The sequence below is a fragment of the Streptomyces sp. CA-210063 genome (assembly GCF_024612015.1).
In the GTDB taxonomy this organism is placed as follows: Bacteria; Actinomycetota; Actinomycetes; order Streptomycetales; family Streptomycetaceae; genus Streptomyces.
In genome coordinates this window covers 7,352,755-7,410,425 of sequence record NZ_CP102512.1, presented here as the reverse complement: position 1 = coordinate 7,410,425, position 57,671 = coordinate 7,352,755, and the positions used below count along the sequence as shown (strand labels likewise).

General features: G+C 70.2%; 46 protein-coding genes and 2 pseudogenes (2 of these 48 only partly in view). 29 read left to right on the top strand and 19 right to left on the bottom strand.

What is annotated here, in order from left to right:
* Positions 1-36, bottom strand: the start of a protein-coding gene (locus JIX56_RS32395; protein ID WP_257545801.1) for a DUF3152 domain-containing protein. It extends 741 nt beyond the left edge of the window; 36 of the gene's 777 nt are visible here — the first part of the coding sequence; the start codon lies at positions 34-36; the stop codon falls past the left edge of the window.
* Between the two features lie 320 nt (positions 37-356).
* On the opposite strand from JIX56_RS32395, the gene JIX56_RS32390 reads away from it, so the two are divergent.
* Entirely contained in the window at positions 357-1,415 is a 1,059-nt protein-coding gene (locus JIX56_RS32390) for a MerR family transcriptional regulator (RefSeq protein WP_257545799.1), read from the top strand.
* A 419-nt stretch (positions 1,416-1,834) separates the two neighbouring features.
* On the opposite strand, the pseudogene JIX56_RS32385 reads toward JIX56_RS32390, so the two are convergent.
* The 3 genes and pseudogenes from JIX56_RS32385 to JIX56_RS32375 form a co-directional block, all read right to left on the bottom strand.
* A pseudogene (locus tag JIX56_RS32385) lies at positions 1,835-2,578 on the bottom strand (M48 family metalloprotease); the annotation flags it as partial.
* Positions 2,579-2,812: 234 nt separating this feature from the next.
* Complete coding sequence (locus JIX56_RS32380; protein ID WP_257545797.1) at positions 2,813-3,319, bottom strand: hypothetical protein; 507 nt, start codon at positions 3,317-3,319, stop codon at positions 2,813-2,815.
* Positions 3,320-3,586: 267 nt separating this feature from the next.
* Positions 3,587-4,294, bottom strand: coding sequence for a FadR/GntR family transcriptional regulator (locus JIX56_RS32375; protein WP_257545795.1), 708 nt, complete (start codon positions 4,292-4,294; stop codon positions 3,587-3,589).
* 274 nt (positions 4,295-4,568) lie between these two features.
* Here JIX56_RS32375 and JIX56_RS32370 point away from each other — a divergent pair, with 274 nt between their 5' ends.
* From JIX56_RS32370 to JIX56_RS32330, 9 genes are all read left to right on the top strand, one after another.
* Positions 4,569-5,990, top strand: a complete 1,422-nt coding sequence (locus JIX56_RS32370; RefSeq protein ID WP_257545793.1) for an SLC13 family permease — start codon at positions 4,569-4,571, stop codon at positions 5,988-5,990.
* 52 nt (positions 5,991-6,042) lie between these two features.
* Positions 6,043-7,527, top strand: a complete 1,485-nt coding sequence (locus JIX56_RS32365; RefSeq protein WP_257545791.1) for an acyl-CoA synthetase — start codon at positions 6,043-6,045, stop codon at positions 7,525-7,527.
* Complete coding sequence (locus JIX56_RS32360; protein WP_257545789.1) at positions 7,520-8,992, top strand: carboxyl transferase domain-containing protein; 1,473 nt, start codon at positions 7,520-7,522, stop codon at positions 8,990-8,992. Before JIX56_RS32365 ends, JIX56_RS32360 begins: the two co-directional genes overlap by 8 nt.
* Positions 8,993-9,067: 75 nt before the next feature.
* Positions 9,068-9,421: a CU044_2847 family protein gene (locus tag JIX56_RS32355; RefSeq protein WP_257545788.1), complete on the top strand. Its 354-nt coding sequence runs from the start codon at positions 9,068-9,070 to the stop codon at positions 9,419-9,421.
* Entirely contained in the window at positions 9,418-11,184 is a 1,767-nt protein-coding gene (locus JIX56_RS32350; RefSeq protein ID WP_257545786.1) for a serine protease, read from the top strand. Before JIX56_RS32355 ends, JIX56_RS32350 begins: the two co-directional genes overlap by 4 nt.
* 30 nt (positions 11,185-11,214) lie before the next feature.
* The gene (locus tag JIX56_RS32345; protein ID WP_257545784.1) at positions 11,215-12,237 is read left to right on the top strand and encodes an AAA family ATPase; all 1,023 of its coding nucleotides are present in this window, start codon (positions 11,215-11,217) and stop codon (positions 12,235-12,237) included.
* A gap of 36 nt (positions 12,238-12,273) precedes the next feature.
* Positions 12,274-15,831 carry an SAV_2336 N-terminal domain-related protein gene (locus JIX56_RS32340; RefSeq protein ID WP_257545782.1) on the top strand — a complete coding sequence of 1,186 codons (3,558 nt, stop codon included), beginning with the start codon at positions 12,274-12,276 and terminating at the stop codon, positions 15,829-15,831.
* Between the two features lie 197 nt (positions 15,832-16,028).
* Positions 16,029-17,066 carry a rod shape-determining protein gene (locus JIX56_RS32335; protein WP_257551255.1) on the top strand — a complete coding sequence of 346 codons (1,038 nt, stop codon included), beginning with the start codon at positions 16,029-16,031 and terminating at the stop codon, positions 17,064-17,066.
* A gap of 273 nt (positions 17,067-17,339) precedes the next feature.
* On the top strand, positions 17,340-17,816 hold the full coding sequence (locus JIX56_RS32330) for a hypothetical protein (RefSeq protein WP_257545780.1): 477 nt from the start codon (positions 17,340-17,342) through the stop codon (positions 17,814-17,816).
* A gap of 23 nt (positions 17,817-17,839) precedes the next feature.
* Here JIX56_RS32330 and JIX56_RS32325 read toward each other — a convergent pair whose 3' ends face one another.
* The gene (locus JIX56_RS32325) at positions 17,840-18,754 is read right to left on the bottom strand and encodes a DUF4231 domain-containing protein (RefSeq protein ID WP_257545778.1); all 915 of its coding nucleotides are present in this window, start codon (positions 18,752-18,754) and stop codon (positions 17,840-17,842) included.
* Positions 18,755-19,069: 315 nt separating this feature from the next.
* On the opposite strand from JIX56_RS32325, the gene JIX56_RS32320 reads away from it, so the two are divergent.
* The 5 genes from JIX56_RS32320 to fxsT all read left to right on the top strand — a co-directional run bounded on the left by JIX56_RS32320 (position 19,070) and on the right by fxsT (position 27,964).
* Positions 19,070-19,255, top strand: a complete 186-nt coding sequence (locus JIX56_RS32320) for a hypothetical protein (protein WP_257545776.1) — start codon at positions 19,070-19,072, stop codon at positions 19,253-19,255.
* Between the two features lie 482 nt (positions 19,256-19,737).
* Complete coding sequence (gene fxsBH / locus JIX56_RS32315) at positions 19,738-21,891, top strand: radical SAM/SPASM protein FxsBH, inactivated beta-hydroxylase extension form (protein WP_257551253.1); 2,154 nt, start codon at positions 19,738-19,740, stop codon at positions 21,889-21,891.
* A complete protein-coding gene (locus JIX56_RS32310) occupies positions 21,884-22,657 on the top strand; it encodes an aminoglycoside N(3)-acetyltransferase (RefSeq protein WP_257545774.1) in 774 nt (257 codons plus the stop codon). Before fxsBH ends, JIX56_RS32310 begins: the two co-directional genes overlap by 8 nt.
* Positions 22,658-22,691: 34 nt before the next feature.
* Positions 22,692-24,026 (top strand): TIR-like protein FxsC, encoded by a 1,335-nt coding sequence (locus JIX56_RS32305; protein ID WP_257545772.1) that lies wholly within the window; start codon positions 22,692-22,694, stop codon positions 24,024-24,026.
* The gene (gene fxsT / locus JIX56_RS32300) at positions 24,023-27,964 is read left to right on the top strand and encodes an FxSxx-COOH system tetratricopeptide repeat protein (protein WP_257545770.1); all 3,942 of its coding nucleotides are present in this window, start codon (positions 24,023-24,025) and stop codon (positions 27,962-27,964) included. The genes JIX56_RS32305 and fxsT overlap by 4 nt, the downstream gene beginning before the upstream one ends.
* A gap of 70 nt (positions 27,965-28,034) precedes the next feature.
* Here the strand turns inward: fxsT and JIX56_RS32295 are convergent, their stop codons facing one another.
* Positions 28,035-28,946 carry an alpha/beta fold hydrolase gene (locus JIX56_RS32295; protein WP_257545768.1) on the bottom strand — a complete coding sequence of 304 codons (912 nt, stop codon included), beginning with the start codon at positions 28,944-28,946 and terminating at the stop codon, positions 28,035-28,037.
* Positions 28,947-29,253: 307 nt separating this feature from the next.
* Here JIX56_RS32295 and kstD point away from each other — a divergent pair, with 307 nt between their 5' ends.
* Positions 29,254-31,062: a 3-oxosteroid 1-dehydrogenase gene (kstD, locus tag JIX56_RS32290; protein ID WP_257545766.1), complete on the top strand. Its 1,809-nt coding sequence runs from the start codon at positions 29,254-29,256 to the stop codon at positions 31,060-31,062.
* A gap of 49 nt (positions 31,063-31,111) precedes the next feature.
* Here the strand turns inward: kstD and JIX56_RS32285 are convergent, their stop codons facing one another.
* The 3 genes from JIX56_RS32285 to JIX56_RS32275 all read right to left on the bottom strand — a co-directional run bounded on the left by JIX56_RS32285 (position 31,112) and on the right by JIX56_RS32275 (position 34,135).
* Positions 31,112-31,564 (bottom strand): GNAT family N-acetyltransferase, encoded by a 453-nt coding sequence (locus JIX56_RS32285; protein WP_257545764.1) that lies wholly within the window; start codon positions 31,562-31,564, stop codon positions 31,112-31,114.
* A complete protein-coding gene (locus tag JIX56_RS32280; protein WP_257545762.1) occupies positions 31,561-32,268 on the bottom strand; it encodes a cyclase family protein in 708 nt (235 codons plus the stop codon). Before JIX56_RS32280 ends, JIX56_RS32285 begins: the two co-directional genes overlap by 4 nt.
* Positions 32,269-32,494: 226 nt before the next feature.
* Positions 32,495-34,135 carry an MFS transporter gene (locus JIX56_RS32275; protein ID WP_257545760.1) on the bottom strand — a complete coding sequence of 547 codons (1,641 nt, stop codon included), beginning with the start codon at positions 34,133-34,135 and terminating at the stop codon, positions 32,495-32,497.
* A gap of 179 nt (positions 34,136-34,314) precedes the next feature.
* Between JIX56_RS32275 and JIX56_RS32270 the strand changes: the two genes are divergently transcribed.
* Positions 34,315-34,941, top strand: a complete 627-nt coding sequence (locus tag JIX56_RS32270; RefSeq protein ID WP_257545759.1) for a TetR family transcriptional regulator — start codon at positions 34,315-34,317, stop codon at positions 34,939-34,941.
* Between the two features lie 127 nt (positions 34,942-35,068).
* Here the strand turns inward: JIX56_RS32270 and JIX56_RS32265 are convergent, their stop codons facing one another.
* Positions 35,069-35,719, bottom strand: coding sequence for a TetR/AcrR family transcriptional regulator (locus JIX56_RS32265; RefSeq protein WP_257545757.1), 651 nt, complete (start codon positions 35,717-35,719; stop codon positions 35,069-35,071).
* Positions 35,720-35,987: 268 nt separating this feature from the next.
* Between JIX56_RS32265 and JIX56_RS32260 the strand changes: the two are divergent.
* Positions 35,988-36,308, top strand: a pseudogene (locus tag JIX56_RS32260) (DUF418 domain-containing protein); the annotation flags it as partial.
* A 136-nt stretch (positions 36,309-36,444) separates the two neighbouring features.
* Here the strand turns inward: JIX56_RS32260 and JIX56_RS32255 are convergent.
* The 3 genes from JIX56_RS32255 to JIX56_RS32245 form a co-directional block, all read right to left on the bottom strand.
* On the bottom strand, positions 36,445-36,636 hold the full coding sequence (locus tag JIX56_RS32255; protein WP_257545755.1) for a hypothetical protein: 192 nt from the start codon (positions 36,634-36,636) through the stop codon (positions 36,445-36,447).
* Positions 36,637-36,696: 60 nt separating this feature from the next.
* Positions 36,697-37,203 carry a GtrA family protein gene (locus tag JIX56_RS32250; protein WP_257545753.1) on the bottom strand — a complete coding sequence of 169 codons (507 nt, stop codon included), beginning with the start codon at positions 37,201-37,203 and terminating at the stop codon, positions 36,697-36,699.
* A 273-nt stretch (positions 37,204-37,476) separates the two neighbouring features.
* The gene (locus tag JIX56_RS32245) at positions 37,477-38,577 is read right to left on the bottom strand and encodes a fatty acid desaturase family protein (protein ID WP_257545751.1); all 1,101 of its coding nucleotides are present in this window, start codon (positions 38,575-38,577) and stop codon (positions 37,477-37,479) included.
* 726 nt (positions 38,578-39,303) lie between these two features.
* Between JIX56_RS32245 and JIX56_RS32240 the strand changes: the two genes are divergently transcribed.
* Both JIX56_RS32240 and JIX56_RS32235 read left to right on the top strand, forming a co-directional pair.
* Complete coding sequence (locus tag JIX56_RS32240) at positions 39,304-39,576, top strand: hypothetical protein (protein ID WP_257545749.1); 273 nt, start codon at positions 39,304-39,306, stop codon at positions 39,574-39,576.
* 207 nt (positions 39,577-39,783) lie between these two features.
* Positions 39,784-40,407 (top strand): TetR/AcrR family transcriptional regulator, encoded by a 624-nt coding sequence (locus JIX56_RS32235; RefSeq protein WP_257545747.1) that lies wholly within the window; start codon positions 39,784-39,786, stop codon positions 40,405-40,407.
* 234 nt (positions 40,408-40,641) lie between these two features.
* On the opposite strand, the gene JIX56_RS32230 is transcribed toward JIX56_RS32235, so the two are convergent.
* From JIX56_RS32230 to JIX56_RS32205, 6 genes are all read right to left on the bottom strand, one after another.
* Positions 40,642-41,703: a zinc-binding dehydrogenase gene (locus tag JIX56_RS32230; RefSeq protein ID WP_257545746.1), complete on the bottom strand. Its 1,062-nt coding sequence runs from the start codon at positions 41,701-41,703 to the stop codon at positions 40,642-40,644.
* Between the two features lie 117 nt (positions 41,704-41,820).
* On the bottom strand, positions 41,821-43,071 hold the full coding sequence (locus JIX56_RS32225) for an MFS transporter (protein ID WP_257545744.1): 1,251 nt from the start codon (positions 43,069-43,071) through the stop codon (positions 41,821-41,823).
* A 272-nt stretch (positions 43,072-43,343) separates the two neighbouring features.
* Entirely contained in the window at positions 43,344-46,562 is a 3,219-nt protein-coding gene (locus JIX56_RS32220; RefSeq protein ID WP_257545742.1) for a bifunctional cytochrome P450/NADPH--P450 reductase, read from the bottom strand.
* Positions 46,563-46,739: 177 nt separating this feature from the next.
* Positions 46,740-47,084: a hypothetical protein gene (locus tag JIX56_RS32215; protein ID WP_257545740.1), complete on the bottom strand. Its 345-nt coding sequence runs from the start codon at positions 47,082-47,084 to the stop codon at positions 46,740-46,742.
* A 32-nt stretch (positions 47,085-47,116) separates the two neighbouring features.
* Positions 47,117-48,550: a non-reducing end alpha-L-arabinofuranosidase family hydrolase gene (locus JIX56_RS32210; protein ID WP_257545738.1), complete on the bottom strand. Its 1,434-nt coding sequence runs from the start codon at positions 48,548-48,550 to the stop codon at positions 47,117-47,119.
* A 736-nt stretch (positions 48,551-49,286) separates the two neighbouring features.
* Positions 49,287-49,865 carry a TetR/AcrR family transcriptional regulator gene (locus tag JIX56_RS32205; RefSeq protein WP_257545736.1) on the bottom strand — a complete coding sequence of 193 codons (579 nt, stop codon included), beginning with the start codon at positions 49,863-49,865 and terminating at the stop codon, positions 49,287-49,289.
* A gap of 587 nt (positions 49,866-50,452) precedes the next feature.
* Here JIX56_RS32205 and JIX56_RS32200 point away from each other — a divergent pair.
* The 9 genes from JIX56_RS32200 to JIX56_RS32160 all read left to right on the top strand — a co-directional run.
* Positions 50,453-51,463, top strand: coding sequence for an alpha/beta fold hydrolase (locus tag JIX56_RS32200; protein ID WP_257545735.1), 1,011 nt, complete (start codon positions 50,453-50,455; stop codon positions 51,461-51,463).
* 448 nt (positions 51,464-51,911) lie between these two features.
* Complete coding sequence (locus tag JIX56_RS32195) at positions 51,912-52,727, top strand: oxidoreductase (protein WP_257545733.1); 816 nt, start codon at positions 51,912-51,914, stop codon at positions 52,725-52,727.
* 49 nt (positions 52,728-52,776) lie between these two features.
* The gene (locus JIX56_RS32190) at positions 52,777-53,628 is read left to right on the top strand and encodes an alpha/beta fold hydrolase (protein WP_257545731.1); all 852 of its coding nucleotides are present in this window, start codon (positions 52,777-52,779) and stop codon (positions 53,626-53,628) included.
* A gap of 275 nt (positions 53,629-53,903) precedes the next feature.
* On the top strand, positions 53,904-55,079 hold the full coding sequence (locus JIX56_RS32185) for a low temperature requirement protein A (RefSeq protein WP_257545729.1): 1,176 nt from the start codon (positions 53,904-53,906) through the stop codon (positions 55,077-55,079).
* Positions 55,080-55,205: 126 nt separating this feature from the next.
* On the top strand, positions 55,206-55,370 hold the full coding sequence (locus JIX56_RS32180; RefSeq protein ID WP_257545727.1) for a hypothetical protein: 165 nt from the start codon (positions 55,206-55,208) through the stop codon (positions 55,368-55,370).
* On the top strand, positions 55,349-56,008 hold the full coding sequence (locus tag JIX56_RS32175; protein WP_257545725.1) for a response regulator: 660 nt from the start codon (positions 55,349-55,351) through the stop codon (positions 56,006-56,008). The genes JIX56_RS32180 and JIX56_RS32175 overlap by 22 nt, the downstream gene beginning before the upstream one ends.
* Positions 56,009-56,065: 57 nt before the next feature.
* Positions 56,066-56,551 carry a class I SAM-dependent methyltransferase gene (locus tag JIX56_RS32170; protein WP_257545723.1) on the top strand — a complete coding sequence of 162 codons (486 nt, stop codon included), beginning with the start codon at positions 56,066-56,068 and terminating at the stop codon, positions 56,549-56,551.
* A complete protein-coding gene (locus JIX56_RS32165) occupies positions 56,548-57,396 on the top strand; it encodes an enoyl-CoA hydratase/isomerase family protein (RefSeq protein ID WP_257545722.1) in 849 nt (282 codons plus the stop codon). The genes JIX56_RS32170 and JIX56_RS32165 overlap by 4 nt, the downstream gene beginning before the upstream one ends.
* A gap of 155 nt (positions 57,397-57,551) precedes the next feature.
* A protein-coding gene (locus tag JIX56_RS32160; RefSeq protein ID WP_257545720.1) for an MFS transporter crosses the window boundary here: on the top strand, positions 57,552-57,671 show its beginning. It continues 1,518 nt past the right edge of the window; only the first 120 of its 1,638 coding nucleotides appear in the window; the start codon lies at positions 57,552-57,554; its stop codon lies off the right edge, out of view.

Genomic DNA, 57,671 nt, shown 5'->3' with positions numbered 1-57,671 from the left:
CACGGCCGCGAATCCGGCGACGCCGAGGACGCTCATCGCCCCCAGCCCACCGCCCCACAGACGCCCTCTCCCCTGGCGCGCCGGCTCCTTCCCCCGGCGTCCGGAACCCTTTTTACGGCGGCGGCCGGTGCCGGTGCGGGAAGGTGTTGCGTTGTGCGCGGTCATGTTCCTTCAGAGTGTGATCAGGTTGTGATCGGATGCCGTGCGGACGGTAACGAAACGATAACGGATGATCGGCGTGGTCGGGTCACACCACTTGACCTTCACCTTCGGTGAAGCCCCAGCATCGATCGCGGAACGAGGAACGGCCGGGACCGAAGAGGAACGGCCAGGGCCGAAGGGGAGCCGAGGGGGCCATGGGGATGCTGACGATCGGGGCCTTCGCCAAGGCGTGCCGGCTGTCGCCGAAGGCGCTGCGGCTCTACGACGAGCTGGAGCTGCTCCGGCCCGCCCGGGTCGACCCGGACACCGGCTACCGCTACTACGCCACCGAGCAGTTGGAGCAGGCCCGGCTGGTGGCCTGGCTGCGCCGGCTCGGTATGCCGCTGGCCCGCATCCGTACGGTGTGCGCGCTTCGGCCGGGTCCGGCGGCCCGGGAGATCCGGGCGTACTGGGCCGGTGTCGAGTCCGAGACGACGAGCCGACGCGACCTCGCGGCCTTCCTCGTGGACCACCTCACCCACACGTCCGAGGAGGACATCTCGATGCTGGAACTCCGTTACGCCGCCCTCTCCGACACCGGCCTGGTCCGCGCCGCCAACCAGGACACCGCCTACGCCGGCACCCGCGTCCTCGCCGTCGCCGACGGCTTCGGTCCGGCCGGGGCGCCCGCGAGCACGGCCGCCGTGGAGGCGCTGAAGGCCCTGGACCGCGACATCCTTCCGGCGGGCAGCGTGCTGAACCTGCTGGAGGACGCGGTACGGGGCGCGACCGACGCCGTACGGAACATCGAGGAGATCGGGGACGACGGCACGACTTTGACCGCGATGCTGTGGACCGGCTCCCGGCTCGCCCTCGTGCACATCGGCGACTCCCGCGCGTATCTGCTGCGCGATGGCGGGATGTTCCGGATCACGCACGACCACACCGTCGTCCAGTCGCTGATCGACGAGGGCCGGCTGACCGCCGAGGAGGCGACCACTCACCCCCAACGCGCCCTGCTCATACGGGCGTTGACCACCGACGACACCAAGTCGACCCCCGACCTGCGCCTCCACGACGCCCACCCCGGCGACCGCTACCTCCTGTGCTCGGACGGCCTGTCGTCGGTCGTCCCCGACCCGGCCATCCGGCGGATCCTGTCCTCGGTCCCGGACCCGGAGGCGGCCGTACGCGCACTCGTCACCGAGGCGAACGAGGCGGGCGGGCCGGACAACGTCAGCTGCGTGGTGGCGGACGTGGTGGAAGCCGGGTAGGGCCATTGAACGGACGGCGGGGCGTGGTGGGGGGAAGTGACCGGCGCTCCGGCCGGCCCCGCGCGGCTGATCAGCCCCGGACCGTGCGAGCCGAGCGGATCGATGGCCAGGAGCACCAGGACACACACGATGCCGAGGACGGTGAGTGGAACGGCCCGGTCCTGGCGGAAGCCCGCGGGCACGGGCCGGGCAAAGCCCTGATGCACACTCTTCCGGGCCATGGTGATGTACACGGAGGCCACCACGGTGATCATCAGGTACGACACCACCCCGACGAACATCCCCTCCGGGCCCCCCTCCCGGGGGCTCGCGAACCAGACGTCGAGCCAGGCCCAGAAGAGGGTGCAGAGCAGGCTCGCGGTCAGCAGATCCGTTGGTACGTCGCCGTAGAGACCGGGTTCGGCGTCCCGACGGAGCGCGGCCCACCGCAGTGCGGGGCTCGGATGGGTACTGCGCCACGGTTCGGCGAGCCACCGGGCGAGGGCCGCGAGCCTCTCCCGCGAGCCAGGGCGCCATGTGGTCCTCACGGCACCGACCGCCGTTCTCCAGACCGAGCGGTCGGCGCCCCAGCCCACCGCGTCGAGATCGGCGTACAGTTCCCGCTTGCGCATCAGGTCACGGACCGCCAGATGCAGTTGGAGCGCGAGCAGGACGGGGAAGGCCCCGGACCACTGCATCATCAACCGCCATGTCCCGGGCCAGAGTTCGGAGAACCGGCCGTCCAGCGCGGCCCCGAACAGGCCCCAGTTCCACGCCCATACCACCACGTACGGCAGCAGGACGCCCAGGAGGACGACCCGGTGCAGGACCAGGGCGGCGAAGGTGATGTCCACATCGCGGTTGCGGATGTGCGCCAGCTCGTGCAGCACGACGGCCTCGAACCGTCGGCGGTCCCCGCCGACGGTCCAGGTGTTGACCAGATGGAGTGACAGGGACACCCGGTAGTGCCCCACCCGGCCGAACGCCAACGCGTCGTCGGCCTGTGCACGACGGTCGAGGAGGAAGACGGGCGGGCGTTTGATCCCGGCTCGCTCCACCAGTTGGTTCAGATGGCGGTTCAGTCCCCGGGGGGAATCGGGAAGCGGTGTCAGCCGACGCCTGTGCGTCCGCCATGCCGGCAGCCACCAGCAGCCCGCGAACACCGCGAGCAGGACGCTCCCCATGGCGCTCGCCGCGGGCCAGAACACCTGGGTGGACGCCGTGAGGCGGCATCTCGGAGCGTGCACGCAGGCGGGTTCCATCCCCACCAGGACAACGGCGGCGAGGTGCTGGTACAGCGACAGGCAGGACAGGAACACCACCACGAGGAGCAGGAGGAAGCGCCGGGTGGTGCCCGCGGTCACATAACCCTGGAAGAACGACGGGGCGGACGCTCCCCGCCTTTGCGTTCGGGGCACTCAGCCGGCCGTCTCGTCCGGCGGCGTCGAGTCGTCCCCGGTACCCAGCGCGAGTCGGCCGACGACCGCGTCGGCGAGTGTCTCGGCGACACGGTCGTCCAGTCCGGCGTCGCTTCCACAGCGCAGTACCTGCCAGCGTACTTTTCTGAGCTGGTCCTGTGTCAGTGTCGGCACCGTGGCCGCTTCGGGTGCCGCCTCGAGCGGTTCGGCGGGCCGTCCCAGGAGTTTACGGAACGCGGCCCTGGCCCGCGGTCCAGCGCCGTTGAGGAAGGCATCCGTACCGCGTTGCGTGACGCCCTGGACCACGATCCACACCACCGGGGTGACGAACGCGACGGCCTCGGGAAGTCCGAAACCGACCGGCTCCCGCCGGACCTCCCGCGGCGGGTTCGAAGCACGTACGGCAAGTTCGACCAGCTCCGGCGACGGCAGGTCGGCCAGCCACTTCTCCTCGGGCGCCACCTGCGCCACCACGTCCCGCACGACATCGTGAACCGTTGATCCCACAGCGACCCCGCTCCTGCGCTTGCTTGAACGGCCCAAGGAATAGCGGCAGTTGACGGCCGCCACAAGTCGAACGGGCACGAGGGAAGGGGCGGCCGGAGCTGACGACCCACCAAGCGGCACGACGTCGCAGGTCACCGCCCCTCAGCACGGAGGACGCCCTCGAAGGTGATGCTCGTCTCCCCGTCGGCAGCCATCCGTCGCTTCCCGTCACAGACCGCGCGCGGCGCTCCCCCAACAGCCCCGCGCGCCTCGCGGATCCGTACGCCCCTATCGGGCCTCGCCCGGATCCCAGTCCAGCAGGCGGACCTTGGCGACCGTGCGCACATGGCGGCGCATCGCGGTGGCCGCCTGTTGGGGCTGCCGGGCGGCGATGGCGTCGAGGATCGCCTGATGCTGGGCGAGGGAACGGTCGGGCCGACCCGGCTGGCGCAGCGACTCGGTGCGGCTCTCGGCGATCTGGTCGGCGATGGAGCGCATGAACTCCGCGAGCAGACCGCTGTGCGCGGCCGCCGTGACCGCCGCGTGGAAGAGCCGGTCGCCCTCGATACCGTGCCCGTCCCGCTCGATCTCCCCGGCCATATGGGCGAGCGCGTCCCGCATCGCGGCCAGGTCGTCGTCCGTGCGGCGCTCGGCGGCCAGTTCGGCGAGCTTCGTCTCCAACGCCTCGCGGGCGTCCAGGACATCGGGCAGCCGCCGACGCCGTTCGACCATCTCCTCGACCGGCTCGACATCGAGGCTGTCCCGGACGAGATACGTGCCGCCGCCGTGCCGCGCCTCCACCAGGCCCTGGACCTCCAGCACCACGATCGCCTGCTTGACCGAGGCCCGGCTCACTCCCAGCCGCTGGGCCAGGTCCCGCTCGGGAGGCAGCCGGTCACCGGCCTTCAGGCCGCCCTCGACGACGTACTGACGCAGCCGGTCGAGGACCTGCTCGTAGAGCCGCTGCTTGGCCATGGGGCGCAGGGCGTCGCTCACGGGTCCCCCAACTCGTCACTCGTCCGGCTCGTACGGCGTCGCCCGGGTTCATCCGGCCTCGTCCGGCCTCGTTCGGGGTCGCACGTCCGGAGCGTAACACCGGCCCGCGCCAGTGGCCCGATGGGCGAGTGGCTGAGCCAATTCCTGCGCGACCTCTTGACGCGGCCCGCGTACGCGCCCACGCTGACCAACCGTGAGTGGCTCAGCCACTCGACCACTCAGCCCCAGTTTCCACTGCCCTCGGCCGTTCCGGGACCCAACGACGGGAGCCCGTATGTCCCCCGAACTCATCTCGATCCTCGTCCTCGCCGTGGTGTTCGTCATCGCCACGACCCGTTCCGTGAACATGGGCGCGCTCGCCTTCGCCGCCGCGTTCGGAGTAGGCGAACTCGTCGCCGGTCTCGACGCGGACGGCATCTTCGCCGGCTTCCCCGGCGACCTGTTCGTCGTCCTCGTCGGCATCACCTATCTCTTCGCGATCGCCCGCGCCAACGGCACCACCGACTGGCTGGTGCACGCCTCGATCCGGCTGGTCCGGGGCCGGGTGGCCCTCATCCCCTGGGTGATGTTCGCCCTCACCGGCGCCCTCACGGCGATCGGCGCGGTCAGCCCGGCCGCGGTCGCGATCGTCGCGCCGATCGCCCTCAGCTTCGCCGCCCGCTACGGCATCAGCCCCCTCCTCATGGGCGCCATGGTCGTCCACGGCGCCCAGGGCGGCGGCTTCTCCCCCATCAGCATCTACGGCACGATCGTCAACGGCATCGTGGAACGCGAAAACCTCCCGGGCAACGAAGTCGCCCTGTTCCTGGCCTCACTGACAGCCAACATCGTGATCGCGGCGGTGGTGTTCGTCCTGTTCGGCGGGCTGAAGCTGTGGGCACAGGGAGCGGTGAAAGACGAGACTGCCCAAGCCGCCGCCGACACAGCTGCGGGCAACCGCACCACCGCCGCCGACACAGCTGCGGGCAATCGTGCCGCTGGGGCGGCACGGGTGGGCGCAGCGGCACCTCGTACCGCCGAGCAGCGGACCCAACCCCCGGCCGACCCCACCCCCGGTACCGCATCCACCTCCGGCACCGAGACCGCCCTCACTCCCGCACTCACCCCCGCCCGCGCGGCCACCCTCACCGCCCTCGCCGCCCTGGTCGTCTCCGTCCTCGCCTTCGACCTGGACGCCGGCCTCACCGCAGTCACCCTCGCAGTGATCCTCAGCGCCATCTGGCCGGACGACAGCCGCAAGGCGGTAGGCCAGATTGCCTGGTCCACGGTCCTCCTCATCTGCGGCGTCCTCACCTACGTGGGCGTCCTGGACGAAATGGGCACCATCACCTGGGCCGGCGAGGGCGTCAGCGACATCGGCATCCCCCTCCTCGCAGCCGTCCTGCTCTGCTACATCGGCGCGATCGTGTCGGCCTTCGCCTCGTCCGTGGGCATCATGGGCGCCCTCATCCCCCTCGCCGTACCGTTCCTGGCGCAGGGCGAGATCGGCGCGATAGGCATGGTCGCGGCACTCGCCGTGTCCGCGACGGTCGTGGACGTGAGCCCCTTCTCCACGAACGGCGCCCTCGTCCTGGCCGCGGCACCGGACGTCGACCGCGAGCGCTTCTTCCGGCAGCTGATGGTCTACGGAGGGATCGTGGTGGCGGTGGTACCCGCGGTGGCGTGGCTGGTGCTGGTCGTCCCGGGGTTCGGGTAGTCACATGAGCGGTAGCGGTACAGCGCAGGACAACGACCAAGGAGTACAGAACGTGTCCCCTCTCTTCCCGGCCCTCACCGACGACACCCGGGCCGGGCGGCCCGCCCTCCGCTTCGGCGACCGGTCCCTGACGTACGCGGAACTCGCCGCCACGACCGGCACGCTCGCCGCCCGGCTCCGCGAGGCGGGCCGGGTGGCGGTCTGGGCGACACCGACGCTGGAGACGGCGGTGGGCGTCGTGGCCGCGCTGCGGGCCGGGGTCCCGGTCGTGCCGCTCAACCCGAAGTCGGGCGAGAGCGAGCTGGGGCACATCCTGAAGGACAGCGCCCCCACCCTGGTCCTCACCGCGCGCGGCATCGAACTCCCGGACGCGCTGGGCAAGTTGGAGCGCGTGGACATCGACGTCCAGGAGCGGCGCGGGTCGGCCCCGGTGTCGGCGCCGCTCCCGGCGGCGGACGAACCGTCCCCCGCCGCCCCCGCCCTCGTCGTCTACACCTCCGGCACCACCGGCCCGCCCAAGGGTGCCGTCATCCCCCGCCGAGCCGTCGCGACCACCCTGGACGCGCTGGCCGACGCCTGGCAGTGGACCGCCGACGACGTACTGGTCCACGCCCTGCCCCTCTTCCACGTACACGGCCTGATCCTGGGCATCCTGGGCCCGCTGCGGCGCGGCGGATCGGTCCGTCACCTGGGCAGGTTCGACACGGGAGCGGTCGCCCGGGAGCTGTCGGCCGGCGCGACCATGCTGTTCGGCGTGCCGACGATGTACCACCGGATCGCGGAGGCCCTGCCCGCCGATCCGGAACTGGCGAAGGCACTCGGCCGCGCCCGCCTCCTCGTCTCCGGCTCGGCCGCGCTGCCGGTGCACGACCACGAGCGGATCGCGGCGGCGACCGGGCGCCGAGTGATCGAGCGGTACGGCATGACGGAGACCCTGATGAACACCAGCGTCCGCGCGGACGGCGAACCCCGCGCGGGCACGGTCGGAGTCCCGCTGCCGGGCGTGGAGTTGAGGCTGGTCGAGGACGACGGCACGCCCCTCACCGCATACGACGGCGAGTCGGTCGGCGAGATCCAGGTGCGCGGCCCGAACCTCTTCACCGAGTACCTCAACCGCCCCGACGCCACCGCCGCCGCTTTCACCTCCGACGGCTGGTTCCGCACGGGTGACATGGCCGTCCGCGACCCCGACGGCTATGTACGCATCGTCGGCCGCAAGGCCACCGACCTCATCAAGAGCGGCGGTTACAAGATCGGCGCGGGCGAGATCGAGAACGCGCTGCTGGAGCACCCGGGGGTGCGGGAAGCCGCGGTCACCGGGGAACCGGACCCCGACCTGGGTGAACGCGTGGTCGCCTGGATCGTCCCCGCCGACCCCCAATCCCCGCCCGCCGCCGAGGAGTTGTCCACCCACGTCGCCACCCGCCTGTCCCCCCACAAGCGCCCCCGAATCGTCCACCACCTCTCCTCCCTCCCCCGCAACGACATGGGCAAGATCATGAAGCGGGCGCTGAGGACGGCCGACACGGATGACTGACCACCGCCGCACGGCCCGCGAGGCCATCGCCCTGGTGACCGACACCTTCACCCAACTCCCCGACTCCGCGAGGGAGTACGAGCCGGACGGCCCCCTCGCCTGGCAGGGCTACGACGCCTCACGCGCCCGGGCCGCCGAGCGCACCGGGGAGGGGGAGTCGGTGGTGTGCGGGCGGGCGACCATCCGTACGACCGAAGCCGTGCTCATCGCCTTCGAGTTCGGCTTCCTCGGCGGCTCGCTCGGCGAACGCACTGGCGACAGGCTGGAGGCGGCGTACACGTACGCCCGTGAGCACCGCCTCCCGGTCGTCTCCCTGATCGCGACCGGCGGCAGCCGCATGCAGGAGGGAATGCGCGCCCTCACCCAACTCCAGCGCGTGGCACGTCAGTCGGCGCTCACCCGCGCCGCGGGCCTCCCCCAGATCGCCGTACTCCGCGACCCGACGACGGGCGGCGGCTGGGCCACCCTCGGCGCCGGCGCCGACGTCGTCCTCGCCCTCCCCGGCGCCCAGGTCGGCTTCGCCGGCTCCCGCGTCCGCCCGCCCGACGCCGACCCGACGGCGTACACGGCCGAGTCCCAGGTGGCGGCGGGCTCCGTGGACGCGGTCGTACCCCCGGAAGACCTACGGGAGACGCTGGCCCTGTGGCTGGCCCTCCTGACCATCCCCTCCACGACCCCGGCACCCCCACCCCACGCCCTCCCACCCCACCGCGCCCCTCACAAGGGCCGCAGGCCCTTCAGGGGCGCGGGGCTGTACCCATCTGCGGCTCCGCCGCGGGGCGCGAGCAACCACGAACAACCCGCAGCCGCCACTGAACCGCTCCCCCCACCCCATGAGGCGCCCCTCCCCACCACCGGCTGGGAAGCCGTGACCCGCGCCCGATCCCCCCAACGCCCCCGCGCAGACGCCTACTTGGACGCGTACTTCACCCGCCGCGCGGCCATCAGCGGCGACCGCGTCGGCGGCGGCACCGACCCGGGCATGGCATGCGGCTTCGGCGAGCACGAGGGCCGTACCGTCGCCTACGCGGCCCAGCGAGGCACGGCGACCCGCCCGGCGGGCTACCGCACCGCCGCCCGCCTGATCCGTCTCGCCGACCGCCTGGGCATCCCCGTGCTGACCCTGGTCGACACCCCCGGCGCCGCGAACGACGCCGACGCGGAACGCCAGGGCGCGGGCGCCGCCATCGCGGACCTCTTCACCGCCGTGGCCACCGCCCGCACCCCCGTCACCACCCTCCTGATCGGCGAGGGCGGCTCCGGCGGCGCCCTCGCCCTCGCCGCACCGGACAACACCTGGGCCACACCGGACAGTTACTTCTCGGTGATCGCACCGGAACTGGCGGCCGCGATCCTCAAACGCCCGGAGGAACGGGTGCGGGCGACGGCCGACGAACTCGGGGTGCGGCCGCAGGACTTGGTGGAGTTGGGGGTCGTCCGGGGCATCAAGGGAACATATGGGTAGCGGAAGGGGGGGACAACTCCAAGTACCGTCCGTAACAATGTGGTCGGACGAGAGGCACGAATGACGGGGGGCGTCATGGATGGTCTGGTGGAGTTCACGACCGAAAGCGGTGCCGTGATCTCGGTGGAACCCGCCGAGGATCTGTCCGGCTCCCACCTCGTCGCGGACCGGGATGACGGAGCGGTCAGGGCGACCCGCACCTTCGAGAATGCCCTGGACGGCGTGCGTACCGCCGCCGAGTCGGCGCTTCGCGTCTTCCGGGACAGCTCACTCAAGCCGGACAGCGTGGAGATCGAGTTCGGTGTGAAGTTGAGCGCGGAGGCGGGCGCGGTGATCACGAAGAGCGCGCTCGAGGGCCACCTCGTGGTCAGGCTCGCCTGGTCCCCGGGGTCGGCCGACGGCTCGCCGGGGACGGCCCGGATGTCATGACCAGCACTTCGTGGCACGCCAGGATCGAGTGCGGAAGAGGCACCGGAGCCGGTCTGCTAGTCACTGAGCGTCATGTCCTGACCTGCGCCCATGTCGTCCAGGACAGTGGCACGCACGAGGTGCGCGTCACATTCGTGCACGGTGACGGGAAGGCGATCACCAGCAGTGTGATCACCCGGGGTCCCTGGGACGGCACCGTCAGCTCGCGCGGCGACGTGGCCGTACTCGAACTGGCTCATCCGGTCGACCTGAGACCCGCGGAATTCGCGGCCGTCTCCGAGGCGTACGGGGATCCACTGCCCAAACTGGCGGTCCTCGGTTTCCCCAAGCACAGCAGGAACGGGGCCTTCGCCGAATACCGGGCCACCGTCGCCCAGTTGATCAAAGGAGAATGGGTCCAGCTGGAGGCATGGAAGGCGCATGGCCAGCCCCTCGCCCCCGGATTCAGCGGCGCTGGGCTGACCCTCACGGACGGCAGGGTCGTCGGCGTGGTCACATCGGCCGCGAAGGACCCCGGGATCCGCGACGGACAGATGCTGCCCGCGCACGTCATGGCCCGCTACTGGCCACCCCTGGCCGACCTGATCCCGACTCCCGGGTACACCGGACAACAGCGGAAGCTGCTGCGGCTGCTGATCGAGGCAGCGTCCCAGGAGGACGACCTGCCGTGCAGCCCCGAACGGCTCTACCGCGACGCCGTCGGTATCGGGCCTCCTCCACCGAGCGGCTTGGACTCCCTCTGGGACGCGGCCTGGTACCTGCTGTTCGAGGTACCGGATCCCGCGGCGATCGCCCGGTTCGCGGGACGGCTCGCCATCTTCGTCAACGACCCGGCGACACGGAGGGCGCTGCGGACGTGGTCGTACGCGGGGAGCGCAGCCACGCCCAAGCGCAAGGCCAGGACGGCACGCGACTGGTCACCGATCCTCGTCGAGATCGCGCCCAGCGGCCGCGGGGACGACTACTTCCTGGTCGAGGTGTCCGCCTACGACGGTCAGAACCGCCTGGTGGTGGGAACGAGTCGTCTCGCCCTCAAGGACATCCGCGCGTACGTCCTGGAGCGCATAGACGAGGCGTATCACGCCCTGGAACCAGTGGCACGGGAACTCATCGCCTTCGTGGTGCCCCTGCGCTACCTCAACCTGGACGTCGCACACTGGCAACGCAGTCCCGACGACGACAGCCCACTCGGCTCCTTCGCCCCGCTCGTCGTCATCAGTCTGGAACGGCGGCGGAGCTTCGGCCTTCAGCACAAGCTCAAGCAGAAGTGGGAGTGTCTGGACGCCCAGGCCGAGGCACAGTTGCATCGCATCGGCTGCGAGTCGCTCGCACAGAACCCGAGGAGCCTGACCATAGGGCTGCGCCGCAGCACCCACTTGGTGGGCTTCGGTACCCCGCCGCGCGCGGACGGCGTCCGGCAACTGCTCCGGGCGACCCTGAACGCCCCGGCGCCGGCGGTGCTCTGGCCACGTTCCGGCTGTCGGGGCAGCGGCCTGTCGCACGAGAACTGCCAGGGAACGGCCTTCCTGGACCGTCTCGACGAACATCTCGTGGGGCTGCCGCTCGGGGAACTCCCCGCCTACATCCATGAACTACGGGAAGCGGCCTGTGCCGTCGACGCCGGTTCCGGTCCCCAGCCCGGGCTCGACTCCGCAGCCGAGTCGCCGTCCGCCGAGCAGCACTGGGCCCACGACCTGACACTGCTGTGGGAAGACCCACGGTGCCTGCCCGATCCGGACAGCTTTCAGGATCTGCCTGTCTGATGACCCGAGTCTGTGCGAGGAGACGTCCCCATGTCCCTGTGGCCCGTCTACACGGGTGCCGGCGAGCCCCACGACGGCATCGACCGGCTCCCCCCGCCACCGCCCTGGCGCGCCTTCGACGGGAGCCCCGAGCTGGCGCCCCCCGTCGAGGACGACGACATCTCATCCACCTCGCCGGACCGCAGGCACCGAGCCCGGACGTACCGCGCCACCGACCGTGCCGTGCAACTCGTCAACGCGGCCCTGTACCTGCGTCGCCCGCTGCTGGTCACCGGCCCACCCGGGAGCGGCAAGTCCAGCCTCCCGTACGCCGTGGCACGGGAGTTGAAGCTCGGGCCGGTGCTCCGCTGGAACATCACCAGCCGTACGACGCTCCACGACGGCCTCTACCAGTACGACCCGCTCTCCCGGCTCTACGCCGCGAGCCGCGCCGCCTCGCGTCAGCGCCCGCGGGACAGCGAGCTCCAGGACCATCTGCGGCTCGGCCCGCTGGGCACCGCCCTCCTCCCCCATGCCCGCCCCCGTGCCCTGCTGATCGACGAGATCGACAAGAGCGACCTCGACCTGCCCAATGATCTGCTGCACATCCTGGAGGAGGGCGAGTACGAGATCCCGGAGCTGGTGCGCGCCGCCCACCACACCCCTTCCGCCCAGGTGATGGTCGACGGTACGGACGACCGGGTGGCGGTGGCGCGGGGGCGGGTGCGGTGCCGGGCGTTTCCGTTCGTGGTCATGACGAGCAACGGCGAACGGGAGTTCCCTCCGGCGTTCCTGCGGCGATGCGTACGACTGGAACTTCCGCAACCGCGGGGCACTCACCTGGAACGGATCGTGCACGCGCATCTGGGTGAACCCGACACCTACGCACGGGAGTTGATCGAACAGTTCCTCGCACGGGGCACGGACGGAGAGCTGGCGACCGACCAGTTGCTCAACGCCATCTACCTGACGGGGGTGCCGGGGATCGACGCGGCGTCGAGGGACGAGTTGGCCGAACAGCTGATGCCGTATCTGAGCCGCGCCCGGGACGCGATGGACGGCTTCGGAGACTGAGAGGGCCGGGCGGACGGATCAGGGGGCGGTGAGGTCATGAGCGATTCGGTGGCGGACGGACCGCCGGCGCGGGGTGACAGCGAGGGAAGCCCGGCGACGGGAGTCGCGCGGCTCGCCGAGCTGCTCGGGCGGGCCAACCTCGGTGGCGGCGATCAGCCGACGCCCATCGAGTTCGCCGAAGTCCTGTGGCTCGCCCAGCACATACGTCCGCTCGAACTGCCCGGCTCCGTCCCACGCTCCGAGCACCCGGCCGCCGCGGTGCCCGAAGCCGCCGTACCGCCCGAGCGGACGGAGCGACCGCGGTCCGATTCGAGAACAGCGCCTTCGCAGCCCGCGCCTTCCGTCACCCCTCCCGCGTCGTCGCGCTCCGCGGACGACCGGGTTCCCCTCCACCTCCCGGACCTCCCTCGGACACCGGCCACCCGGACAGGCACGCATACGCCCCTGCTCGCCCCCGCTCCACCACTGCTGTCCCACCCTCTGAGCCTGCAACGCGCGCTGCGCCCCCTGAAACGCCGGGTCCCGGCCCCTGTCGGCCTGGAACTGGACGAGAAGGCGACCGCCCACCTCATCGCCCGGCCCGGGACGCCCCCACGGTGGTGGCTGCCCGTGCTGCGCCCGGTGGCGGAACGGTGGCTGACCCTGCACATCGTGTACGACGCCGGTCCCACGATGCCCGTCTGGAGTCCCCTCATCCGCGAACTCCACACCGCTCTGGCCCAGTCGGGCGTCTTCCGCACAGTGGAACTGAACCGTCTGGCCACCGACGGCACGTTGCGCGGCTCCGGTTCGCAGTATTCGTACGCCGCCGGCCGCACGGTCACGCTGCTGATCAGCGACTGCATGGGGCCTCAGTGGCGGGGCGGGGCGGCGGGAAGCCGCTGGTACCGCACGCTGCGCCGCTGGTGCGCGCGCATGCCGGTCGCGGTGATCCAGCCGCTGCCCGAACGCCTCTGGCGCACCACGGCCCTGCCCGCCGAGACCGCCCGGATCGGCGGACCCTCGCCCGCCGCGCCCAACTCGTCGTACGACGTGGAGTCCTTCGTTCTGGAGGGTGCGGAGCCCTGGGCTCTCCCGGTGCCCGTTCTGGAGGCCTCGGCGCCCTGGCTGGCGAACTGGTCGCGGTTGCTGCACGCGGGGCGGGTACCGGGCTCGGTCGCTCTGCTCGGTACAGCCCCGCCACCCTCACCGGTCGACGATCGGGGTCGCGGCGATGTGGAGCGGCTCTCCCCCGAGGAACTGCTGCTCCGCTTTCGCTCCCTCGCTTCTCCGGAAGCCTTCCGCCTCGCGGGCCATCTCGCGGTCGGGCGCCCCAGGCTGCCTGTCATGCGCCTGGTGCAGGCGGCGATCGAACGGGACCCTCGGCCACAGCATCTGGCGGAGGTGATCCTCAGCGGAATGCTGAGGAGCGTCCCGGGCCCCCCTGGGTCGTACGCCTTCCGGCCCGGGGTACGGAACGCGCTGCTGCGTACGCTGCCCCGGTCGGCCCGCCACCTCACCGCCGAACTCCTCACCCGAATGGGAGAGTTGATAGACGAACGCGCGGGACTGGCTCCCGGGTCGTTCACGGTCACGGCTCCGGGGGGCACGGACGCGACGGCGGAGGGCGAGCCGTTCGCCGTGGTGCGGGAGGAGAGTGTCCGCCGGATGGGCGGCACGGTGCCGGAGGACCCCCGGCTGGTGCTGGGCGCCTACCGGAAGGTGCGGGAGCTGTGGCACGGCTCGAAGGTATGGCAGGCGGAGGACACCCGGAGCGGGCGGACTGTCGCGATGTACCGGTACGAGGTGGGTCCGGACCAGCACGAGACGTTCCTGGACCGGGCACGGGCCCTCGCCGATGTCCGCCACCCCAACATCGTCGGTGTACACGTCTTCGGCCTGTGGGAGGGCAACGCGTGGCTGGTCACGGAGTTCGTCGAGGGCGTGACCCTGGCCGAGCTCACCGCCGAGGGCGGCGTCCGGCTGCCGTACTGGATGCTGACGTCGGTGGCGAACCAGGTGGCGCAGTGCCTCACGGTCGTGCACGGCCACGGCCTGGCGCACGGGCGGCTCACCCCGAACTGTCTCCTGCTCTGCCCCGACGGCACGGTCAAGGTCACCCGGTTCGCACTGGAGCGCACACGGACGGACAGCGAGTCGAGGGACCTGAACGATCTCGGACGCCTGTTGTCCGAATCGCTCGGCGGAGCGGCCACCGCCGAGCACCTGGGTCCCGCCGACACCGAACTCCCCCGGTCACGCCGGGCCTTCCGGGAACCGTTCGCCGACGCCGTCGAGGATCTCCTCTCCGCCGATCTCGACAGGCAGCGCCGCGGCAGGGACCGCTTCACGTCCCTCACCTTCGACAAGCACACCGCGGCCGCCGGTGACCCCTACGGATACCGTCTCCTCGGCCCGGTGCGGATCACCCGGAATGGTGGCCCCCTGCCCGTCCTCCCTCCCCAGGAACAGGCGCTGCTGTGCATGCTTCTGCTCAGGAGCGGCAGAACGGTGACGCACCGGGAACTGGCCGAAGGCCTGTGGGGCGAGCGGTTGCCGGAACACGCGGATCGAGAGCTCGCTCGGCACGCCTCCCGGCTACGGCACACCCTCGGTGCCGGGATCCTCGCCACCACCTCGGGTGGATACGCCCTGTACGCGACTCCTCGCACCATCGACGTGAACCAGTGCGAAGAGTTCGCCGCCAGAGCGGAATTCCGCCGGGAGGACGGCGAGACCTCGGCAGCTCGCGAATTCGTCCAGTACGCCCTGGACCTGTGGCGGGGCGAGCCCCTGGACGGTGTCCCGGGCCCCGCCGCCGATGCCGCGCGCGTCCGCCTGCGCACCCTCAGACTCGACCTGTGCGCCACCCGGGCCGAACTGGATCTGGAGAACGGCGACTTCGCGCAGGCCACGACGGATCTGGACGCGCTCCTGCGCGCCCATCCCGCCCGGGCGGACTTCCGTAGGCTGCACATGCTCGCCCTGCGCGGCCAGGGCCGCATCGACGAGGCGATCGAGTCCTACGAGGCGTACCGGGCGCATCGGCGCCAGGGTGAGCCTGACCCGGCTCCGGACGCGCTGTACCGGGAACTGCTCGACGCGCGGGAGTCCGGACGGACGGCGATCACCATCGAGACAGCCCCTCCCGACGCACACAAGCAGGTCCTCCGGGACCTGGACCGCACCCTGCCCTCGCTGCTCTCGCTGAGCGGCCTGGCTCCCGATCAGTACGAGATTCTCGGCCACACGAACGGCTATCTGATCCGCGCCGAGCCCGAGGCCTCCCTCCGGTCCGTGCTGGCGGCCCTCGATCCCGTCCTGCGCCGGCTCCCCCATGACCTGGGTCAGCTGACGGCTCCTCCCACGGTCCGGGTGACATGCTGGCAGGCCTTCCCCACCGGCCACCCGGCGACCCCACCCGACGTGCGAGCGGCCTTGGACCACATCCCCGGGACCGTCCTGATCGTGATCTCCCCCGGCCTCCACCGGGAACTCACCGCCGATGGCCCGTCTGCCGACGCGGCGCGCTTCCAGCCCCTGCACGGGGAGGGAGCCGACCAACCACCCTTGGCCTGGTATCGCGTCCTGGAGACGTCGGAGCCGGACACATAGCCCGGGAGAGGGCGGCGCAGGCGATCAACCACACCTGCCCCGTCGAAGAACCACCCGTCCAGGCCGCACCCCCCACCCGGCCCACCCCAACAGGCACCCCCGGCCCGCCCCGCGCACGATGCAAGGGAACCAGGGAACCGCCGACCGTCGGCGGCCCGCACGGCCCGTGCTCTCGGGAGGATCCGCCCATGACCGCCATGACCGCCAGTCTGGAGCAGCTGCGCCGCTGCCATTTCGGCGTCGACCTGGGGGCCGCGCGGACCCGGGTGTACGTGAAGGGCGCGGGCCTGGTGGTGGACCAGCCGAGCGTGGCCGCCGTGAACACCCGGACGGGCGGGCTGATCGCGGTCGGGGAGTTCGCGGAGAAGATGACGGGCCGTACGCCCGACTACATCCGGGTCGTCCGGCCGGTCGCCAGCGGCACGGTCGTCGACATCGACATGGCCCAGCGCATGCTGCGCCAGCTGCTGGGCGACAAGGTCCGCCGTACGCTGCGCCGCAAGCCCGTCCTGCGCGCGGTCGCCTGCACCCCGCACGGCGCGGACCCGCTCGCCCAGCGCGCCACGATCGAGACGCTGGTGGGCCTCGGTGCGCGCCGCGTGGAACTGGTCGACACGCTCATCGCGGCGGCGGTCGGCTGCGGTCTGCCCGTCGAGCAGCCGGAGGCCACCATGATCATGGTCTGTGGTGCGGGGGCCACCGAGCTGGCCGTCCTCTCCCTCGGCTCGGTCGTCAACGCCGTCCGTATCCCCGTCGGCGGCGAGGCCATCGACCACGCGATCGTGCAGCACCTGCGCCTCCGCCACGAGCTGACGCTCCCCAGCCAGTCCGTACGGCCGCTCCAGCTGGCCCTGTCCGGCAACGGCCTCACCCCGCACGGACCCGCCTCCACCGAGATCCACGGCCTGGACGTGGCCACGGGGCTCGCCCGCTCGGTCCAGGTGGACACCGCGGCCGTACGCGACGCCATCCAGACCCCCCTCACCGCGGTGGTCGACGGCATCGGCAAGGTGCTGCGCGACTGCCCGCCCGATCTGGTGGCCGACCTCGCGGACCGCGGCATCATGATGGTCGGCGGCAGCGCCCTCCTCCCCGGCTTCGACCAGATGCTCCGCCACGCGACCGGTATGCCGGTCCACATCGCCGAACGCCCCGACGTCTGCGCCGCCCTCGGCGTCGGCGCCATGCTGGAGGGCCGTCTCCAGCCCCTCAGCCTGGACCCGGTGGACGACTGACCTACGTCTCACCTACGACTGACCTACGACGTCGAGCCGACCCACCGCCCCATCAGCACCGCCACCCGCTCCCCTGCGAACATGCCTGCGAACGGCAGCGCCCCGGAGCACACGGGGGCGGCCGGCACCACGGCGGTCACATGGCGGTCGCCCCTGTGAGCCCGCGACGCCCCACCGAACACCCGTACGTGTCGTTCTCGCCGAAGTCCCGCGCCGCTAGGGTTACTTGTGAAGACCGCGGCCACGGAGGTGAGCGCAGGGATGCCAGGGCCCGTGACCCGGATCGGTATCACAGGACACCGGGAGATCCCGGACGCCGCCCTGTCCGCCGTCCGCTCGGGCATCCGGGCGGAGTTACGGGGCCGGCCCGGCACCTGGGCCCTCAGCAGCCTCGCCGCCGGCGCCGACCAGCTGTTCGCGGAGATCGCCCTGGAGAGCGGCATCCCGCTGACCGCCGTGATCCCCGGCATGGACTACGAGGCCCACCTCGGCGACGACGAGGTCCGCGCCTCCTACCGCCGGCTCCTCAAATGCTGCGCCGCCCGCGTGCAACTGCCGTACGAACGCACCCACGACGAGGCGTACTACGCGGCCGGCCGCTACATCGTCGACCACGCCGACCGCATGATCGCCGTCTGGGACGGCGCCCCGGCACGCGGCCTCGGCGGCACGGCCGACATCGTCGACTACGCGCACCTCACGGGCGTCCCGGTGACGGTGCTGTGGAGCCCCGGGGTACGGCGCGCCTGAACGGCCCCGGTCCCGGCGCGGCCTCACGATCCGAACCTGACCAGCCAGTCCGTGTGCTGCGGTGAGACCAGCCGCTCCGCCTCCGCGACCGCGTCGGCCCACCCGTCCTCGGTGACGGTGGTGCCCATGGCGACCCGCAGGGTGTCCAGGTCCTGTTCGACGAGCGAGTGGGCGTACGTCAGCGGCCGGTGGCGACGGACCTCCTGCCAGGCCACGCCCGCCGCGGCCGCGGCGCTCAGGACGCCGGTCGGGTCCCAGCGGCCGCCGATCACCCCGGCCGCCCTGAGCACGGCGGCGAGGAGCGCCAGCAGCGTCAGGAAGGTCGTCACGCCCGACCAGCGCACGGAGGCGCGGTGGGCCTGCCCGGCCTTGTTGCCGTACCAGGCGAGTTGTTCCATGACCCGGTCGCGGAGATAGATGTCGCGCCTGGTGGCGAAGGGTTTGGCGCGCACGGTGCGCATCATGGGCGTGATCTGCCCGAGCCCGCGTTCGGTGAGGTTCTCGCGCGGGTCCTCCCACCCCACCTTCCGCAGTTCGCTGAGGCGTTCCTCCAGGCGTTCGGCGAAGAGGGCCTCGGGGTTGACGAGCCGGGAGTGGAACGGCCCGCCGTGGACCATGAACTGCCAGGCCAGCGACTTGACCACCTCGGCGGCGGCGCGGTGGGCCTGCCATTGCGCCCGGGCACGGCGGCGGGAGGCGTAGAGGCCGATCCCGACCGTCAGGGCGTAGAACACGGCAGCGACGGCCGACAGGGAACGGCTGCCCACCCGTTCGGCCAGCGAGGCGGTCGCCGTGGCGAGCAGCAGGACGATCAGCTGCCTACGGACCACCCGGAATGACTCACCCTGATGGGTCAGCGCCTTCTCATCGCTGACACGGAACAGCGGGGACAGGTCTCGATCACTCACCGTGGTGCTGGGGCCGGGCGTCGCAGCCATGCACACCTCGTACGGATGCCGGGAGCCAACGGAACGGTCATGCTCTCGTCAATCAAGAGATTACGCCAGGCCGCCCCTTGTCGTTCCGGCACACAAGGCCGCGTGGCCAGGTGGCCACGTGATAGAAAGCGGCGAAATCCCTGCGAGCCAGGCAGGTTGGACCGTCAAGCATATGGAGGGAGACGACCCTTGTCCTCCAGTTCCCATCCGCGACAGATCCCGAAGAGTCGCGCGAAGAACATCCGGACCGAACGCGTGCGCGGTGAGCCCGAGTCCGCGAACACCGACCCGCCACCCCGCGATGGATGGCGTCGCGTGACTGTCCCCATCCCGCCGTTCCCCCGCGTCACGACTGTCACCGCAGCAGGAGGGGGCACAGGCCTCATGATCGCGATCGGCGCGGGGTACATACCACCGGAAGTGGCCTGGCCTCTGGTCACGTTGTCCGTGAGCGGCATGCTCTACGACCTCGGCCGCAGGGCACTCGGCCGAGGCAACTGACGCTCGGCGCGAGGTGGGCCGGAGCGACGCTGTACGCATTGCCCACTTCACCGAGGAACTGCGAAGATGGCCGTGCGGCCCTTGCTCTTCTTGCACATCGTCCTGCACCTCCCTGACTCCAGCGCCGGACCTCCGCCGCCTCGCGAGCTGCGCTCCGGCCTCGAACCTAGGTGACACACATAGAGATGATCCCGTCGGACAGCAACACCACAAACGGGTCGGCCACTGCTCAGCCGCCCGTTGGTACACCAACGCGGCTGTCGGCGATCGGCCCTCAGGACGCCAAGGTCAGGCGGTTCGTCGCACGAGTGACTGACGTCCCCGGAGACCGCGCCACCCCGTCTGGCACGTTCAACTCGGCCCTCTAGCCCCGCATGCGCCACGGCTCGAACTCTCCTGTGCCATCCGGGGGGCCGGGGCCCCGGCCATGAGCCCCCAGCGATTCGCGAAGTCGCAGGCTGCGAGGAGTGGGAGTGACGGCCATGCCCATCCAGGAACTGATCCTCAAGATACACAGCAGATGCGACCTGGCCTGCGACCACTGTTACGTGTACGAACACGCGGACCAGAGCTGGCGGGGACGACCCCCCTTCATCGCCGAGGAGACGCTCCGTCAGGCCGCCCGCCGATTGGCCGAGTACGCCGTCCGGAAGAAGCTCGCATCCGTCACGGTCATCCTGCACGGTGGCGAACCCCTTCTTGTGGGACCGGCCCGGCTGCGCCGCATCTGCGCGGAACTCAGGCGGACCTTGGCCCCGGTCACCGACCCCGATCTGCGCATCCAGACCAACGGCGTGCGACTCGATCGAGAACGCCTTGATGTCCTCAAGGAATTCGACGTCAAGGTCGGGATCTCGCTCGACGGCGACCGTGCCGCGAACGACCGCCACCGTCGCGACCACCGGGGCCGCAGCAGCTACGAACGGGTGCTGCGCGGGCTCGAGCTCCTCCGTCTCCCGGAATACGAGCATCTCTTCCAGGGGCTGCTGTGCACCGTGGACCTGGCCAACGACCCCGTTGCCGTGCACGACGCCCTGACCGCCCTCGCTCCGCCCCGGATCGACTACCTCCTTCCTCACGCCACCTGGGAGGCACCGCCTCCGGGCCGCGTCGGAACACCCACGCCCTACGCGGACTGGCTGCTCGGCGTCTTCGACCGCTGGGAGGCGCAGGGACGCCCCATGCCGGTCCGCGTCTTCGCCTCGGTGCTCAGCACCCTGCGCGGCGGCCCCTCCCTCACCGAGTCGATGGGCCTCGCGCCGGCCGACCTCGCGGTCATCGAGACCGACGGCACGTTCGAGCAGGCCGACTCACTCAAGACCGCGTACGACGGCGCCCCCGCGACCGGCTACGACGTCTTCCGGCACGGCTTCGAGGAGTTCGCCCGGCATCCCGGCGTACGCGCCCGCCAGTCCGGCATCGCCGGTGTGAGCGAGACCTGCCGGCGCTGTCCCGTCGTCGAGTCCTGTGGTGGAGGCCTCTACGCCCACCGGTACAGCGCCGAACGCGGCTTCGACAACCCGTCGGTCTACTGCGCGGACCTGCGCTCGTTCATCGAGGGAGTCGCGGAGCGGATCACCGAGCGCGGCCTGGCCCCGGCGGTCACCGACGCCGACGCACTGCGGCTGGCCCACCTGGAACTGGACCGTGCCCTGCTGGCAGGCCTGAACGCACATCTCACCGGTCACCCCGATTGGGACAGGGCCTGGCGACTCCTGGTCCGTCTGGACTCCGACGACGCGACCACACGTCACCTCGACACGGTCCTCTCCCACCCCTATCTCCGTCCGTCACTGCTCCGCTCCCGGCAGGGCCCCATGGACCTCCCCCGCTTCATGGCGGCGGCCGCGGCTGCCGCGGTGCGCGCCCGGGCCGAGGTGACGTTGGCCTGGGACCAGTCAGACCCCGTGGTGCATCTCCCGACGTTGGGGACCATACGGCTGTCACGGCCCGGCCGCGTCGAGTTCACGGTGAGCGGAGACGGCTTTCAGATACGCGGCACCGACCCCGGCCGGGCCGGGGCCCGCGAAGACGAAGACGGCGCCGACTGGCGGCCGTTGGAATCCCTGCTCCTCACGAGTGGACCGTCGCTCCTGCTCGACGACGCCGATCCGTACCGGGACTGCTACCCGGCGCCGGCCACTCCTCCGCTGAGCCCGTCCGACCTGGACGCCTTCCGCGAGCGTCTGCGAGCGGCGTACTCGCTCCTGGACAGACGCGATCCCTGTTGGCGGCAGGGCATCAACGCGCCTGCCACCACCACGATCACCCCGCTCGCCGCCAGAGCCGGCCTACGGCTCGGCGCCGGAGGCAGCGGCGCACTCGGCGTGGCCGTCGACTTCGGCCAGGAGGAGTTCGTCCGCGAACTGCCCCGCCTGGGGCGTCGGGCGAGGCTCACCGCCCTTCGCCAGGTCGCCGATCTGAACGTGCCCGGAAACCGGGCCGGGCGGCTGCTCGACATGGCCAGTGAGCACATCGGAAAAGCCGCGCCCCCATCACCCCGAGCCGCCGAGGCACGGGAACGAGCGAAGCGCGTACTGGACGAGCTGAGCGCCCTGTCGGCCTCCGAACTCACCGAAAGCGGCGCATACTTGGCCAACGAAATGAGAAGGGAGTGGACAGCTCTCCATGACTGACATCACCCGACTTCGGCACGCCCTGAGGGAGTTGGGCATTCAGTACGGCGGCATCCTCATGGTGCACTCCTCCCTCCGCGGCACCGGGCTGACTCCCGCCGCCATGAGCGATGCCCTACGAGACGTCCTGGGCCCCGACGGCACACTCGTCGTACCCGCCTTCACTCCGGAGAACTCCGACACCTCCGCCGCCCACCACCGCCTGACCCAAGGGATGACCGAACAGGAGAAGAGCGAGTTCCGAGCGGCGATGCCGCCCTTCGAAGCAGACGCCACCCCCTGCCCCACGATGGGCGCACTCGCCGAACACATACGGACGACACCCGGCGCCGTCCGCAGCGCTCATCCCCAGACCTCCTTCGCCGCGATCGGCCCCAGAGCCGCCGAGCTCCTCGCCGACCACGACCCGCACTGCCACCTCGGAGAACGGTCCCCCATGGCCCGCCTCTACGTCGCGGACGCACAGGTACTTCTCTTCCGGGTGGGCTTCGAGTCGTGCTCCGCCTTCCACCTCGCCGAGTACCGGACGACACCCCCGCCACCGACCCGGACATACCGCTGCGTCGTGGACCGCAAGGGTCACTGGATCTCGTACGAGGACGCCGTCCTGGACGACAGCGACTTCGCGGAGCTCGGGAGACGGCTGCCACGTGCGCTTCTCTCGGAACGGGAAATCGCGGGAAGGGGAGTGTTCCTCTTCGGGATGCGAGACACTGTGAACGCCGTTGGAGTCGAGATGTCCGGATATCGTCAGGGGATGCCGTGATACGGGGGCGTCAACAGGCAGGGGGCACATGGTGATGTCTGAGGGGAGACGGGGCCCGGTCGACGAGAGGCCCTACTTCTTTCTGAGCTATGCCCACACGCCGTCCTGGGGCCGGGGCGGCGGCGACCCGGACCACTGGGTGAACGTGCTCTTCCGGGATCTGTGCGAGCACGTCATGATGCTCACCGACCTGCCCGCGGGCGCGCCCGCCGGTTTCATGGACCGGGAGATGCGCTCAGGGGAGGGGTGGCCGGACAGGCTGAGCGAGAACCTGGCAACCTGCCGGGTGTTCGTGCCGTTGTTCTCGCCGCGCTACTTCACCAGTGAGATGTGCGGCCGGGAGTGGTTCGCGTTCAACGAACGGATCGTGTACGCCAGGGCGACGACCGGCGCCGCGGACCTGCCCGCCATCGTGCCGGCCCTGTGGACCCATGTGGATCTCAGCCAGCTCCCCGACTCCGTACGGCATGTACGCGTCGAGCACTCCTCATTCGGCAGCCGCTACCTGGACTACGGGCTCTATGGCCTGATCAAGCTCACCCGACTGAGGGACGAATACGACGAGGCCGTGCTGGCCCTCGCCCAGCGCATCGTGCGGGTCGCCCACGAAACGCCGCTGCCGTCGGGCCGTCCCCGCCCGTACGAGTCGACGCCCAGCGCGTTCAGGCCGCGGGGCGAGGGCCCTCGGCGTATCCATCTGACGGTGGCGGCGCCCACCCTGGACAGCAAGCCGGAGCACCGGGACAGCGGCCCGTACGGCTACGACGCCCAGGACTGGAACCCCTATCACGGTGAGTCGGCCCGCCCGCTGCCCGCCCTCGCGGAGGAACTGATCAGATCGCTGGACTACCGGATCACGGTGTCCAACTTCGACGACGAACACATGGGCACGGACGATGCCGGCGCACACGACTCGGACCGCCTCGCCGACGAGAAGTCGCCGCCGAGTCATCCGGAGATCCTGCTGATCGACCGGTGGGCGATCTCCGACGAAGAACGGCGGCGCAGGCTCAAGGCGTTCGACGCGAGCGCCGATCCCTGGATCAGCGCGGTCGTCCCGTGGAACCGCGCCGATCTGCAGTGCCACACCGAGGAGGGCCGACAACTCGCGGCGGACCTCGAACGCACCATGCCGCTGATCCTGGAGCGGGGCCGCCGGTTCGCCGGCCGGATAGCCGTCAACGGCGTCCCCACGCTGAAGGCGTTCACCGATGTGCTCCCCACTGTCGTGGCCCACACGACCCGGCAGTACCTCAGATATGCCCGGGCGTATCCGCCCGAGGGTCCTCAGGTGCCCCGGCCCCGTCTCACGGGCCCGATCCATCCATCGGACCGCGGCGCGGAAATCGACACAGGAGGAGAAGCATGACGACGCGGCAGGGCGGGCGCATCATCACCTTCTACTCGTACAAGGGCGGCACGGGCCGCACGATGGCCCTGGCCAACACGGCGTGGATCCTCGCGGCCAACGGCAAGCGGGTCCTGACCGTCGACTGGGATCTGGAGGCACCGGGCCTGCACCGGTTCTTCCATCCGTTCCTCGATCCCAACGCGCTCGCGGCGACCACCGGCGTGATCGACATCATCACGGAGTACTGCTGGGCCGCGACCACGGGCGGCCCCCGTTCCGGCCCCTGGCATGTGGACCTCGCGCGCGTCGAGCCGCACGCCGTCTCGCTGGCGCCCGAGCGCCTCGGTCTGCCCTTCCCCGACGGCGGCTCCCTCGACTTCCTGTCCGCGGGGCGGCAGAACCGCGAGTACTCGGCGACGGTGTCGTCCTTCGAGTGGGACAACTTCTACGAACGGCTGGGTGGCGGCCTGTTCCTCGACGCACTGCGCGACGACATGAGGGCCTCGTACGACTACGTACTCATCGACAGCCGCACCGGCCTGTCGGACAACGCGGATATCTGCACCATCCAGATGCCCGACATCCTCGTCGACTGCTTCACACTCAGTAGCCAGGCACTGGACGGTGCGGCAGCCGTGGCCGAGAGCCTGGCCGACGGCTACCGCAAACGACGGATCCGGGTACTGCCGGTACCGATGCGCGTCGACGAGGGCGAAAAGGAGAAGGTCGACGCAGGGCGGGCGCTGGCCCGCCTGAAGTTCGAGGGGCTGCCCAAGGGGGCTGGCGGGCAACCACTCAGCGCCGAGGAGCTGAACGCGTACTGGGGCAAGGTCGAAATCCCGTACCGCCCGTACTACGCGTACGAGGAGACCCTGGCGACCGTCGGCGATCCCAGCGGCATCACGAACTCCCTGCTGTCCGCCTTCGAGCGGCTCACCGGGGTGATCACCGACGGCGAGGTCACCCAGTTGCCGCCGATCTCCGAACAGGTGCGGCTGCAGTGTGTGGAGGCCTTCACCCGACGGCGGCCCGAAACCACGCTGCCGAGCGTACTGATCGTGTACACGGCGGAGAATCGCATGTGGGCCGAATGGCTGGAGGCAGTCCTCAAGCGTCCTGGCTGCGACGTGAGCCTGCACGACGTGTCCACCGGCCCGCCGAAGCAGCCGAGCCCGAAGACCCGTCCGATCGTGCTGCTGTCGAGCGCCTTCCAGAAGGCCCGGCACGCACTCACGGCCTGGCGCTCCCTCACCGGCACCACCGCGCACACGCCATCCACCGATGTGGTCCCGCTCCTCGTCGACGAAGTGCGGCTGCTCGACAGCTATCGCGGTCACCCGTTGGTGAACCTCCACCGGCTCGACGAGGCACAGGCTGTGACCACCCTGTACCGTTCCCTGGGCCTGCGGCCGGAGACGTTGGCGACCGGTGCGGCGGGCCCTCGATTCCCGGAGAGCACACCGAACGTGTTCGAAGCGCCTCAGCGCAACGCCACGTTCACCGGCCGGAATTCCGTTCTCGACCAACTGCGTGACCAGCTCCGCAGCGGCATGTCCGTCGTGTTACCGCAGCCCCAGGCACTGTTCGGGCTGGGCGGTGTCGGCAAGACACAGGTCGCGCTGGAGTACGTACACCGGTTCATGGCCGACTACGAACTCGTGTGGTGGATCTCCGCGGAGCATGTCGACAACGTCGTCTCCTCCCTGGCCGCACTCGGTTCCCTGATCGGTGCACCCGGCGGCGACGACATGGCACTGGTCAGTCAGGAGACCGTGCACATGCTGGCACGCGGCGTGCCGACGCAACGCTGGATCCTCGTCTTCGACAACGCCGACGACCCCACGGAGCTGCAACGCTTCTTCCCCCGTAGGGGCGGCGGCCACATCCTGATCACCTCCCGCAACCAGGCCTGGGCGCAGCAGGCCTCTTCGCTGCCCGTGGATGTGTTCCAGCGCCAGGAGAGTGTCGAGCACCTCTCGCGCCGCGCACCCGGGCTGACTACCGAGGACGCCGGACGGGTGGCGGACGCGGTGGGCGACCTGCCGCTCGCGGTGGAGGTGGCGGCGGCCTGGCTCGCCGAGACGGCCACGCCCATCGAGGAATACCTGAGGCTGCTGGCCGAGCAGACCACCCACGTACTCGACCTCAACCAGCCCGTCGACTATCCGGAGACCGTGGCCGCGACCTGGAACATCTCCATCGCCAGGCTGAAGGAGCGCTCGCCCGCCTCGGTACGGTTGTTGCAGTTGTGCGCGTTCATGGCACCGGAACCGATCTCCTCGCACCTCCTTTACAGCAAGGAACTACTCGACGAACTACGCCAGGTGGACGCGAGCCTCCAGGAAAGCCTGATGCTGGGCCGGGTCATCCGCGAGATCGCCCGGTTCGCGCTCGCCAAGATCGACCAGGCCGGCAACAGCATCCAGATCCACCGGCTGGTGCAGGCCGTGATCCGTGCCCAGCTCACCGAGAACGAGCAGCGGACCGCCCGGCATGTCGTCCACACCATTCTCGCCGGTGCCCGGCCGGACGGCGACGAGCCCTCCGACGATCCCGCGACATGGCCGCGTTTCGAGGTCATCTGGCCCCATCTGCGCCCCTCGGGCATCCGCGACTGCGACCTTGCCGAGCCACGCCGTCTGCTCATCGACCAGGTTCGGTACCTGTGGAAGCGCGGCAGCTTCACCGCCGCGGCGCGGCACGCGAACGAGTTGCTGGAACACTGGAAACCCCTCCTCGGCGAGGACCACAGGCAGTACATGTATCTGCGCTGTCAGCTCGCCAACGTGCTGCGCTCTCAAGGCCGTTACGTCGAGGCAAAGGAAATCGACGAGGATCTGCTGGACCGTCAGCGCCGCGTCCTGGGCAGGACGCATCCGCACGCCTACATCACGGCCTCCGGCCTCTCCAGCGACCTCGCGGCCCTGGGCGAGTACCAGCTGGCGGTCACCGTGGCCGCGGAAGCCCATGAGGGGTTCGGCCAGATCTTCCACGAGTCGCACCCGCGAACGCTGAGTGCGGCGAACAACCTCGCTCTGGCGCTGCGCATGGTCGGCAACCATCACAGAGCCCGTGAAATCGACCAGAACACCTATGACCGCCGTATGGAGGTCTTCGGCCCCGAGCACCCCTACACCCTGGCGTCAGCCTCAAGTCTCGGCCGCGACCTTCGCGAAGTCGGTCGTTACACAGAGTCGGTGTCGCTTCTGTCCAGGGCCTACGATGCCCACAAGAGCGCTCTGGGCAAGGACTACCCCGGCACGCTCAGCTGCGCCAAAGCGCTGGCGGTGTCGCTGCGCCGGGCGGGTCAGTTCGAGGACGGGCACCGGCTGACCAAGGCGACCCAGGCCCAGTACCGGATCCAGTACGACGCGCCGACTCCCGACTCGCTCGCCTGTGACCTGAACTGGGCGGCGGATCTGTATGCCGCCGATGAACGGGACGAGGCCCAGCGGGTGGCCCGGATGGCACTGGCCGAGTACATGAAGGCTCCGGGTGAGCGGCATCCGTACACTCTCGCAGCACTCAACAACGTCGGTATCTATCAATGGAGTTGCGATGACGAAGAGGCCGGGGTGACATTCCAGCGAGTGATCCGGCTCATGGGCGACATGCTCGGCATGCAGCACCCTCATACTCTCTTCTGCCTCGCCAACTACGCCAACGTGCTCGCCGAGCAAGGCCGTTTGGAGGAAGCCTGGGCCTTGGAGGAACCGGCTCGCGACGCCCTGCGAACCGTCCTCGGTGCCCACCATCCCGAGACACTCGCGGTAGTCAGCAACTCGGCGCTCACACTGCGCTCCCTCGGACGTGCCGAGGAGGCGGAGCGACTGCGCAAGGAGACGCTGGCCGAACTGAACCGGCAGGGGAACCTGCTGGGAAGCGACAACGGGATCACCCGGCTGGTGATTCAGGAACGGCGCGTATACCGGGATCTGGAGCCACTGGCGGTATGACCTCCTCGGGGGTCAGGGTGGCGTCCTCCGTCGGCGTACGACGCCTTGAGGGGGATTCAGGGATCGAGGATCAGGCGGTCGAGGTGTCGGACAGCGCCATGTCGTCCAGCAGCCAGTTCAGCACGTCGGGCAACACCCGCAAGGCCCCGAAGTGCGCCGCCCTCGGTTCGAAGACCGTAGTGGCCTTCGGAATCCGCTCCGCGAGCCACGACGAGTGCGCGGACGGGGAGAAGACGTCCTTGCCGCCGTGCCACAACATCACCGGCACCGGGATGTGGGCCGGATCGAACCCCCACGGCCCGGTCAGGGCGAGCGCGTCATCGATCCAGCCGTACGGTGAAGCCCGCAGCGCCTCGAGGTAGTTTCGCATCAGCATCGAGCGGATGCCGTTGTCGGAGACGATCTTGCGGTCGTCGTCGGTCAGGTCCTGCCGGAGTTCCTCCAGCAATCTGGCGGGGTCGGAGCGGATCGCGTGGGAACGCGGGATGAGCCGCGCGACGAAACGCTCGGGGTCGGTGACCGCGGTGCGGAACTCGTCGACGTTGGAAGGAGACATTCCCGCGAACCAGTCGAGCCCCTCGGCGTCCGGCGGCGCGAGGGGCACGAGGGCGGCCGCCCGGGTCACCCGGCTGGGCATCAGGGCCGCACAGGCAAGCGCGTGCGGAGCACCGGCGGAGCGGCCCACCACCGCGAAACGGTCGAGGCCCAAGGCGTCGGCGACCGCGGCCACGTCCTCCGCGACGTCCACGACCCGGCGGCCGGGCATACGGTCGGAGCCCCCGTACCCCGGGCGGTCGTAACTGATCAGCAGGACGCCACGCTGGTAGAGGAACATGGGGCGCGGACGGGGACCGACCCTGCTGCCGGGCATACCGTGCAGCAGGAAGACCGGATGCCCGCGCGGGTCCCCCGACCACTCGACGCGCAACAGCCGCCCGTCCGACGTCCGGACGCGGTCCAGCGTCGGCACCAGGTCCTGCACTGCGTTTCCCCTCTTCCTGGCCCCACGGACCGGAACCACGCTGCCGGAACTCGTCCCGTGCGTCCAGGCAACGGCACGTATTGATGCCAACCTAGCTCAGGGTCAATGACGGGGGGGAAGAACATGAGCGGCATCGGCTGGGCCGATACGGGTGGCGAGGCGGGCGGGGGCCTACACATGCCTTGACTTCACGATCCCTTCACGTCAGATTCGATGCTCCGCACCACGTCCGGGACGCGGCCGCCCCATGCGCCTCCCGGGGGAACGGCACGGCCACCCATCCCTTCGCGAGGCTGGAGCGTCCTGCATGTCCAAGAGCGCGGATCCTGAGAGACGTACGGCGGCACCGGCGGGGCCTTCGCGCCGGCGGGTGCTCGGCACGGCCGCCGGTGCGGGTGCCGTCCTCGCGACGAGCGGTGGGCTCGCGGGAACGGCCGCGGCCGCCGCCCCACCCCTGCTCGGCACCTACGACGTCGTCGTCATCGGCTCCGGGGCCGCCGGGATGACCGCCGCGCTCACGGCGGCCAAACAGGGGCTGAGCTGTGTCGTCGTGGAGAAGGCGGGGACGTTCGGGGGGTCCGCCGCACGCTCGGGGGCGGGGATCTGGCTGCCGAACAACAGCGTGATCAAGGCGGCCGGGGTGCCGGACACCCCGGCCAAGGCGGAGCGGTATCTCGCGGCCGTCGTCGGGGACGCCGTTCCCGCCGACCGGCAGAAGGCCTTCCTCGACCACGGGCCCGCCATGCTGTCGTTCGTCATGGCGAACAGTCCGTTGCGGTTCCGGTGGATGGAGGGGTACAGCGACTACTACCCGGAGCTGCCGGGCGGGCTGCCGGGCGGGCGGTCCATCGAGCCGGACCAGTTCGACGGGAACGTGCTGGGCGATGAGCTGGCGCGGCTCAATCCGGCGTATCTCGCCGTGCCGGCCGGGATGGTGGTGTTCAGCGCCGACTACAAGTGGCTGGCGCTGACCGCGGTGAGCGCGAAGGGGCTGGCCGTCGCCACGGAGTGTCTCGCGCGGGGCACGCGGGCGGCGCTGCTCGGGCAGAAGCCGCTCACCATGGGGCAGGCACTGGCGGGCGGACTGCGGGCCGGGCTGCTCGGCGCCGGCGTGCCGGTGTGGCTCAACTCCCCTTTGACGGACCTGCACCTGGAGAACGGAACGGTGACGGGAGCGGTCGTCACCCGGAACGGCTCCCCCGGACTCGTCCGCGCCCGCCGTGGCGTGATCGTCGGCTCCGGCGGCTTCGAGCACAACGCGGCCATGCGGGCGCAATACCAGGAGCAGCCCATCGGGACGCAGTGGACCGTCGGCGCGAAGGAGAACACGGGGGACGGGATTCGCGCCGGGCAACGGGCGGGCGCCGATGTGGACCTGATGGACGACGCCTGGTGGGGGCCGACCATTCCCACCCCCGGCCAGCCGTGGTTCTGTCTCGCCGAACGCACGCTGCCCGGCGGGCTGTTGGTCAACGCGGCCGGTGCGCGGTTCGTCAACGAGGCGGCGCCGTACAGCGATGTCGTCCACACGATGTACGAGCGGGACACCCCGTCCGCCGGGCACATCCCGGCCTGGCTGATCGTCGACCAGAACTACCGCAACCGGTACCTCTTCAAGGACATCGCGCCGACGTTCCCGTTCCCCGACGAGTGGTACGACGCCGGGGCCGTCCACAAGGCGTGGACCCTGGACGCGCTCGCCACGGCCATCGGTGTCCCGGCCGCCGCCCTGCGCGCCACCGTCGACCGCTTCAACTCCCTTGCCCGGCAAGGGGACGACCCCGACTTCGGGCGCGGCGACAGCGCGTACGACCACTACTACACGGACCCGTCGGTCCAGCCCAACTCCTGCCTGGCACCTTTGTGGCTACCGCCGTTCTACGCCCTCCGGATCGTCCCCGGCGACCTCGGCACCAAGGGCGGCCTCCTCACCGACGCCCGCGCCCGCGTCCTCCGCCCGGACGGCTCGGTCATCCCCGGCCTGTACGCGGCGGGCAACGCCAGCGCCGCCGTGATGGGCCGCAGTTACGCGGGCGCCGGGTCGACGATCGGCCCCGCGATGACGTTCGGCTACGTGGCGGCGCTGGACATCGCGGGAAAGCTGCAGGTCAGCTGAGGTGTCGTAGGTCAGCCCAGGTGGCGTGGGTCAGCCCGTACGTCGTAGGTCAGCCCAGGTGGCGTAGGTCGATCCATGGAACCGTGTCGCCGTCCAGCAGATAGCGCTCGGTCTCCACGAAGCCGTGCGTGAGCGCGAACCGCAGTCCGTCCCCGTTCGATTCCAGTACGCAGGTCTCGATCACCCGGGCGCCCAGTTCCCGCGCCCGCCGCAGCGCCCGCTCGTACACCTGCTCGCCGAACCCCCGCCGCCGGTGTTCGGCGAGCACCCGCGCGATCACCGTGGCCGTGGCGGTGTCCCCCTCGGGCGGACGGACCGTGGAGTTGCCGACGAGGACGCCGTCGACGTGGGCGAGTTCCAGGTGGTGGCGTACGGCGCGCTCCCGGACGTCGTCGAGGGAGAGCAGGTGCGTCGGGATGATCGTGTTGTGGACGTACCGCCAGGCTTCGAGTTCCTCGTCGCCGGCCGCACCGTCCACGCGCCTGATGACGAGGTCGGTCACGCGTCACCCCCGGGAGCGCTCCCCGCCATGTCATCGTCGCCGTCGAGCAGCGCGTACGCCCGTACCGGGAACGTGCCCATGCCCTCGACGGCCGGTGGCGCGGCGTGGAAGCGGAAGCCCTGCGGGGGCAGTTGCTCCAGGCCGCGCAGGTGTTCCACGACGGGGATGCCGGCGGCCAGGAGGCCCGTGTGGGCGGGACGGGTGCCGTCGTCGGTGTCGTCGATGTTGAGGGTGTCCATGCCGACGAGGGCGGCGCCCTGCTCGACGAGCCGGGCGACGGCGTCGGCGGTCAGGTAGGGGTGGCCCTCGCCGTACTGGTCCGTCCCCCAGTGCCGGTCCCAGCCGGTGTGGATCAGCACGGCCCGCCCCGTGACGTCGTACGGCAGCAGCGCCTCGCGGTCCACGGCCCGGCGCCCGGTGTCCTGAACGCGTACGACGATGCCGTCGAGGTCGGTGAACCTGTCGATCGGCAGCGCGGCGAGGTCGTGTCCGCCGCCGAAGCGGTGGTAGGGGCTGTCGAGGTAGGTGCCGGTGTTGGACACCATCGAGATACGGCCGATGGCGAACTCGGTGCCGGGCGCGTAGATCTCCCGCGAGGCGTCCCGGGAGAGGTGCTCGCCGATCTCGGGCCCGGGAAGTCCGGGGTAGGTGATCATTCCGTGCCGGATGCGGTGGCTGAGATCGACGACCGCGTGCGCGTTCATGCCCCGATCCTCCATGCGGTGTCACTTCACCACAAGCAAGATTCACTGAAGCGGCATCGCGGCATCCGGCGCGGTGGGCCCGGTGACCCCCGGCTGACCGAAGCGCCCCGAAGGGGCGCGGGGCTGTCTCGATATGCGGCTCCGCCGCGTGGGCGCGACCAGCCACACACAACCCGCACGCGCCCACCAGAGCCACCAGCCGAGCTCCTGGGCCGGCCGCGTGCCGCTACCGAACGGACCCGGCGCGCTCCTCCACCCGCCCCGCGTCAGCCGCGGCCTCGGCCTCGGCCTCCGCCTTCGGCGCACCCGCCTTCTTGCCGAACCCCCACCGCCCCGGCAGCACCGCGAGAACGATCACCGTCCCGGCGGCCATGATGATCCCCCCGATGAGGCTGGTCTGGGCGACACCATGGGCGAAGGCCTGGTGGACGGCGTCCACGACGGCCTGCGCCTGCTGCGGCCCGGCGGACGGATCCTGGGCGATGCGCTCGGCGACGGCCAGCCCACCACCGACGGAGTCCTCGGCCGTTTCCATCGCCGCGGCCGGAAGCCGGTTGCCCACCAGGTCGGACAGCTCGTCCCGGTAGGCCGTCCCCAGCAGGGAGCCCAGCACCGCGATTCCCAGGGCGCCGCCCAGCTCCAGCGCGGTGTCGTTGGCACCACCACCGACGCCCAGCTCGGACTCGGGGAAGGAGTCCATGATCGTGTCGGTGGCCGGAGAGACGCTCAGCCCGATCGCGAAGCCCAGCATCATCATCGGCGCCAGGAAGTCGGTGTAGGTGGAACCCGACTCGATCCCCGTGAGCAGGAACACGCCCGCGGTGCCGATGACCATGCCGGTCACGACCATGGCCTTCACACCCAGCTTCGGGGTCAGCTTCCCGGTCACCACGGCCCCGAGGAAGACGGCACCGGCCAGCGGCAGCAGCCGTACACCCGTGTCCAGCGCGTCGTAGCCCAGGACGAACTGCAAGAACTGCGTGGAGTAGTAGATCGCGCCGAACGTGCCGAAGAAGAAGAACAGCACCGCGAGCATCGAACCGCTGAAGGGCCGCAGCGCGAACTTGCGCACATCCAGCATCGGGTGCGGGTGACGCAGTTCCCAGGCCACGAAGGCGATCAGGCCGACACCGGCGACCACGGCCGCGGTGACCGGGCCGACGCCCCACCCGAAGTGCGGGCCCTCGATGGCCGCGTACACCAGTGAACCCACGGAGACGATCGACAGCAGGCCGCCCACGTAGTCGATCCGGCCCATGCCCTCCGCCCTGGACGGCGGCACCAGGACGAGGGCGCCGACGACGGTGACGACGGCGATGGGCACGTTGATCAGGAAGGTCGAGCCCCAGGCGTGGTCCTCCAGCAGCCAGCCGGCCACCAGCGGGCCGACGGCGATGGCCAGCCCCGAGGTCGCGGTCCAGGCGGTGATGGCCTTGACCCGCTCGCTCCGTGGGAAGGTCGCGACCAGCAGCGACAACGTGGCCGGCATCACGACGGCGGCGCCGACACCCATGATCGCGCGGGCCGCGATGACCATCGACGTCTCGTCGACCAGACTGCCCATCACCGAACCGGCCGCGAAGATCACCAGACCGGCGATCAGCGCTCCGCGTCGGCTGTACTTGTCGCCGATCGAGCCCAGCACCAGCATCAGCGCGGCGTACGGAACGGTGTAGCCGTCGACGACCCACTGCAGATCGCTGCTGCTCAGGCCCAGGTCGGTGGTCATGTCGGGGGCGGCCACGATCAGTGAGGTGTTCGCCATCACCACGATCAGCAGGCTCAGGCACAGCACGAGCAGCGCCCACCAGCGCCGTATGTACGGCCCGGTCATCTTCTCCACGGGGGTGTTCGCGAGGAAGGGCATCGGAAGCTCCTAAAGGGACGGGTAGGACGAGCGAAACCACTTAATTGCTCATCGATGTGCAGACTAGTTTATTGCCCACCGACGTGCAACTATCGCAATGACCCCCTTCCCTCGCCCCGACCCGAGGTGCCGATGTGACCAGCCGACCAGCACCAGCACCAGCACCAGCACCAACGCCGATGCCGATGCCATACGCGGCGCAGCGCCGTGACGCGCGCGCCACCCGCGCCCGGATCCTGGAGGCGGCCCGGCGGGAGCTGACCCGGGACCCCGACAGCCGTCTCGCCGACATCGCCGCAGCCGCCGGAGTGGCCCGGCGCACCGTCTACGTCCACTTCGCCGGCCGGGCCGCGCTCGTCGACGGCCTGGCCGCGGAGGCCGCGGAGGCGATCCGGCTCGCGGTCACGGGCATCCTCACCCCGGCGCCCGACGCCACGAACGACCTGGCGCGCTTCGTCCTCACCATGTGGGCGGTCGGCGACCGCTACCGCACCCTCATCCGGCTGGCCCGCCAGGATCTCGGCCCCGACCGTGTCAACGAACTGCTGGCCCCGGCCCGCGAATGGGTCACGAGGGTCCTCACCCGCGGTCAGCGGCAGGGCGTCTTCCAGACCACGGTCCCGCCGGCCCCGCTCAGCCGCGCCATCGAGGCCCAGCTGCTGACCCTGCTCGACTGCGTCAACCACGGCATCTGGTCCGACGACGGCACCAGCGCCGCCACCGCCGCCCTGATCGCCGCCGGGGTCACCCCCGACACGGCCGCCGCGAAGGTCCGCCACCTACGCGGGACCGGGTCGCCCCCGTAGCCCCGCCGAAACCCCCGAACCCTCTGAAACCCCCGAATTTCCCAGTAGTTCGCGGTCGCCGATGTCTCGTCAGCCCTGGAAGCCCCGAGTTCGACTATGCGTACGGGTACGGGTACGGGACGCCGGGTCAGGCCTCGTCGGCCCGGGCCGCGCGCATCTCCGTCGCTACCTTCTCGACCACGGCATCCGCCCGCTTCTCGGGCACACCGGCCGCGATGAGGGTGGTCACGGCGATCCGGTGCCCGCCGTCGTCCTCCAACGCCCCGGTGTTGACGGCCTCCAGGAGGGTGACGTGCATCGCCTCCAGCCCGGCGCTCAGTACGGCGGGCGGCAGATGGGAGTGGAAGACACCGTCTTGCTGGCCCCGCTCCAGGATGCCCGCGACCGCCTCACGGGCCGGCGCCAGCACCTCGGCCACCCGCTCGGCGCCCAGGTCCCGCCGGGCCAGCGCCAGGAGCATCCGGTAGCGGTCCCCGACGGGCCACATGGTGAACACGAACTGCGCCAGCGCCCGCTCGGCCGGCTCCCCCGGCTCCGGCCCGGCCGCCACGGTGCTCCGCAGCGTCTCGGCGGCCTCCACGGCAAGGGCTTCCAGCAGCGCCGCCCGTCCCGGGAAATGCCCGAAGAGGGTGCGCCGCACGACCCCGGCGGCCCGCGCCAGCTCCTCCAACGTGATGTCGGGGTTCCGCCCCAGCTCCTCACGGGCCGTGGCCAGGATGCGCGCCCGATTGGACCGCGAATTACGACGCAACGGCTCGCGGGCCACGGACTTGGTCACGGAGACACCCTCGGAGGATCAGTACGGAGGATCAGTACGGAGGACAGCGGAACGGAACGAACACCAGGGCCCATTTTGGCACGACGGCACCAGACACGAGAGGACTCCGCCGCAGCACCGGAGCCACCGGGCCCCGCATGACGTCAGGCTCGTCCAGGTCGGTTCTGGTGCGTGCCGCGGCTCTCGTCCGGACGCCGCTCAGCAGGGCGCTCGGGTGACTGCCGCTCGTCACGGCGGCAGACGTGCCCCACGCCTACGAACGATGTCCGGCGGCTCCGGGTCGATGCCCCTCGACGGCGGGTCGTTCGAGCCCCAGGCATCGATGCTCTTGACGGCCGGGCCACACAGCGGCACCACGTTGGACATCATCGGCAGCGTGGGAGTCGCGATCCTCGTGATCGTGGGCGCGCCCGTGGCGATGGACCGCCTGCCGCGACTACGCCGCCTGGCCAAACCGGTCATCGCCGTGGGCACCCTGTCCCTGACGGCCTACGTGGGCCACTTCGTCGCGCAGTCCAATGGATTCCACGAACCAGGCTGCGTATCCGGCGTGCAAGCCGCGGCAGCTCTGGGAGTGACCTGGAACTGAGGTGCAGAGGCGGCGGGAGGGTGCGGTCAGGTGCCGTCCGAGGCACCTGACCGGTTCGCCCACCGGTCCGCCGTCGCAAGCTCCGCCCTCCTCACCGGGGCTGAAGAGGTTGACACGCCCTCGAACGTGCGGCTGATCACCACTGCTGGCCGACGCCCGCGCCTCGTACGCCCGCTTGTGGGCCTCTTCCAGGAACGCCATCACGTCCGGCGCCAAGGTCGCCTGATCCATCGGCCTTCGCCGCGCCCTCACCGTCGAACGACAGCGTGCCCGCCGACTCCATCGCGCCCTGCACGGCACCGCCGTACAGCGTGATGCCCTTGTTCATGCGTTCATGCCATCGGCGGCCTCCCGCACCGTGGAGATCACCACCCCCACGCGTCCCTGCTCACGCCGGAACCGGGATGGCCCAGGACAGCGTCCCGCCGTCCTCCTGAACCCGCGCCGGGCTCTTGGCCCGCGCCGTGGTCCACGTCCCGCCGTCGGCGAAGACGAACAGGCGTAGCACCAGGAAACGTCCGATTCCGGTGAGCGCGGCGGCGCCGAGGTAGACGGCCTGCTCGAGCAGCATCCCGGCCGACGGCTGCACCGCTTGCAGTACGAGCATCGCGGCGCACGTCACCACGTAGGCGACCGAGGCCGACCCTGCGGACTGCACGTGCTCGCGCCATCCGGCATGCCGCCCGGCCCCGAAAGTGAAACGGGCGTGGAGCTCTGTGGCGAGGAGGGTGGAAGCGACGGTGATCAGCGCGTTCGCCACCACCCAGGGAACCAGCCCGGCCAGCAGCGCCACGGCCAGACTGGAGGCGACCCCGACACCGCCGCCGCACAGCACGAACCGGGAAAAGGCACCGAGCGGACCAGGAACAGCCTGTGGCCGGCATGCGTCGTCCATGCCGGCTTCCACCTGCTCGACACGCGGCGCTCTCCTCGTCCGGGCGGCCGTCCCGCGTCGCATCGCCTCCAACGCAGTTCTTCCGCTTGGTCGGTGTCCCACCATCTGCTCTCTCCGTTTTCGGTGACAGGATCACCGTCGCGGAAGTTGATGAGAGTTCTGTGAGCCACCAATGATCGACGGCTGAGCTTTCTCAGCGCCGTCCCGGCCCGCAGCGTGCGAGGTCCGGTGCCCCGGCACGCGGCCGAATCGGCGACTCGAACGGCGGGGTGATCAGTACTCCAGCTCGGGGCGCAGGCGCAGCGGGCCGCCTACCGTGTGGAGGTGCCGCAGTACCTGGACGTAGGAGTCGAAGAGCCCGGTCTCGTGGTACGCGATGCCGTGCCGGGCACAGTAGGCGCGCACGAGTTCCTGCGCATGGCGCAGGCTGGGCCGCGGCATGGAGGGGAACAGATGGTGCTCGATCTGGTAGTTGAGCCCGCCGAGCGCGAAGTCGGTGAGTCGGTGACCGCGGATGTTGCGTGACGTCAGTACCTGCCGACGCAGGAAGTCGACCTTGTCGTCCTTGCCGAACAGGGCCATGCCCTTGTGGTTCGGGGCGAACGAGCACCCCATGTACAGGCCGAACAGACCTTGGTGCACGACGAGGAAGACGACTGCCTGCACGGGAGTCAGGACCAGGAACAATGCGGCGAGATAGCCGCCGAGATGCGCCGTCAGCAGACCCGCCTCGGCCACCTTGGTCGTCCGCGAGGTCGCCGTGCCGGTGCGGTCGAGCAGTGCCCGTACGCCGGCGACGTGCAGGGCGAGTCCTTCCAGCAGCAGCATCGGGAAGAACAGCCAGGCCTGGTGACGGGCCAGCCATGCGTACGCCCCGCTGCGGACGCGGGCGTGGTCCTCGGTGAAGGCGATCGCGCCGTCGGCGATGTCGGGGTCGCGGTCGACGTGGTTCGGGTGGGAGTGGTGCCGGTTGTGCTTGGCGATCCACCAGCCGTAACTGAGGCCGATCAGCAGGTCGGCGTGCACGCGGCCGAGCAGGTTGTTGACGCGCTTGGAACCGGCGATCTGGTGGTGTCCCGCGTCGTGCCCGATGAATCCGGTCTGGGTGAACATCACGGCGAGGAAGGCGGCGGTCAGCAGCTGCCACCACGACTCCCCGATCAGGGCGAACGCGGTCCAGCCGGCGGCCAGCAGGAGGAGGTTCGCGCCGACCTTGACGGAGTAGTAGCCCGGCCGCCGCTTCAGCAGCCCGCTCCGCTTCACCTCACGGGAGAGCGCGGCGTAGTCGCTGCCCCGGGTTCCGGGAGGGGGGTTCGTCGTCTCGGCGACCTGGGCCGTCGGATCGGTGCCCAGGTTGATGATGTCACTGCTCACGGTTTTCCTTTCGGGATGTGCGGGACCGGTACCACCGGCGCGGGGCAGGGCGCCGGACGCAGGGGCAGGGCGCCGGACGCGGGAGGTCCGTACGGAAACAGACGGATGCAGCACGAGACAGGCCCGCGATACGGGCCTGTCTTGACGAGACGTCCTCAGAGCCGAGTGGTGGACGAAGATCGATCGCGCGATCCCGGGCTGTTGGTCGCCGGCGGTCGGAGAAGACCCCCGAAACGACAAAACGCCCGCTGTCAGAACTCCGCGGGCGCTTCCACGTTCGCAAACTTCAACCACAACCACTCGCTAGAACGTCCGGTGCGCCGGGAATGTTCCCACCTGGGCCGGGAAGGGCTCGGTGACGCGCCCGGCGGGTGGGCGGTTCCGGAGTCCGGACCCGGCGCATGTGGGGTTCGGAGGGGAGTACGGTTGCGGCACCGAGCGCACCTCGCACGCCGTCACCCGTTTCGGCGTCGCCCTCGGAGAACGGCACAGGCCGGCGCGCATCGGATCCGGCCGGAGAAGAGCCGCGCCATGCCCCCTGGCTTGTACTGCCACGCCATCTTCCGTATCCGGTCCCGCGCAGCGAGGTAGCGGATTTCCTGGCTACCGATCAGTACGCCCGACCCGATCAGCACGGCTCCGAACCGATCAGCACGGCTCCGAACCGATGAGCACGGCTCCGAACCGATGAGCACGGCCCTGAACCGATCAAGAGGATGCGGACACATGTATTCACAGGACTCGATCTCCAGCCGCCGCCGCGGCCGCCCCGAACCCACCCCGGAAATGCTCTCCGGGCTGGCCTGCCTCATGTGCGGCACCGACTACCGGAACGCCCCCGATCCGGAGGTCGTGGTGGTCTCCCACCGCCACGACAAGCAACTGCTCGCCTGCCAGGGCACGTGCGCGCGCATGGCGAGCGGGTCGGTCGACGGTCTGGACGAGACACCCCTCCCGCTGGCTGAGCGCGTACGCAGGCACGGGGCCGACGGCTCCTGATCCGTGGCGAACGGGTCCGCCCGTCGAGGATGACGGTGCCCTGCGGCAGTGGGGCCGTGGCGATCCGGATCTGGAAGCCATGGGCGGCCATCTCCCGCAGAGCCTCCCGGTCGCGTTCGCCGGCGAGAACCGCGGGGCTGTACAGCTTGCGGAATCAGGACTTGCTCGGACGACTTGTTCATGAGACTCAGTCGGTATCATGCAGTCATGGCTCACGTTTCCGCGGCCGAACGCCGCCCTCAACTGATCAAAGCGGCCATCGACTTCATGACGAGGGAAGGAGTCGCGGCCGGGAGTACCCGTGCCATCGCCGCCGAGTTGGGGGTGGCCCAGGCCACGGTGCACTACACCTTCGGCACGAAGGAAGGGCTGTACCGCGCCGTCATGGAGCAGCTCACTCAGGATCTGATCACCCAGGTCGAGCAGGCCGCGCCGGCCGACGCCGGATTCGAGGAGACGGCCGGCGCCCTGGCCGCCGCCCTGTGGCGAACGGTGCGTGAGCAGCCCGCCAGCCATCAGCTCCTCACGGAACTGAGCATGTTCGCACTCCGCTCCCCCGCCCTGAGCGAGGCCCTGCAGAGCCACTACCAGGGCGTGACCGAGGTGACGGCAAGGCTGGTGGCGGAGGCGGCCGAGCGCACCGGCCAGCCCCTCGCCCAGCCCGCGGAAACGATCGCGCGGTTCTTCCTCGCCGGCTTCGACGGACTCACCATGCAACGCCTCACCCACCCCGACGAGGAGGCCGAGCACACCTGCCTCCAGGCCTTCGTGTCCGCCGTGGTGGCCATGGCCGGCGGCAGGCTGGACCTGGTGTCCGTACCCGCGAACTGACGACGGCCGGGCCCTCTCCTACGGGACGAGCGCGCCGGCCTGTGGCCTCGGTGGTGCGATACGGCGGGTGGCAGTCAGGGTCGATGTAGGACCCGGCACGACGCGGGTCCGATGCCGGGTTCACGGGAGTACTGCCGTACGGACGGGCAGCAGGCCCGTCCGTACGGATGAGAGCCGCCCCCGCGGCGGGGGCGGCTCATTGCCGGGCTGTGATGCAGGGCTCCTGAATGGGGTTCAGGGGGTGAGCACGAGGCGGATCGGGTCGCCGACCTTCTGCTCCAGCCGTGCCACGGCGTCGGCGGCGTGGGCCAGCGGGATGTGGTCGGTGACGGAGGGTGCGAGGTCGAGGCGGCCGGCCGACGCCAGGTCGATGAGCTGGGTCACGTGTTCGGGTCCGGAGCCGTAGTGGCCACGGATCTGGTGGGAGCGGTAGCTGAAGCCCATGCTGTCGGTGACGGTGATCGGAGCAGGGTGAAGCCCCGCCAGCACGAGGACCCCACCGGCCCCGAGGACACTGGCGGCCTGTTCGCGGACCGCGGGAACGCCGGCGAAGTCGAGCGCCACGTCCACGCCCCGGCCGCGGGTGGCTCGGCCCACGGCCTCGGCGAAGTCCGGGGCGGCCGGGTCGAGCGCGAAGTCCGCACCGAAGGCGAGGGCGCGCTCTCGGGCCTGCGGCAGCGGGTCGATGGCGATGACGGGTGCCGCGCCGACCAAGCGGGCCAGGCGGATGCCGTGCACGCCCAGGCCGCCCGCGCCCCAGATGCCGACGGCCTGCGCCGGGCGGACCGCGCCGGTCTCCACGATGGCGGCGTACGGGGTGGAGACCGCGTCGGGGATGATGGCCGCCTGGTCGAACGGCAGATGGTCGGGGATCGGGGCGAGCGTGTCCTCCCGCGCGATGGCGTACTCGGCCCAGCCGCCGTCGTAGTCGACACCGCGGGTGACCGGCTGCTGACACGGGGAGCGGCGCATGCAGTGGCCGCACTCTCCGCAGGCCTGTCCGGCCTGCAGGGCGACGCGCATGCCGGGGGACCAGTCGCCCCGCAGGTCCGGGCCGAGGCCGTGAATCACACCCGCCACCTCGTGCCCGAGGGTGACCGCCCGCGAGCGGGCGACCGCGTCGACCGGGACGGCGGGGGCGATGCTGCCGTCGATGAGGTGAACGTCGGACAGGCAGACTCCGGCCGCCTTGACCTTGATCAGTACCTCTCCCGGGCCAGGGGTCGGTACGGGGACCTCTTCGACGGCGAATGTCCGGGTGTCCAGGTGAAGGCGTCCGGCGAGCATCGTGCGCATGGCGAGAACCTCAGTTCGGTGATGGTGGGTTGGGTCGATGAGAGGGTCGGTCGGTTCGCGGCGCCCGGGCGGCTCACGCCGCGGTGACGAGCCCGCTGCCGACACGGTCGGCCGAGGTCATGGGGTGGCTCGCTCAGCAGGCGCCGAGGCCGGCCCGGCCTCGGTCGTCCCGGCCTCGGTCGTCCCGGGTGCTCCGCGGTCGGCTGCCTGGGCAGCCTCAGCACTGGCCCATGTCATCTTCAGCAGGGGGAGGGAGGCGACGAACGTGCCCAACGCGAGGGCGATGCCCAAGGGAACGGCGCCCGCGGCGTCCAGGATCACGCCGACGGCCAGCGGGCCGAGTCCGGTCCCCAGAGCTCCGGCTCCGCTGAGCGAGGCCACCAGCCGTCCGGAGGGGTCGAGCACCGCGGCGGCTGCCATCATCTGCACCAGGACGGCCAGGTGGCAGGCCTGCCAGACGACCGCCGCGATGATGAACAGCACCGGCTCCGTGGCGATGACGAGCACCCCCATCGCCACCGCCTGCACGGCGACGAAGCCGGCCATCGAGGGCATCCTGCCGAACGTGCGCGCGGCAGGCGGTCCCACCACGGCTCCGGCCAGCGCCACGACGCTGGAGACGGCCAGGACCGCGGCGACCACCGTGCCGGACATGCCGGTGTGCTCCCGGCCGAGGACGGATGCGTAGGCCCATGCGCCCTGGGTCACCGCCCACAGCAGCGCCGTACCGCCGAGCAGCACCCACGACGGACCGGGCCGCGGGGACGCGACCGCTCCACTCGGGACATCGGCCTGCTGCCGCGTGCCCGGGTTGTCGGGAAGGCAACCCACCAGGAACCAGGCAGGCAGGCAGCACAGCGCCAGCAGGACGAAACCCAGTCCCTCGCCCACGGAGTCGTTCAGGACCTGGACAGACATGATCAGCAACGCCGTCAGGCACACGGTCCCGGAGACCGTGACCGCGGACGCCTTGTCGGCGTCGTCGGTCGCGGCGAGGGCGGCCGTCGCGGACGCGTAGACCGCCCCCAGCCCGGCGCCCAGGAGCAGACTGGCCAGGATCAGCGTCATCGGGTCGAAGGCGGCTGCGGACGCCAGGCACCCCAGGGCGGCGACGCCCAGACCTGTGCGGGCCATTCCGGCACGGCCGGGCCGCGCGGCCCGGGCGGCCAGCAGGAGTGTGACGACCGCGGTCGCCATCAACTGCGCCGCCGCCACGAGTCCGGCACTGGACTCCGACATGTCGAAGCGAGCGGTGAAGTCGTCCACGAAGACGGGCATGACGTTCGCGCCGGCGTTGCCGAGCGTCACCCCGATGACGAGAGCCGCCGCCACCTTGAACGTCAGGGCGGTCCCGCCGCCGGCCTTCACCGGACACCTCGCTCGGAGCACTCCGTACGGCGGCCGGGCCGCTCACGGAGGGCCGGGGAAACAACGGTCATCGGAAACCTCGTTAAGGATGGGGTGGTGCCCCCGATCGGGGCCACGGGAGGGGCAGGCGGTGCCCGTGACCGGCAAGGGACGGGCATCGCAAGAGGCTGAGGCGTGCGGCCTGGCAAGGGACGGGCATCGCAAGAGGCTGAGGCGTGCGGCCTGGCAGGGGACGGGCATCGCAAGAGGCTGAGGCGTGCGTGCCGACCGGATCAGCCGGCCCAGACGTCCTCGACGTAGTGGCCGGATTCGGTCAGGGCGTCCAGCCATGCGGTGGCCTCGTCCTCGCCCGCGCCGGTGCGCTCCCGGTAGACGGCCTTGAAGGCCTCGCGGACGGCAGGGGCCATGCGGCGGCCGTCGCCGCAGATGTAGACGCGGCCCCCTGCCTCCAGCGCCGCCCAGATCTCGGCGCTCTCCTTGGCGATCCGGTGCTGGACGAAGAGCGCACCGTCCTCGGGTGCCTGGCTGAAGGTGGGCCGCATGCTGACAGCCCCGGCCTTCTGCGCCGCTTCGAATTCGTCGCGGTGCAGGTAGTCGACGTCGGGGTGGTCGCAGCCGAAGTAGCACAGCACGGTACCGGTGGAGCCGGCGTGCAGGCGGTCGAGTACAGCGCCGCGGAACGGTGCCACTCCGGTGCCGGCGCTGACCAGGACGACCGGGGTGGAGGGGTCCTTCGGCAGGCGGAAGGCGTCGCCGCAGGGCAGCACCCGCGCCTGGACGATGTCCCCGGCCTCGATGGTCTGCAGGTGGTTCGACGCGATGCCGTAGAACGTGCCCTGGCCGCTGCGGTGCGGCGCGGCGAGCTGGGACACCATCAGGTCCACCTCGCCGGGCGAGGCCGAGGCCGACGAGGAGATGGAGTAGTGGCGCGGACGCTGGACCGGCAGCATCTCCAGGAACCGTTCGAAGGGCAGTTCGCAGGCGCGGTACTGCTCCAGCAGGCTCAGGACACTGCGTCCGCCATCGGTGACCTGCTCGCGGAAGGCGTCCGGCTGCGCGGCGGCGAGTTCCGCGAGGGGGCGCTGCTCAGGGGGGCAGGCGGTGTGCTCGGCCAGTACGGCGACCTGCTCCCGGGTGGCGGGATCCTGCAGCTCGACGAAGTCGGTCAGCAGGCGGCGCAGCGTCAGCGGACGGTCGACGGGCAGGGCGCCCCGGCTGCGGCGGCGCGTGCGCAGCCGGACGGTGCGGTCCAGGTCGAGGCCGAACCGGTCGGCCACCCGCCGCGCGAGGGCGTCAGGGTTGCGCGGGAGGACGGCGATGTGGTCGCCGGTGCGGTAGGTGACGCCTGCGGGCAGCCGCAGTTTGAGGAAACGCTTGGAGCGGCCGAGCGGGTGGTCCATGTCGACCAGTTCGTACGCGTCCAGCACCTCCATCGGCTGTACGCCGTGCCGGTCGGCGAGTGGGCCGGTGACCGACTCCGACGCGTCGTGGAGCTCGTACAGCCCCTGGTCGGTGTCCGGCTCGTCGGCCGTCTCGGAGCCGCCGGCCGCTTCGGTGCCGTACTTCTCGAGCAGGGCGCTCCACAGGTCGCCGGTCCATCGGTCGACGGCGCCGGCGAAGTCGCCGGCGGCGTCCGCCGCACCGCGCTCCAGCAGGGGGGTGGCACCCGCGGCGGTCAGCCGCTCGTCGATGAGGGTGGGTATGCGCTGATAGGTGGCGGCCCAGTTCCGGTCACCGACACCGAGCACGGCGTACCGGACACCATCGAGTGAACCGGGCTCCAACTCCTCGAGCCACGGCACGAAGTCCGCGGCGTCGTCGGTGGGCCTGCCGTTGTAGGAGGCGGCCACGATCACCACAGGGCCCCCGGCGGAGGACAGTTCGTCCACCGATTCGTCGAGAGAGGCGACGGCGGTGGTGAAGCCGTGTTCATCGCCGTCCGCCGCGAGATCGCGGGCGATGCCGGCGCAGGTTCCCAGGTTGGAGCCGTGCAGAACGGTCAGGGCTGTCCCGGTCCCGCGCCGGGCGGAAGGCCGAGCCTGATCGGCGGGCGAGCTGTCGACAGCGACGGTGGTCGGCAGGCGCCGCTCGTTGCCGCTGCGCCGGGCCAGGTTCAGGGTGAACTCGTCGGGCTTGATGGTAAGAGCCGACTTGATCTTCAGCTGGTAGTTCGTGTGGTCGAGCAGACGGTAACGGTGCACCACGATCGCCAGTACCAGCGTCGCCTCGTGCAACGCGAACTGACGGCCGATGCAGGCACGTTCACCGTTACCGAAAGGCTTGAAGAGGTGAACCGGACGGCTCTCCTCCTGTTCGGGTGAGAAGCGGTCCGGGTCGAACAGCTCGACGTTGTCGCCCCATGCGGGGTCACGGTGCAGGGCCGGGATCAGTACCTGGAGCGACTCTCCCTTGCGTACGGCGTACTTGCCGCTGATGACCGTGTCCTCTACGGGCTCGACGGCATACCCGGGCGCGGTCGGCCACAATCGCAGGCTTTCGTTGAGTACCTGGCGGATGTAGGCCAGCTTTCCGATGTCCCCGTACTGCGGTTCCGGTGACTCCGCGTCGCCCCACAGGGCGTCCACCTCCGCCTGTGCCCGGGCCAGCACCTCCGGATGCTTGGTCAGGTAGTACAGGGCGAACGACAGGGCGCCGCTGGTGGTCTCGTGTCCGGCGATGATGAAGGTAATCGCCTGGTAGGCGATGTGCTCGTCGTCCAGCAGCTCGCCCGTCACAGGGTCAGGTGTGTGCAGCATCCGCCCCAAGAGATCGTCGGTGCTCTCGTCCCCCGCCGCCCGGCGCCGCCGGATCAGCCCTGCGACCAGGTCCTTCATCACCTGGACGTCGTCGTGGAACCGCTCGGTCTTCTTCCGCTGGAACAGTTCTGTACCCGGAATGGACTCGCCCCGTTTCTGGGCGTAGTCCAGTGCCCTTGACAGGGCGGTGACGAAGGGGTGCGGATCTTCGCGGGCGAAGGACTCGAAGTCGTAGCCGAAGCCGCATAGTCCGATCGTGTCGAAGGTCAGCCGGGTCATGTCGGCGGCCACATCCACCGGTCGCTGTCCGGCCGCCCGGTCCCATGTGCCGATCAGGGTCCGGGCGACCTCGAGCATCGTCGCGTGGTAGCCGCGCATCGCGCCCAGGGAGAAGGCCGGCATCAGGATGTGGTGTGCCTTGTGCCAGTTCGGCTCGTCGTTGAAGGCGGTGAACAGCCCGTCCCCGCCGATGCCCCTCAGGAGGACGAGGTCGGCGTGAACGTTCTTGACGAACCGGGTCTCGTCAGACAGTTCGGTGACCAGATCGAGGCCGGAGACGAAGTTCATCTCGTTGCCGAAGACCCGAAGCTTGAACACCGGCCCCAACTCCTTGGCCTCCTTCATCACATGCATGAGGCCGTCGGCTCCGCTCGGAATGTCGAGGGCATGGCCGATCAGGGGCAGGGCAGGGCGCTCGGGGATGGGCTCGGTTCCGTACACCGGCGGGTTGCTCATGAGCATGCCTTTCAGTCATCGACCGTGCGGAGGTGGCTGCGGGACCAAACATACAGATGACATTGTCGAGTGACAAGATCGTACGACAGCGTTACTCGACAAGGTCATACGAACAAAGCTTTTGCCCGAGGAGCAGCCGTGGAAGGTTCGAGGTCACCCGTGGGGCGCCTCGCTGTTTCAGCTCGGTCGAAGAACTCGGTGCCAGGGGCCGGGGGGACGGAGCCTCGCCGTCTCTGCGCCCGCGCCCGCGCCCGCGGCGAGCGTGCGCTGGAACCAGTCGAACTGCGGGTCGATCACCCCGATGACCAGCGAGCAGGACTCGGCGCGGTCAGTGCCGAAGAGCGGGACCTGCTGCTCGGCGTACGACTGCGCCAGCACGTTGAGCGCGTACGCGAGGAAAGTCCACGAAAGGGAGGAACCCCAGCCGACGTACGGCTGGGGTTCCTCAAGGCGGTGAGTATCGGTCAGCAGGTGGAGTCGCCCACGCGGTGAACAGCTCGTCCACGCGTCGGCGGATCGCACCACATCGCGATCACGGTGCGTGGATCAGGGGGTCAGCGCTGCAGGGTGAGGAGGCCCGGCCGGTACGGCAGTTGCAGGTAGGGGGTGTTCGGCGGTGTGTTGGGGGAGTGGCCCTGGTAGAGGAACTGCAGGTTGCAGGGGTCGATGGTCATGGTCTGGTCGGCGTTGTTGCGGACCAGGTCACCGTGGCTGATGTCGTTGGTCCAGGTGGCACCGCTGTTGGCCTTGCCCGCGAAGGGGTTGCTTTCGGTGGCGGCCTGCGGGGTCCACGAGCCGTTCAGGCTGGAGGCCGTGAACGAGCGGAAGAAGCGCTGCTCAGTCGCACCCCGAGCCTCAACGATCATGAGGTACTGGTTCTGGCCCTGGACCTTGTAGACCTCCGGGGCCTCGAACAGGTTCTTCTCCGTGTCGCTCATGATCGTCGTGTACGACGAGCCGAAGCTGCTGGGGAAGTTCCCGATCGGCATGCTCGCCCGGTAGATCTTGCCGTTGTCACCGGCGAAGAACAGGTACATGTTCTGGTCGTCGGCGATCAGGGTCGGGTCGATCGGGACGCCACCCTCGCCGGAGGGGAAGCTGCCGGTGAACAGCGGCTGCGGCGCCGACCAGCCGTTGGGGTTGGTGGGGTCGGTGGACGTGCGGTAGGCGAACTGCCAGTTCGTACCCCACCCGTTCGAGGCCAGCACCCAGATGTTCTTGGGCGCGAAGTAGAACAGTTTGGGCGCCACCGCGAGCTGGCTCATCCTGGTCTGGGTGGCCGTCCCCATGTCCGACCAGTTCGTGAAGGGACTGAACGCCATCGTGCCCCACGACGATCCGTCAGAGGTGGTCGCGTAGACCAGGTGCCTGCCGTTGTGGGTCACGGTGGTGAAGTCCTTCACCGAGGCCCACCCGTTCGCCGGCTGCGCCAGCGCACCCGTCGACGTCCACCGGTAGGTCGACGGAAGAGCACACGTGCCGCCCGTCCCGGACAGGCCGGTCCACTTCTGGTTGTTGGCGCCGGTGCACGTCCAGAGCTGCACCGCCGTGCCGTTGGCCGTACCGCCGCCCGAGACGTCCAGGCACAGCCCGGACTGCACACCGACGATCGTGCCGTCGGAGTTCACCCGCCACTGCTGGTTCGCACCGCCGTTGCAGGCCCAGATCTGCACCCGGGTACCGGCCGTGGTGGCGTGGCCCGGAACATCCAGGCACTTGTTGCCGTACACGGTCAGCTGGTTGCTGTCCGTCCACGTCCACTGCTGGTTGGTTCCACCGTGGCAGTCCCAGATCTGCAGGAACGTACCGTCGGTCTGGCTGGCGCCCGGCACATCGAGACACCGGCCGGAACCAACGCCGCGCACGGCGCCGCTGGTGGCCGCCTGAGCCGGGCCGGCGACGAGCATCGCCGCCAACGACACCATGACCGCGACCGCCGCGGCGAGCACCACAGACAGATGCCTGCGGCGGGAACTACGTCTACGCATGGGGACCTCGTATTACTTGAGTGAGCGGATTTCCGGTTGGCCCCGTCGGGGGCTGTGCGGACCTCAATGGCATGCAACCCTGGGGATGTTCGCGATGTCGAACAAGGGTCGAAGTGTCGATCGACTGGATCATAGGGAACCGGTAAACGGCGTCAATACCTCTCGCTCAATTCACGAGCCGAAGCATTCACAGCTGAACCGAGGCGGCTTCAAGTCGCTTGCTGTCGCAGGTCTTTGGCGTGAGCGCAGGTAGCAGTGCGGCCACGGGCTTGGTGATCGTTGCGGGCGCCCTACGCCTGACGATCGCGAGGGTGTCCCGAGCCTGCTGGTGCGTCTTCCCCGGCCCCTGCCGTGCTTGTGAAGCTGCGTCCGCTTGACCCCGACCAGGTCGCTGACCTGCGCCCCTGCTTCGACTCGGTGCCCGACCCACGCTCGCGGCGGGGCCGGAAGCTCCGCCGCCCCTCGGGTCGGACTCGTAGTGGCCGTGGCCGCAGGTGGCCCTGCTGTGCGTCGAGGCCCACACCCTCGGTACGGGGAGCAGGGCCGAGGTGCCCCCACACTGCGTCCGCGTGGCTGTTGAGCAGTGTCACCAGGCTTGAGCCGCTGACGGTTTCGGCGGCGACAGCCGATCGGTGCGTCCGGTGCTCTGCCGATCGGTGCGTCCGGTGCTCTGCCGATCGGTGCATCCGGTGCCCTGCCGATCGGTGCATCCGGTGCCCTGCCGAGGAGTTGCGGCTCAGACGCGTGGTCCCGCGCCGTGCAGGAGTGTGTCGATGACGAGTGTGGCCTGTGCGTCCGGGTCCTGTGCGGCAGGGTCCTGATCCGCCCCGGGCCTGTCGAGGGCTTCGCTCAGGAGCGCGTAGTACACCTGCCGCGTCCAGTCCAGGTCCGCGTCCGGGGCGAGGATTCCCTCACTCTGCGCGCGGGTCAGGAGTTCGATGGTGTACCTGTCGATGTCGGCCCAGAGGGCGGCCGCGGTCTCGCTGTGGGGCGTGGTGTGGCTGAGGGTGAAGCGCCAGGTGTTCTTGACCCGCAGGACGTTCGCAGTCACCCGGTACAGGGCCACGAGCGCGGGAGCGGATTCGGGCCGGGCTTCCCCGATGGCGTCGAGGAGCTGCTGCTTCGCGGAGACGGCGAGCGCCTCCAGCAGCGCCTGCCGGTTTGCGAACCGCCGGTGCACCGTGATCCTGGTCAGCCCCGCCGCTTCGGCGATCTGCTCCATGGAGGCACCGGCGTCCTCAGCGAGGACCCGCTCGGCCGCCTCCAAAATCGCACGCACACTGCGCTCGGCATCTGCCCGCAGCGGTCGGCCCATGCCGGTCTCCCTGTCTGGTTCGCTTTTCGTCCCTTGTAGAGGATACGTGAACGCTACGGGTATCCCGATAACTGATGCTCCCCTGCCGCGAATGTGCCTCTATTTGATACGTCGGCGATACACATAAGAGGTCGCGCCACACCTCCCGACAGCTGACGACTCGACGAAGTCGCCGGTCAGGCCACGCTTACGCCATCCACCCTGACGCCATCCACGCTGACGCTGACACTGGTTCGTCCTGGCGGATGACACGGCCGGACGCCCGGGATGACTCCTGACGACATTCCTGATCCCTAGCTTCTGGGCATGTCGATCATGCGGGAGTTCCTTCGCCGCCCCGACTCACCGGCGTCGCCACTCCCAGCTCCCCCACCCTCGCGCAGTCCATGACCTCCGGCCCGCATCCGACCGGAAGGTCACCGGGCCCATCGGCGCCTACAGACGCGTACGGCGGCCGGCCCGGCTTGACGATGTCGCCGGGTCAGGCATAGCCCCACTCCCGCGCACCCCGCAGAACATCTGTACGCCGAGCGCACGGCAGGTTCAACGCGCCGGGGGAAACCTCCGGCCCGACCCAAGGAATTGGCATGTCCTCAACCAACCGACGAACCCGTATCTCCCGGCGGACCGCGATGGCCCTGGCCGGCATGTCGGTCGTCGTGGCTGTCGCCGCCACGGCACCGAGCATGGCCAATGCCGTGAGCGACAGTTCCACCGGCATGCGGCACTCGGCCACCCAGACGCAGAACACACAGACCGCCGGCACCGCCCCCAACCTGCGCGTCAAGGCCACCAACGGCGTCACCTACCAGTACCGCCGCTTCGGCCACCCCGGCGCCGGCAGCGTGCCCCTGGTCTTCTTCCAGCACTTCCGCGGCAACCTAGACGCCTGGGACCCCAAGCTCATCGACACCATCGCCGCCAAGCGCGAAGTCATCCTCGTGGACAACGTCGGCGTCGGCGGCTCCACCGGCACCACCGCCAGCACCGTCCAGCAGATGGCCCTGGACGCGATCGACTTCATCGACGCCCTCAAGCTGCCCCGCTACGACGTGTTCGGCTTCTCCCTCGGCGGCGAGGTCGCCCAGGAGGTCGCCCTGCGCCGCCCCTGGCAGGTCCGCCGCGTCGTCCTGGCCGGCACCGGTCCCCAGGGCGGAGTGGACCAGCGCGCCTCCGACCCCAACATCCTGCAGCGGACCCTGAAGGACAACCCCGGCCCCGAGGACTACCTCTTCCTGTTCTTCAAGAACACCGCCACCAGCCAGGCCGCGGGGAAGGAGTTCCTCCAGCGCCTCGGGCAGCGCACCACCGACCACGACGCCCCCACCAGCCTCGCCACCCGCGACCGCCAGCTCACCGCGTGGTCCGAGTGGGGCATCCCCGACAAGTCCAAGCTGGTCCGCCTGAAGGCCCTCTTCCAGCCGGTCCTGGTCGCCGACGGCGAGAGCGACATGCTGATGCCCGCCGAGAACTCCCGCCTGCTGGCCAAGCACCTCCCCAACGCCCAACTGCACATCTACCCGGACGCCGGCCACGGCTTCCTCTACCAGTACGCCATCAAGTTCGGCACCGAGGTGAACACCTTCCTCGACCGCTGACAACACCTCGCCGCGAGACGGTCGCCGGACCGGCAGGAACGGCGACCGCCGACCGCCGACCGCCGACCCGTCGACCGCAGACCGCAGACCGCAGACCGGCAGCTCACGCCCGATACCCCGCCGCAGCCGAACCCGGCGGGGTATCGCCGTGTAAGTGGGTGCCGGCCAGGTCGACACAAGGAGGCCTGTCCGCAGAAGGCGGCCCTCGCCTGCCTCACTCCGCATCGGTCGACGCCCTGACCCTCCGTAGCGGATACGAGAACGCTACGGATACCTCTTTAATTGATGCTCTGATGTTGCGCCTGACCTAGAAACTGATACATTGGTGAAACCGATTGAGGGTGCTGCGGCGACATCGACGGACCTCGGTACGACCGTCATCCGCGTCCGACACGGCGATCCCCGCACCCCGCACAAGACGAAGCAGTCCTTGAGTCAGGAGCCCACAATGGCGACAACACGTCCGGTAGCCCTCGTGACGGGTGCGTCCTCCGGCATCGGAAAGTCAGCCGCTCTCGCGCTGGCCGCAGCCGGTTACGAGGTGGTCGGCACGAGCCGCAACACCGCTCACGTCACCCCTGTGAAGGGCGTGACCCTCCTCGACCTCGACGTCACCAGCGACGCGTCGGTGACGACCGCGGTCGGCGAGGTGATCAACCGGTTCGGGCGGATCGACGTCCTGGTCAACAACGCCGGCATCGGCTCGGCGGGCGCAGCCGAGGAGTCCTCCGCCGCCCAGGCCCAGCACCTGTTCGACATCAACGTCTTCGGCGTCATCCGCATGACCAACGCCGTCCTGCCCCACATGCGCGCGGCGGGCAACGGACGGATCATCAACATCTCCTCCATCGTCGGGTTCATGCCGCAGCCCTACATGGCCGTCTACGCCGCCTCCAAGCACGCCGTCGAGGGCTACTCCGAGTCCGTCGACCACGAGCTCCGCGAATACGGCATACGGGTCCTGCTCGTCGAGCCCGCCTGGACCAACACCGCCTTCGACGCCGCCAGCGTCCGCCCCGACCAGCCCCTGGACATCTACGCCGGCCAGCGGCAGCTCTTCGAGGAGTACATGGCCGGCGCCGTCAAGGACGGCGACAACCCCGCCGTCGTCGCCAAGGAGATCGTCGCCGCCGCCACCGACGCCAAGCCCAAACTGCGCTACACCGCCGGCGCCATCACGGGACGCGTGCGCACCATGCGCCGCATCATCCCCACCCGCATGTTCGACCAACAGCTCCGCAAGATGAACCGGCTGCCCGCCTGACCACCCCTGAGCCCCCCACGAACACAGCGACAGGAAAGCGAGCCCAGCCATGAGCACCTACCTGGCAGACACGGCCGAGGACCTCACCGCGGATGGCGCCTCCGCCACCTTCACCTACCGGCGTATCGGCCCGCGGGGCGGCATCCCGCTGGTCCTGCTCAACCGGGTCCGGGGCACCCTCGACTGGTGGGACCCCGAGCTCCTGGACCACCTGGCCGCCGCCCACGACGTGATCGTGTTCGACAACGTCGGCACCGGCTACACCACCGGCACCGCGCGTGACTCCGTAGAGGGGCTCGCCGACGGCACCGTCGAGTTCATCGAGGCCCTCGACCTGCCGCAGGTCGACCTGCTCGGCTGGACGCTGGGCGGCACCGTCGCCCAGCACATCGCCCGCACCCGGCCCGACCTGGTCCGCAAGCTGGTCGTGGCGGCCGCCAACCCCGGCGGCACGGTGCCCGGCGCTCCCGACCCGGACCCCAAGGTGCGGGCCACCATGACCAAGCCCGAGGTCACCGGGGACGACCTGGTGTTCCTGTTCTTCCCCGAGACGGAGACCGGGCGTGCCGCCGGGTACGAGCACCTCGCCAGGGTGGCCACCCGGCTGGCCACCGGCATCCCCGGCGTGTCCGAGGCGGCGGCCATGGGTCAGATCGCCGCGATCGGCAAGGACGCGGCGATCCCCTTCGACCAGGTGCGGGCCGACCTGGAGTCCATCAAGCAGCCCGTCCTGTACGCGACCGGCATGAAGGACGCCATGATCCCCGCCCTGGCCGCCTACACCGCCGTCCAACACCTGACCGACGCCACCCTCGTGGTCTACGGCGACGCCGGCCACGCCTTCCTCTTCCAGCACGCCAAGGACTTCGCCGCCCAGGTGACGGCCTTCCTCGCCGACTGACCTCTCACCCGGACGCCGGAGCCACGGCAGTCCGAGCGCCTGCCCGACCTAGGGCCTGTCGTTTGGATCACGCCTGGGCCGCGGGGCGTGGTGCGTGCATCTGCGGCGTTGTCGTCGGTTGCCAACGCTCCGCGTTGTCGTCGGTTGCCAACGCTCCGCGTTGACGCCCTCCTCCGCCTTGCAGCTGCACGCGCCACGCCCCGCTCACCGGCAGCCACATGGCGCCGCAACCCGAAGCCGGCATGATCCAAACGACAGGCCCTAGGAGATACATCGTGCAGTCGACCAGCGCGCCGGCGCGCCGGGAGGTGACGCCGCTGGAGTTGTTCTTCGACCTGGTCTACGTCTTCGCCATCGGCCAGCTGTCGCATCAGCTGCTGGCACACCCGACCTGGACGGGCGCCGCCCAGACGCTCGTGCTCTACCTCGCGGTGTACGCGGCGTGGGCGTACACCACCTGGGCGGTCACCCTCGTCCCGGCCGAGGACCCGCGGACCCGGCGGATGCTGCTGACGGTCATGCTCCTGGGGCTGTTCATGAACGCCGCGATCCCGCGCGCCTTCGGCGACGCGGGGTGGGTCTTCGTCGCCACCTTCCTGCTGATTCACCTGGGCCGGACGGTATGGCTGCTCACGGTCGGCCTCGACCGGGTCAATCAGGAGCACTGGCGCCGTGTACTGGTCTGGTTCGCCGCGGCCGCACCCCTGTGGCTGACCGGCGCGGCGGCCGACGGAGGCGCGCGACTGACGTGGTGGGCCGCGGCGACCCTGGTCGAGCTGGCGGGCACCTGGACGGCGCATCCCATGCCCGGCCGCAGGCTGGACTCCCGGCAGGTCACCTTCGCGGGCGGCCACCTGCTGGAGCGCGGCCGACTGTTCATGATCATCGCGTTCGGTGAGACGATCCTGACCACGGGCACCGCCCTCACCACGGCGCCGTACGCGCCGATGACCCTGCTGACCGCCGGCGTGGCGCTCACCGGCACGGTCGCGTTGTTCTGGCTGTTCTTCAGCCGCTCCGAGCACATCGTGCGCCATTACGAGCGGACCGAGGACCCGATCCGGGCGGGACGCAGCGGCGTCTACAGCCTCATGGTCTCCGTCGCCGGGATGATCGCCGCCGCCGCGGGCGACGAACGCGTCATCGCGCACCCGACCCATCACGCCGGCATCACAACGAACCTGCTGCTGTTCGGCGGGCCCGCCCTCTTCATCGGGGCGCAGACGTGGCACGGCAGGACCCTGTTCGACGACCTGCCCAAGGCGCGGCTGCTCGCGCTGTCCGCTCTGATCCTCGGATGCGCCGTCACGCCGAAGGCCCCCGCCTACCTGGCGGCCGTCATCGCCGCCGCGATCGTCGTCACCCTGGCCGCGCTCGAAGACCGCCGCCCGCCCGGGGATGCCACTGCTGCCGCTGCGAAGCCGATCTCCTCGAGCCGCCCACGTCCCTGACCTACGGCACCATCGCGGTCGGCCCGCGATCCCGACCGGTCAGCGACAAGCCGTTCGGTTGAGACACGAGTACGCCTTTCCGCTCTGCCGCATGCGCCATATTCGTCAATCACCCAGGAGTTATCCATGGACTTCTTCACCAGCGACGTCCTCGCCACCGGTGCCGACCGACGTCCGGACCGGGACCTCACCGCCTCGTTCCTCAGCTGCGAGCACGGCGTCCAGGCGGGTGCCCGCACCGGCGACCGGCTCTGCGAAGGAGGGACGCCATGGCGGAGGCCGGTGTGTTGATCTGTGACGACCAGGAGCTGATGCGGGTCGGCCTGCGCATGGTGGTGGACAGCCAGTCGGACCTCACGGTCGTCGACGAAGCCGGGGACGGCGAAGCGGCCGTGGCGAAGGCACTCACACTGCGCCCGGACCTCGTCCTCATGGACGTGCGGCTGCCGCGCCTCGACGGCATCTCGGCCACCGCACAGATCCGTGCCGCACTGCCGCAGACACAGGTTCTGGTCATCACCGCCTGCGACCGCGACGAGTACGCCTACGCGGCGCTGCGTGCCGGAGCCGGCGGCTTCCTCGTCAAGGACACACCGGCCACCGAGATGCTCGTCGCCGTGCGCGGCGTGCTGCGCGGCGACACGATGATCGCCCCCTCGGTGACCCGGCGGCTGATCGACCGGTATGTCACGGGCGCCATCGCTCCCCTCACCGACAAGCGCCTCGACATACTGACCGACCGCGAGCGTGAGGTGCTGGCTCTGGTCGCCCGCGGCCTGAACAACACGGAGATCGCCGAGAAGCTGTTCCTCGGCGAGACCACGGTCAAGACCCACGTGGCCCGCATCCTCACCAAACTCCAGATCCGCGACCGGATAGAGGCCGTCGTCATGGCCTACGAGAGCGGATTGGTTCGCCCTGGCGGATGACACGGTCGGGCGCCCGGGATGACTCCCGACGACACCGTCGATTTCTAGCTTCTGGACATGTCGATCATGCGGGAGTCCCTCCGCAGCCCCCGGCTCACCGGCGCCATCGCGCCCAGCTCCCCCACACTCGCCCAGGCCATGACCGCCGGTCTGGACCTTCACCGCGCCGACGTCGTGGTGGAGCTCGGATCCGGCACCGGCGCGATCACGGGAACGATCCTGCGGCAACTGGCTCCGGCAGCGCGGCTGATCGCGGTCGAGCTCAACCCGGTCTTCGCCCGCCGGCTCACGGACCGGTACGCCGAGGACAGCCCCGTCGAGGTCGTCCAGGGCAGTGCCGAGGACCTGGCGACGCTCGTCCCGTACCCGGTCGACGTCATCGTGTCCGGTCTGCCGTGGACCGTCATGCCGCACGGGCGGCAGCGCCGGATCCTCGACGCCGTGGCCGGCGTACCGCGCACGGACGGCCGGTCCAGCACCTTCGCCTACATCCCCACCACTTCCCACCCCACTCGAACCCCTCAGCACCGGAGCACCGCATGACCCAGCACAGCATGACCCAGCACAGCATGTTCAAGATCGAGACCGTGGCGCCGAAAATCCGCAGGGTCACCTTCTCGAATCCGCCGGTGAACGTCGTCGGCGCGGACACGGTCGTCCAACTGCTCGACATCGTCGAGGAGTTGAGCCAGGACGAGCAGGTTCAGGTCGTCGTCTTCGACAGTGGCACGCCCGGATACTTCTACAACCACGCCGATCTCGCCCAGGTGCCCGAACTTCTGGCGCTGAACAACGCGGACGGGACTCCGACGTGGGTCGAGCTCGTCACCCGCCTGAGCAACGCCCCGTTCATCAGCATCGCCTCCATCCGCGGGCGCACGCGGGGCGGAGGGGACGAGATCACCCTGGCCTTCGACCTGCGGTACGCCAGCCGTGAGGAAGCGGTCTTCTGCCAGCCCGAGGTCGCGATCGGCATCGTCCCCGGCGGTGGCGGCAGCGACCGGCTGGCCCGGCTGCTGGGGCGGGACCGCGCGCTCGAAGCGGTCCTCACCGGCCACGACTACGACGCCGAGCGCGCCGAGCGGTACGGATGGGTGACCCGGTCCGTCCCCGACACCGAACTCGACGACTTCGTGGGCGGCGTGGCAGCGCGCATCGCGTCCTTCGACAAGGCATCCGTCCTGGGCGCCAAGGCGCAGATCAACCGGTCGACCCTGCCGCCGGTGGCCGACCTGCGCGCGTCCTGGGCGGACTTCGCGGAGTCGGTCACGTGGCCGGGATTCCAGGCCCGCGTCCCGCAACTCGGCAAGCTCATCGCCGAGATCGGCGTCGAGGAGATCGAGCGCAACCTGGGCGACTACCTCGGCATCGCGAACCAGCAGGCATAGCCACCGCCCGCTCACGAAGACGCCGCGCAGATCGCGCAGCGGCGGGCCGGTGCCACGCGGACGACAACCCGTCACCAGTGCTCGTCGCAGCGCACCTCCGACGAGTGCGTCCCGCATCTGATCCCCCGCATCCACGGAAACGCAGAAGGACCTCCATGACCAGGGACCATGTCCCCTCCTCCGGCACCTCTCCGTCGGCTGCGGACCGACTGCCGGGCGGCACGGGCAGCCACCGGGCGGGAACAGGCAGGGGAACTTCCTTACGGCGCGGGGAC

What these genes read in the sequence shown, in the direction of transcription:
- JIX56_RS32390 (WP_257545799.1), top strand. Translation starts at nt 357, where the DNA reads ATGGGGATGCTGACGATCGGGGCCTTCGCCAAGGCGTGCCGGCTGTCG.
- JIX56_RS32370 (WP_257545793.1), top strand. Translation starts at nt 4,569, where the DNA reads ATGTCCCCCGAACTCATCTCGATCCTCGTCCTCGCCGTGGTGTTCGTC.
- JIX56_RS32360 (WP_257545789.1), top strand. Translation starts at nt 7,520, where the DNA reads ATGACTGACCACCGCCGCACGGCCCGCGAGGCCATCGCCCTGGTGACC.
- JIX56_RS32355 (WP_257545788.1), top strand. Translation starts at nt 9,068, where the DNA reads ATGGATGGTCTGGTGGAGTTCACGACCGAAAGCGGTGCCGTGATCTCG.
- JIX56_RS32350 (WP_257545786.1), top strand. Translation starts at nt 9,418, where the DNA reads ATGACCAGCACTTCGTGGCACGCCAGGATCGAGTGCGGAAGAGGCACC.
- JIX56_RS32345 (WP_257545784.1), top strand. Translation starts at nt 11,215, where the DNA reads ATGTCCCTGTGGCCCGTCTACACGGGTGCCGGCGAGCCCCACGACGGC.
- JIX56_RS32340 (WP_257545782.1), top strand. Translation starts at nt 12,274, where the DNA reads ATGAGCGATTCGGTGGCGGACGGACCGCCGGCGCGGGGTGACAGCGAG.
- JIX56_RS32335 (WP_257551255.1), top strand. Translation starts at nt 16,029, where the DNA reads ATGACCGCCAGTCTGGAGCAGCTGCGCCGCTGCCATTTCGGCGTCGAC.
- JIX56_RS32325 (WP_257545778.1), bottom strand. Translation starts at nt 18,754, where the DNA reads ATGGCTGCGACGCCCGGCCCCAGCACCACGGTGAGTGATCGAGACCTG.
- fxsBH (WP_257551253.1), top strand. Translation starts at nt 19,738, where the DNA reads ATGCCCATCCAGGAACTGATCCTCAAGATACACAGCAGATGCGACCTG.
- JIX56_RS32310 (WP_257545774.1), top strand. Translation starts at nt 21,884, where the DNA reads ATGACTGACATCACCCGACTTCGGCACGCCCTGAGGGAGTTGGGCATT.
- JIX56_RS32305 (WP_257545772.1), top strand. Translation starts at nt 22,692, where the DNA reads ATGTCTGAGGGGAGACGGGGCCCGGTCGACGAGAGGCCCTACTTCTTT.
- fxsT (WP_257545770.1), top strand. Translation starts at nt 24,023, where the DNA reads ATGACGACGCGGCAGGGCGGGCGCATCATCACCTTCTACTCGTACAAG.
- kstD (WP_257545766.1), top strand. Translation starts at nt 29,254, where the DNA reads ATGTCCAAGAGCGCGGATCCTGAGAGACGTACGGCGGCACCGGCGGGG.
- JIX56_RS32280 (WP_257545762.1), bottom strand. Translation starts at nt 32,268, where the DNA reads ATGAACGCGCACGCGGTCGTCGATCTCAGCCACCGCATCCGGCACGGA.
- JIX56_RS32275 (WP_257545760.1), bottom strand. Translation starts at nt 34,135, where the DNA reads ATGCCCTTCCTCGCGAACACCCCCGTGGAGAAGATGACCGGGCCGTAC.
- JIX56_RS32270 (WP_257545759.1), top strand. Translation starts at nt 34,315, where the DNA reads ATGCCGATGCCATACGCGGCGCAGCGCCGTGACGCGCGCGCCACCCGC.
- JIX56_RS32255 (WP_257545755.1), bottom strand. Translation starts at nt 36,636, where the DNA reads ATGAACAAGGGCATCACGCTGTACGGCGGTGCCGTGCAGGGCGCGATG.
- JIX56_RS32250 (WP_257545753.1), bottom strand. Translation starts at nt 37,203, where the DNA reads ATGGACGACGCATGCCGGCCACAGGCTGTTCCTGGTCCGCTCGGTGCC.
- JIX56_RS32240 (WP_257545749.1), top strand. Translation starts at nt 39,304, where the DNA reads ATGTATTCACAGGACTCGATCTCCAGCCGCCGCCGCGGCCGCCCCGAA.
- JIX56_RS32235 (WP_257545747.1), top strand. Translation starts at nt 39,784, where the DNA reads ATGGCTCACGTTTCCGCGGCCGAACGCCGCCCTCAACTGATCAAAGCG.
- JIX56_RS32230 (WP_257545746.1), bottom strand. Translation starts at nt 41,703, where the DNA reads ATGCGCACGATGCTCGCCGGACGCCTTCACCTGGACACCCGGACATTC.
- JIX56_RS32220 (WP_257545742.1), bottom strand. Translation starts at nt 46,562, where the DNA reads ATGAGCAACCCGCCGGTGTACGGAACCGAGCCCATCCCCGAGCGCCCT.
- JIX56_RS32210 (WP_257545738.1), bottom strand. Translation starts at nt 48,550, where the DNA reads ATGCGTAGACGTAGTTCCCGCCGCAGGCATCTGTCTGTGGTGCTCGCC.
- JIX56_RS32205 (WP_257545736.1), bottom strand. Translation starts at nt 49,865, where the DNA reads ATGGGCCGACCGCTGCGGGCAGATGCCGAGCGCAGTGTGCGTGCGATT.
- JIX56_RS32200 (WP_257545735.1), top strand. Translation starts at nt 50,453, where the DNA reads ATGTCCTCAACCAACCGACGAACCCGTATCTCCCGGCGGACCGCGATG.
- JIX56_RS32195 (WP_257545733.1), top strand. Translation starts at nt 51,912, where the DNA reads ATGGCGACAACACGTCCGGTAGCCCTCGTGACGGGTGCGTCCTCCGGC.
- JIX56_RS32190 (WP_257545731.1), top strand. Translation starts at nt 52,777, where the DNA reads ATGAGCACCTACCTGGCAGACACGGCCGAGGACCTCACCGCGGATGGC.
- JIX56_RS32180 (WP_257545727.1), top strand. Translation starts at nt 55,206, where the DNA reads ATGGACTTCTTCACCAGCGACGTCCTCGCCACCGGTGCCGACCGACGT.
- JIX56_RS32175 (WP_257545725.1), top strand. Translation starts at nt 55,349, where the DNA reads ATGGCGGAGGCCGGTGTGTTGATCTGTGACGACCAGGAGCTGATGCGG.
- JIX56_RS32170 (WP_257545723.1), top strand. Translation starts at nt 56,066, where the DNA reads ATGTCGATCATGCGGGAGTCCCTCCGCAGCCCCCGGCTCACCGGCGCC.
- JIX56_RS32165 (WP_257545722.1), top strand. Translation starts at nt 56,548, where the DNA reads ATGACCCAGCACAGCATGACCCAGCACAGCATGTTCAAGATCGAGACC.